This is a genomic window from Plantactinospora sp. WMMB782 (assembly GCF_049179135.1).
GTDB lineage: Bacteria > Actinomycetota > Actinomycetes > Mycobacteriales > Micromonosporaceae > Plantactinospora.
Genome location: NZ_JBMHMC010000007.1, coordinates 5265876 through 5323546, shown reverse-complemented (window position 1 = coordinate 5323546; position 57671 = coordinate 5265876). Strand labels below are relative to the sequence as shown.

Annotated in this window: 50 protein-coding genes and 1 pseudogene (1 of these 51 only partly in view); 26 read left to right on the top strand and 25 right to left on the bottom strand. The window is 73.1% G+C overall.

Annotated features, from left to right (window positions below):
• The 5 genes from ACN28A_RS26040 to ACN28A_RS26020 form a co-directional block, all read left to right on the top strand.
• On the top strand, positions 1–737 hold the 3' portion of the coding sequence (locus ACN28A_RS26040) for an AfsR/SARP family transcriptional regulator (protein ID WP_421399086.1). The gene continues 82 nt to the left of window position 1, outside the view; 737 of the gene's 819 nt are visible here — the last part of the coding sequence; its start codon lies beyond the left edge, outside the window; it ends in the stop codon at positions 735–737.
• A gap of 390 nt (positions 738–1127) precedes the next feature.
• The gene (locus tag ACN28A_RS26035; protein WP_421399084.1) at positions 1128–1997 is read left to right on the top strand and encodes a phosphatase PAP2 family protein; all 870 of its coding nucleotides are present in this window, start codon (positions 1128–1130) and stop codon (positions 1995–1997) included.
• 40 nt (positions 1998–2037) lie between these two features.
• Positions 2038–2730, top strand: coding sequence for a response regulator (locus ACN28A_RS26030; protein WP_421399082.1), 693 nt, complete (start codon positions 2038–2040; stop codon positions 2728–2730).
• A complete protein-coding gene (locus ACN28A_RS26025; protein ID WP_421399079.1) occupies positions 2727–4298 on the top strand; it encodes an ATP-binding protein in 1572 nt (523 codons plus the stop codon). The genes ACN28A_RS26030 and ACN28A_RS26025 overlap by 4 nt, the downstream gene beginning before the upstream one ends.
• Positions 4295–4993: a GerMN domain-containing protein gene (locus ACN28A_RS26020; protein ID WP_421399078.1), complete on the top strand. Its 699-nt coding sequence runs from the start codon at positions 4295–4297 to the stop codon at positions 4991–4993. The genes ACN28A_RS26025 and ACN28A_RS26020 overlap by 4 nt, the downstream gene beginning before the upstream one ends.
• Here the strand turns inward: ACN28A_RS26020 and ACN28A_RS26015 are convergent.
• The gene (locus ACN28A_RS26015) at positions 4893–6116 is read right to left on the bottom strand and encodes an acyltransferase family protein (RefSeq protein ID WP_421399076.1); all 1224 of its coding nucleotides are present in this window, start codon (positions 6114–6116) and stop codon (positions 4893–4895) included. The two genes, ACN28A_RS26020 and ACN28A_RS26015, sit on opposite strands and share 101 nt — an antisense overlap.
• Positions 6117–6215: 99 nt before the next feature.
• Positions 6216–7070, bottom strand: a complete 855-nt coding sequence (locus ACN28A_RS26010) for a helix-turn-helix domain-containing protein (RefSeq protein ID WP_421399075.1) — start codon at positions 7068–7070, stop codon at positions 6216–6218.
• A 434-nt stretch (positions 7071–7504) separates the two neighbouring features.
• On the opposite strand from ACN28A_RS26010, the gene ACN28A_RS26005 reads away from it, so the two are divergent.
• Positions 7505–7858: an MmcQ/YjbR family DNA-binding protein gene (locus ACN28A_RS26005; RefSeq protein ID WP_421399073.1), complete on the top strand. Its 354-nt coding sequence runs from the start codon at positions 7505–7507 to the stop codon at positions 7856–7858.
• Positions 7859–7920: 62 nt separating this feature from the next.
• Here ACN28A_RS26005 and ACN28A_RS26000 read toward each other — a convergent pair whose 3' ends face one another.
• The 5 genes from ACN28A_RS26000 to ACN28A_RS25980 all read right to left on the bottom strand — a co-directional run bounded on the left by ACN28A_RS26000 (position 7921) and on the right by ACN28A_RS25980 (position 14057).
• Complete coding sequence (locus tag ACN28A_RS26000) at positions 7921–9120, bottom strand: RNA ligase RtcB family protein (RefSeq protein ID WP_421399071.1); 1200 nt, start codon at positions 9118–9120, stop codon at positions 7921–7923.
• Between the two features lie 207 nt (positions 9121–9327).
• Positions 9328–10443, bottom strand: a complete 1116-nt coding sequence (locus ACN28A_RS25995) for a Gfo/Idh/MocA family protein (RefSeq protein WP_421399068.1) — start codon at positions 10441–10443, stop codon at positions 9328–9330.
• Positions 10416–11123 (bottom strand): ThuA domain-containing protein, encoded by a 708-nt coding sequence (locus ACN28A_RS25990; RefSeq protein ID WP_421399066.1) that lies wholly within the window; start codon positions 11121–11123, stop codon positions 10416–10418. Before ACN28A_RS25990 ends, ACN28A_RS25995 begins: the two co-directional genes overlap by 28 nt.
• A gap of 238 nt (positions 11124–11361) precedes the next feature.
• Positions 11362–12375, bottom strand: coding sequence for a cobalamin B12-binding domain-containing protein (locus ACN28A_RS25985; RefSeq protein WP_421399064.1), 1014 nt, complete (start codon positions 12373–12375; stop codon positions 11362–11364).
• Positions 12372–14057: a PP2C family protein-serine/threonine phosphatase gene (locus ACN28A_RS25980; RefSeq protein WP_421399061.1), complete on the bottom strand. Its 1686-nt coding sequence runs from the start codon at positions 14055–14057 to the stop codon at positions 12372–12374. Before ACN28A_RS25980 ends, ACN28A_RS25985 begins: the two co-directional genes overlap by 4 nt.
• A gap of 183 nt (positions 14058–14240) precedes the next feature.
• Between ACN28A_RS25980 and ACN28A_RS25975 the strand changes: the two genes are divergently transcribed.
• Positions 14241–14609 (top strand): STAS domain-containing protein, encoded by a 369-nt coding sequence (locus ACN28A_RS25975; RefSeq protein ID WP_421399058.1) that lies wholly within the window; start codon positions 14241–14243, stop codon positions 14607–14609.
• Between the two features lie 273 nt (positions 14610–14882).
• On the opposite strand, the gene ACN28A_RS25970 is transcribed toward ACN28A_RS25975, so the two are convergent.
• From ACN28A_RS25970 to ACN28A_RS25960, 3 genes are all read right to left on the bottom strand, one after another.
• Entirely contained in the window at positions 14883–15974 is a 1092-nt protein-coding gene (locus ACN28A_RS25970; RefSeq protein WP_421399055.1) for a saccharopine dehydrogenase family protein, read from the bottom strand.
• The gene (locus tag ACN28A_RS25965) at positions 15971–16423 is read right to left on the bottom strand and encodes a hypothetical protein (RefSeq protein ID WP_421399053.1); all 453 of its coding nucleotides are present in this window, start codon (positions 16421–16423) and stop codon (positions 15971–15973) included. Before ACN28A_RS25965 ends, ACN28A_RS25970 begins: the two co-directional genes overlap by 4 nt.
• A gap of 194 nt (positions 16424–16617) precedes the next feature.
• Entirely contained in the window at positions 16618–17856 is a 1239-nt protein-coding gene (locus ACN28A_RS25960; RefSeq protein WP_421399051.1) for a hypothetical protein, read from the bottom strand.
• A gap of 297 nt (positions 17857–18153) precedes the next feature.
• Here ACN28A_RS25960 and ACN28A_RS25955 point away from each other — a divergent pair, with 297 nt between their 5' ends.
• From ACN28A_RS25955 to ACN28A_RS25920, 8 genes are all read left to right on the top strand, one after another.
• Positions 18154–19431: a M20 metallopeptidase family protein gene (locus ACN28A_RS25955; protein WP_421399050.1), complete on the top strand. Its 1278-nt coding sequence runs from the start codon at positions 18154–18156 to the stop codon at positions 19429–19431.
• A 567-nt stretch (positions 19432–19998) separates the two neighbouring features.
• Complete coding sequence (locus tag ACN28A_RS25950; RefSeq protein ID WP_421399048.1) at positions 19999–23118, top strand: OmpL47-type beta-barrel domain-containing protein; 3120 nt, start codon at positions 19999–20001, stop codon at positions 23116–23118.
• A gap of 46 nt (positions 23119–23164) precedes the next feature.
• Positions 23165–24406 (top strand): multicopper oxidase domain-containing protein, encoded by a 1242-nt coding sequence (locus ACN28A_RS25945; RefSeq protein ID WP_421399045.1) that lies wholly within the window; start codon positions 23165–23167, stop codon positions 24404–24406.
• 83 nt (positions 24407–24489) lie between these two features.
• A complete protein-coding gene (locus ACN28A_RS25940; RefSeq protein ID WP_421399043.1) occupies positions 24490–28470 on the top strand; it encodes a ThuA domain-containing protein in 3981 nt (1326 codons plus the stop codon).
• A gap of 160 nt (positions 28471–28630) precedes the next feature.
• Positions 28631–29272, top strand: a complete 642-nt coding sequence (locus ACN28A_RS25935) for a sigma-70 family RNA polymerase sigma factor (protein ID WP_421399041.1) — start codon at positions 28631–28633, stop codon at positions 29270–29272.
• Positions 29256–30347 carry a hypothetical protein gene (locus ACN28A_RS25930; RefSeq protein WP_421399040.1) on the top strand — a complete coding sequence of 364 codons (1092 nt, stop codon included), beginning with the start codon at positions 29256–29258 and terminating at the stop codon, positions 30345–30347. Before ACN28A_RS25935 ends, ACN28A_RS25930 begins: the two co-directional genes overlap by 17 nt.
• On the top strand, positions 30344–31366 hold the full coding sequence (locus tag ACN28A_RS25925) for an ABC transporter ATP-binding protein (RefSeq protein WP_421399038.1): 1023 nt from the start codon (positions 30344–30346) through the stop codon (positions 31364–31366). The genes ACN28A_RS25930 and ACN28A_RS25925 overlap by 4 nt, the downstream gene beginning before the upstream one ends.
• Complete coding sequence (locus ACN28A_RS25920) at positions 31363–32211, top strand: ABC transporter permease (RefSeq protein ID WP_421399036.1); 849 nt, start codon at positions 31363–31365, stop codon at positions 32209–32211. Before ACN28A_RS25925 ends, ACN28A_RS25920 begins: the two co-directional genes overlap by 4 nt.
• An 18-nt stretch (positions 32212–32229) precedes the next feature.
• Here ACN28A_RS25920 and ACN28A_RS25915 read toward each other — a convergent pair whose 3' ends face one another.
• From ACN28A_RS25915 to ACN28A_RS25905, 3 genes are all read right to left on the bottom strand, one after another.
• Positions 32230–33297: a YihY/virulence factor BrkB family protein gene (locus ACN28A_RS25915; protein WP_421399034.1), complete on the bottom strand. Its 1068-nt coding sequence runs from the start codon at positions 33295–33297 to the stop codon at positions 32230–32232.
• Positions 33298–33391: 94 nt separating this feature from the next.
• Positions 33392–33922 (bottom strand): DUF3618 domain-containing protein, encoded by a 531-nt coding sequence (locus tag ACN28A_RS25910; RefSeq protein ID WP_421399033.1) that lies wholly within the window; start codon positions 33920–33922, stop codon positions 33392–33394.
• A complete protein-coding gene (locus ACN28A_RS25905) occupies positions 33919–34338 on the bottom strand; it encodes a phage holin family protein (RefSeq protein WP_421399030.1) in 420 nt (139 codons plus the stop codon). Before ACN28A_RS25905 ends, ACN28A_RS25910 begins: the two co-directional genes overlap by 4 nt.
• A gap of 231 nt (positions 34339–34569) precedes the next feature.
• Here ACN28A_RS25905 and ACN28A_RS25900 point away from each other — a divergent pair, with 231 nt between their 5' ends.
• From ACN28A_RS25900 to ACN28A_RS25885, 4 genes are all read left to right on the top strand, one after another.
• Positions 34570–34770, top strand: a complete 201-nt coding sequence (locus ACN28A_RS25900) for a hypothetical protein (RefSeq protein WP_421399028.1) — start codon at positions 34570–34572, stop codon at positions 34768–34770.
• On the top strand, positions 34767–38945 hold the full coding sequence (locus tag ACN28A_RS25895) for a SpoIIE family protein phosphatase (protein ID WP_421399026.1): 4179 nt from the start codon (positions 34767–34769) through the stop codon (positions 38943–38945). Before ACN28A_RS25900 ends, ACN28A_RS25895 begins: the two co-directional genes overlap by 4 nt.
• A complete protein-coding gene (locus tag ACN28A_RS25890; RefSeq protein WP_421399024.1) occupies positions 38942–39247 on the top strand; it encodes an STAS domain-containing protein in 306 nt (101 codons plus the stop codon). Before ACN28A_RS25895 ends, ACN28A_RS25890 begins: the two co-directional genes overlap by 4 nt.
• 217 nt (positions 39248–39464) lie before the next feature.
• Positions 39465–40208: a GAF and ANTAR domain-containing protein gene (locus tag ACN28A_RS25885; RefSeq protein ID WP_421399022.1), complete on the top strand. Its 744-nt coding sequence runs from the start codon at positions 39465–39467 to the stop codon at positions 40206–40208.
• A gap of 21 nt (positions 40209–40229) precedes the next feature.
• Here the strand turns inward: ACN28A_RS25885 and ACN28A_RS25880 are convergent, their stop codons facing one another.
• From ACN28A_RS25880 to ACN28A_RS25865, 4 genes are all read right to left on the bottom strand, one after another.
• Complete coding sequence (locus ACN28A_RS25880) at positions 40230–41405, bottom strand: zinc-dependent alcohol dehydrogenase (protein WP_421399020.1); 1176 nt, start codon at positions 41403–41405, stop codon at positions 40230–40232.
• Positions 41402–42028 carry a cyclase gene (locus tag ACN28A_RS25875; protein ID WP_421399018.1) on the bottom strand — a complete coding sequence of 209 codons (627 nt, stop codon included), beginning with the start codon at positions 42026–42028 and terminating at the stop codon, positions 41402–41404. Before ACN28A_RS25875 ends, ACN28A_RS25880 begins: the two co-directional genes overlap by 4 nt.
• A 194-nt stretch (positions 42029–42222) precedes the next feature.
• Positions 42223–43380 carry a sigma-70 family RNA polymerase sigma factor gene (locus ACN28A_RS25870; protein ID WP_421399016.1) on the bottom strand — a complete coding sequence of 386 codons (1158 nt, stop codon included), beginning with the start codon at positions 43378–43380 and terminating at the stop codon, positions 42223–42225.
• 151 nt (positions 43381–43531) lie between these two features.
• Positions 43532–44104: an STAS domain-containing protein gene (locus ACN28A_RS25865; protein ID WP_421399013.1), complete on the bottom strand. Its 573-nt coding sequence runs from the start codon at positions 44102–44104 to the stop codon at positions 43532–43534.
• A gap of 238 nt (positions 44105–44342) precedes the next feature.
• Here ACN28A_RS25865 and ACN28A_RS25860 point away from each other — a divergent pair, with 238 nt between their 5' ends.
• Positions 44343–45074 carry an STAS domain-containing protein gene (locus tag ACN28A_RS25860; RefSeq protein ID WP_421399011.1) on the top strand — a complete coding sequence of 244 codons (732 nt, stop codon included), beginning with the start codon at positions 44343–44345 and terminating at the stop codon, positions 45072–45074.
• Positions 45075–45186: 112 nt separating this feature from the next.
• Here ACN28A_RS25860 and ACN28A_RS25855 read toward each other — a convergent pair whose 3' ends face one another.
• The 4 genes from ACN28A_RS25855 to ACN28A_RS25840 all read right to left on the bottom strand — a co-directional run bounded on the left by ACN28A_RS25855 (position 45187) and on the right by ACN28A_RS25840 (position 48395).
• Positions 45187–45636 carry a DUF4383 domain-containing protein gene (locus ACN28A_RS25855; protein WP_421399008.1) on the bottom strand — a complete coding sequence of 150 codons (450 nt, stop codon included), beginning with the start codon at positions 45634–45636 and terminating at the stop codon, positions 45187–45189.
• Positions 45637–45683: 47 nt separating this feature from the next.
• Positions 45684–46259, bottom strand: a complete 576-nt coding sequence (locus ACN28A_RS25850) for a hemerythrin domain-containing protein (RefSeq protein WP_421399006.1) — start codon at positions 46257–46259, stop codon at positions 45684–45686.
• On the bottom strand, positions 46256–47470 hold the full coding sequence (locus ACN28A_RS25845) for a hypothetical protein (RefSeq protein WP_421399004.1): 1215 nt from the start codon (positions 47468–47470) through the stop codon (positions 46256–46258). Before ACN28A_RS25845 ends, ACN28A_RS25850 begins: the two co-directional genes overlap by 4 nt.
• Before the next feature lie 280 nt (positions 47471–47750).
• On the bottom strand, positions 47751–48395 hold the full coding sequence (locus ACN28A_RS25840; protein WP_421399001.1) for a response regulator: 645 nt from the start codon (positions 48393–48395) through the stop codon (positions 47751–47753).
• A 30-nt stretch (positions 48396–48425) separates the two neighbouring features.
• On the opposite strand from ACN28A_RS25840, the gene ACN28A_RS25835 reads away from it, so the two are divergent.
• The 4 genes from ACN28A_RS25835 to ACN28A_RS25820 all read left to right on the top strand — a co-directional run bounded on the left by ACN28A_RS25835 (position 48426) and on the right by ACN28A_RS25820 (position 52459).
• Positions 48426–49481, top strand: a complete 1056-nt coding sequence (locus ACN28A_RS25835; RefSeq protein WP_421398999.1) for a sensor histidine kinase — start codon at positions 48426–48428, stop codon at positions 49479–49481.
• A gap of 61 nt (positions 49482–49542) precedes the next feature.
• Positions 49543–50379 (top strand): manganese catalase family protein, encoded by an 837-nt coding sequence (locus tag ACN28A_RS25830; protein ID WP_421398997.1) that lies wholly within the window; start codon positions 49543–49545, stop codon positions 50377–50379.
• An 89-nt stretch (positions 50380–50468) separates the two neighbouring features.
• Entirely contained in the window at positions 50469–51773 is a 1305-nt protein-coding gene (locus tag ACN28A_RS25825; RefSeq protein WP_421398995.1) for a putative manganese transporter, read from the top strand.
• Positions 51774–51883: 110 nt separating this feature from the next.
• Positions 51884–52459 carry a hemerythrin domain-containing protein gene (locus ACN28A_RS25820; protein WP_421398993.1) on the top strand — a complete coding sequence of 192 codons (576 nt, stop codon included), beginning with the start codon at positions 51884–51886 and terminating at the stop codon, positions 52457–52459.
• A 119-nt stretch (positions 52460–52578) separates the two neighbouring features.
• Here ACN28A_RS25820 and ACN28A_RS25815 read toward each other — a convergent pair whose 3' ends face one another.
• From ACN28A_RS25815 to ACN28A_RS25805, 3 genes and pseudogenes are all read right to left on the bottom strand, one after another.
• Positions 52579–53124 carry an STAS domain-containing protein gene (locus ACN28A_RS25815; protein ID WP_421398990.1) on the bottom strand — a complete coding sequence of 182 codons (546 nt, stop codon included), beginning with the start codon at positions 53122–53124 and terminating at the stop codon, positions 52579–52581.
• Between the two features lie 115 nt (positions 53125–53239).
• A pseudogene (locus tag ACN28A_RS25810) lies at positions 53240–53711 on the bottom strand (thiamine pyrophosphate-binding protein); the annotation flags it as partial.
• A 71-nt stretch (positions 53712–53782) separates the two neighbouring features.
• A complete protein-coding gene (locus ACN28A_RS25805) occupies positions 53783–53962 on the bottom strand; it encodes a hypothetical protein (protein WP_421398988.1) in 180 nt (59 codons plus the stop codon).
• A 343-nt stretch (positions 53963–54305) separates the two neighbouring features.
• Between ACN28A_RS25805 and ACN28A_RS25800 the strand changes: the two genes are divergently transcribed.
• Positions 54306–55574 carry a sensor histidine kinase gene (locus ACN28A_RS25800; protein ID WP_421398986.1) on the top strand — a complete coding sequence of 423 codons (1269 nt, stop codon included), beginning with the start codon at positions 54306–54308 and terminating at the stop codon, positions 55572–55574.
• Positions 55562–56215: a response regulator gene (locus ACN28A_RS25795; RefSeq protein WP_421398984.1), complete on the top strand. Its 654-nt coding sequence runs from the start codon at positions 55562–55564 to the stop codon at positions 56213–56215. The genes ACN28A_RS25800 and ACN28A_RS25795 overlap by 13 nt, the downstream gene beginning before the upstream one ends.
• A gap of 70 nt (positions 56216–56285) precedes the next feature.
• Here the strand turns inward: ACN28A_RS25795 and ACN28A_RS25790 are convergent, their stop codons facing one another.
• A complete protein-coding gene (locus ACN28A_RS25790) occupies positions 56286–57374 on the bottom strand; it encodes a radical SAM protein (RefSeq protein WP_421398982.1) in 1089 nt (362 codons plus the stop codon).
• Between the last annotated feature and the right edge of the window lie 297 nt (positions 57375–57671).

Genomic DNA, 57671 nt, shown 5'->3' with positions numbered 1-57671 from the left:
CTCGCCGGCAGGTGACGCTCGGCGCGCTCGCGCTCACTCCGGGGCGGAGCGTCAGCATCAGCGTGCTGGCCCGGTACCTGTGGGGCGAGGACGTTCCGGAGCTGGCCCGGCGGGCACTCTCGACGATCGTCACCCGGCTCCGGCACGACCTCGGCACGGACGTGATCGCCAGCGGCACCGGCGGCTACACCCTGGACCTGCCCCGGGACACCGTCGACGTGTACCGCTTCCGCGCTCTCGCCGGCGCCGCACGGTCGGCCCGACCGGCGGACGAGTTGCGGCTGCTCGACGCGGCACTCGCCTGCTGGCGGGGCAGGCCGCTGCAGGACGTCGCCTCCGAGTGGCTGGTCGCGGAGCACGCACCCGGGCTGACCGAGGAGTGGTACGCGGTGACCGAGCGCCGGATCGACCTGCTGCTCGCCGCCGGAGGGCACGGCGACCTGCTGCCCCAACTGCGTGACCTGACCGCCCGGGAACCGTTGCGGGAGTCGATGTGGGGACGGCTGATGGTGGCGCTCTACCGCGCCGGCCGGCAGGCGGAGGCGCTGGAGACCTACCAGTCGGTGCGGGAGGTGCTGGTGGACCAGCTCGGCGTCGGGCCCAGCGAGGAGCTGCGCAGCCTGCACCGGGCGGTGCTCACCAACGACCCGGCGATCGCCGCCCCGGTGACGGTCACCCGCCCGCTGCGACCGGTCCGCCGGGTACGCGACCGGGCACGGCTGCGCCCCCGGCGGTGACCCGGCCCCCGCACGGGTCACCGAGGTCCTCCGGCGGCGACGCGGGTGACAGCCGGCGCTGTGACACAACGGTGACACGACCCGTACCGGGTCCGCACCCGGGGGACCCATCCTGGCCTGGTGCATCCGCTACCACCGTCCCCGTTCGGGGCACCACCGTCCCCGTTCGGGGCACCGCCGTCCCCGTTCGGGGCACCACCGCGCCCGTTCGGGGCACCACCGCGCCCACCTGGCCGTTCCGGCGGTCCGCCTTCGGAGCGACCCGACGGGCCGACATCGGAACGACCCGACGGGCCGACATCGGAACGACCTGACGGTCCGCGACGATCCGACGGTCCGCCGCCGGGCCGTCGGCTGCGCGCTGCCGCGCTCGGGTGCCTGCTCGCGTTCGTGCTCACCGCGGTCGGCTTCGTCGGCACTCCCGCCGGGCAGCGGCTCGACGGGTGGCTGTTGCCCCGGGCCGAGCGCGGCGGCGGTTACGAGCAGCCGACCGACCTGGTCGAGCCCGCGCGTACCGTGCTGGCCTGGTTCGGGGACCCGGCCGTACTGGGTCTGCTGCTCGGCGGAGTACTGCTGCTGGGTGTGCTGGGCCGGCGGGCCTGGGCCGGGGCGGCCGGGGTCTGTCTGGTCGGCGCCGCCGTGACCGGTGCGGGACTCGGCAAGCAGCTGCTCCTCCGGCCGGACTTCGCCGTGCCGAGCTCGACGGCGCACAACAGCTTCCCCAGCGGCCACGTGGCAGCGGCGATGGCGCTGCTGCTCGCCGTCCTGCTCGTGCTGCCCGCCCCGGCCCGCTGGTGGTGCGCGGTTCCGGGAACGGCCGGGGTCTGCGTCGTCGCCGCGGCCACGATGATCGCGGGTTGGCACCGGTTCAGCGACGTACTCGGCGGCGTGCTGCTGGCGACGATGCTGTGCTGCCTGGTCGCCGCCGTGCTGGCCCGTCCCCGCCCGGATGCCGGCGCGGCTCCGGCCGCCGTTCCGCTCGGGTTGTTCGGCCTGCCCGGGCTGTTCGGGCTGCTCGGGCTGCTCGGCGGTGTGCCGCTGCTGGGGTTGCTGGTCGGGGAAGCAGCACTTTCCCGGGAACCCGGATCGGGCGGCGTCGGCGGCGGGCTCCCCGTCGTGATCACGGCTACCTGCGCCCTCGTCGTCATGATCGTCGCCGCCGTCCTGCTGCTGGCGCGGTCGACGGAATTCGGCGGCCCGGAACGGGTGCGGAACCGGACAACACGGCAGGACAGGGCCGATCGGTACCACAACTCATGATCGACTGGGCGACTTGGGATGGAATGCAATAGTTGGTGGCATGTCTCGGGTGCTGTTGATCGAGGACCATCAGACCGTGCGCGACGGCCTCCAACTGGCGCTGACCCGCCAGGGCCACGCCGTACACGCCGTGGCCAGCGGCGAGCAGGGGCTGGCCCGGCTGCGCACCGACGACGCCGACGTCGTCGTACTCGACCTCATGCTGCCCGGGATGGACGGCTTCGAGGTCTGCCGCCGGATCCGGGCCGGCGGTGATCTGCCGATCATCATGCTGACCGCCCGGAACGACGACATCGACGTGGTGGCCGGCCTGGAGGCCGGCGCCGACGACTACGTGGTCAAACCGGTCCAGCCCCGGGTGTTGGAAGCGCGGATCCGCGCGGTGCTGCGGCGGACCGGCGGCGAGTCCCGGCGGTCGGCCACCGAACCCACGGTCCGGCGGTACGGCGCGCTGACCGTCGACCGGGCGGCGCTGGTGGTCAGCAAGGCCGGCGTGCCGATCCCGCTCGCCCCGACCGAACTCCGGCTACTCCTCGAACTCTCCGGCACGCCGGGCCGGGTGCTGAGCCGGCAGCAACTGCTGGAGGCGGTCTGGGAGCACGGCTACCTCGGCGACTCGCGGCTGGTCGACGCCTGTGTGCAGCGGTTGCGGGCGAAGATAGAGGATGACCCGGCCGCACCGGTCTACGTGCAGACCGTCCGTGGCTTCGGCTACCGGTTCGGCCCGCTGTGACCCGCACCCGACAGGTGGTACGGCCAGGCCGGTGCGCCGGCCGGCCGACCGGGCCGACGTCCCTCTCCCGGCCGGATCGGCCACGCTGGACGGCCGGCCTACGGGTCCGGTTGCTGCTCGCCTTCGCCTCGCTCGGCCTGACCAGCACGGCGGTGGTGGCCGGGGCCAGCTACGTGCAGGCCCGGGACGTCATCCTGCGACAGGCCCAGGACGCGGCGGTCGTCACGTTGACCGAACAGATCGCCCAGCTCCCCCCGATCCGGAACCTGCCGCCGGGCCAGGCGGAACTGGACGCGATCGGAGCCGAGCTGTCCGACCGCGACGACACGGCGATCGCGGCCTACCAGGGTCGGAGTTCCCGGCACGACGAGGTGTCGGCGATGGTCCCGGCAGAGCTGCGGACGGCGGTACGCGACGGGCGGGTCGTCTGGCAGCGGCAGACCGAGCAGGGCCACCCGTACCTGGTGATCGGCACCCAACTGACTGTCGACCAGTCCGGGGGTACGCCGCGACCGTCCGGACTGGAGATCTACCGCCTGCACAGCCTGGTGGCCGAGCAGCGCAGCATCGACCGGCTCGCCACCTCGGCATGGCTGACCGGCGGGCTGTCGCTGGCCCTCGCCGTGCTGCTCGCGCTCCTCGCCGCCCGGGGCGTGCTGCGGCCGGTCCGGGAACTCGGCGAGGCGGCCCGGCGGCTCGGTGACGGCGACCTGACCACCCGGCTGGCCGTGACCGGCTCCGACGAGCTCGCCGGGGTCGCACGTACCTTCAACCACACCGCCGAGCGGCTGGAACGGCAGGTCGGCGAGTTGCGCCGGATGGAGGCGGATGCCCGGCGCTTCGTGGCCGACGTCTCGCACGAGCTGCGTACGCCGCTGGCCGCGATGACGGCCGTCGCCGACGTGCTGGCGGAGGAGGCGCCCCGGCTGCCCGGCGACGCCGGACAGGCCGCCCGGCTCGTCAGCCAGGAGACCCAGAGCCTGACCCGGCTGGTCGACGACCTGATCGAGGTGTCCAGGTTCGACAACGGCACGGCGGCGCTCGCCCTGGACGAGGTCGACGTGGCGGCGGCGGTACAGGCGACGCTGCGCGCCCGGGGCTGGACCGGGCAGGTGGTGACCGACGTGTCACCGGGCACGCGGGCCCGACTCGACCCCCGTCGGCTGGACGTGATCCTGGCGAACCTGGTCGGCAACGCGCTGCGGCACGGCGCTCCGCCCGTGACGGTACGGCTGCGCGGCGAGCCGGACTGGATCGTGCTGTCCGTCACCGACCGTGGGCCGGGCCTGGACCCGCTGGTGTCGCCACGCGTCTTCGACCGGTTCTACAAGGCGGACAGTGCCCGGAGCCGCTCCGAGGGCAGCGGTCTCGGCCTCGCCATCGCCCGGGAGAACGCCCGACTGCACCGGGCCGGTGCGCACCGGGGCAGCCTGCTGGCCATAAACGACCCGGCCGGCGGGGCGGTGTTCACCCTCCGCCTGCCGCGCCGCTGCACCGACCGGCCGCAGCCGTCCGACGGCCGACCCGCGTCCGACACCCGACCCGCGCCCCACGGGGGACGTCCGTGACCGGCATCCGGCGCCAGTCGCCCGCCGCCGGCGCCCGGCAGCACTCGACCACCGCCGGCACCCGGCAGCACTCGACCACCGCCGGCACCCGGCAGCACTCGACCACCGCCGGCACCCGGCAGCACTCGACCACCGCCGGCGCCCGGTGGCACTCGACCACCGCCGGCACCCGGCGGCGGTCGGCCGTCGCCGGCATCGCGCTGCTGGCGATCCTCGCCGGGTGCGGCGTACGGCCGACCGGCGTCATCACCGGCGGGCCCGCGCCGTCCGTGCCGGACCATGGGATCGGGCTCTTCTTCGTGGTGGAGCACCGGATCACGCTGCTGCTGCGACCGGCGACGCCGCCGGGAACGGTCGACGACGTGCTGGCGCTGCTGCTCGCCGGCCCGGACCGGACGGAACAGGAGCAGGGCTACCGCACCGAGATCCCCGCCGACACCGGGCTGGCCGCGGCCACCACCTCCGACCCCTCGGGCACGACGGTGCGGCTCGACACCGACGTGACCGCGTTGTCGGCCCCGGCGGTCGACCAGATCGTCTGCACGGTCCTGTACGCCCTCCCGGGCGCCGGGCCGGCGGACCGCACCGACCTGGTCATCCTGAGCGGCCCGGACGGGCGCCGGGCACCGCAGGGGAACCCGCCGGAGTGCCCGGGCGGGCTGGAGACCGCGCGGCCGGCAGGGCCGGGGGCATAGCCGCGTCCTCCCCCGCCCGGTGGCGCCCGCGGCGGCGACCGACCGGACGCGCCGCCGGCAGCTCGAACAGCCAGCCGGCCCGCAGCGCCAGGAGTCCCCGGTGCAGGGCCAGGGTGACGGCGAGCAGGGCCGCGGTGAGCAACACCGGATAGCCCAGCGCCACCGCCAGTTGCCCGGACCGGCCCAGCCCGGAGAGCGGGCCGAGCAGTACCCGGTCGGCGAGCGCCAGCAGCGGCAGGTGCATGACGTACACCGGCAGGGTCCGCCGGCCGAGGGCGGCGAGCGGGCCGCCGACGCGCCGCCACCGGGCCACCCGGGCGGCGGCGGTGAGGCCGAAGGCCACCGCCGCGACCGAGACCAGCAGCCACACCCCTGGCCAGGTCGCCGCGCCGGCCCAGGTCATGCCGACCAGCGCGGCCAGGTACCCGGCGGCGCCGAGCAGCAGGCGACGCCGGGTCGCCGTCGCCACCCAGCGGGACAGGTACGGCCGCAGGTGCAGGCCGCCGAGGAAGAACACCAGGTTCTGGTAGACCCCGCCCCGGTTGCCCGGCGTGGCGATCAGTCCGGCCGCGGCGGCGGCGGAGAGACCGGCCGAGACGGCGAGCAGCACCGGCGCGGGAATCCGCCGGGCGGCCTTGGCCACCGCGAAGTAGAGCGCGAGGGCGTAGAGGTACCAGAGGTTGGACGGGGTGACGGTGAGTTCGGCCACCAGGTCGCCGACCGAGTTGGCCCGGTCGGTCGGGAAATCCGGTGCGGCGGCGAGCAGCGCGGTGTGGATCGCCAGCCAACCGGCGTACAGGTAGAGGAAGCGGACGATCCGTGACCGGCCGACCTGCCGCCAGGGCCGGTCGAGGGCGTTCGCGGCGAAGAGCCCGGAGATGGCGAAGAAGAGCGGCATCCGCAGCGGCAGCAACTGTTCGCCCAGCATGCCCCACGCGCCCGGCAGCGGTATCCCGAGATGCCACTCGATCCGCAGGTAGTGCTTGACGATGACGTGCCAGAGCACCACGAGGACGATGCAGGCGCCCTTTGCGACGTCGGCCCAGCGCTCCCGGGACGCCGGAGTCGCCGGAGTCGCCGGCAGGGTGCCTGGTCGGGTCGTCGGGTACGGCTCGGAAGTCACCCGAGCGAAGGTGCCAGCGCGATGTCCGGAGGCGGTCCGGCTACCGTCACCGCCGGGTAACAACGCCCCGGCCCGCGAGACCGGGCCGGGGCGCTCGGGTCAGCGGGGCGTCTCGCCGAGGTCGCGGATGATCCGGTCCAGGATCTGGAAGGTCTCCTTGATCGGTGCGGCCTCGACGAAGAGCCGGTTCACCGCCTCGAAGTAGCGGTCGACGTCCTCCCGCTTGTCGAGGTAGAGCGCGCTTGTCAACTGTTCGATGTAGACGAGGTCGGCCAGCTCCTGCTGCGGGAAACGCAGGATGGTGAAGGCGCCACCGGCCGCGGCGTGCCCACCGGCGGCGAGCGGGATCACCTGGAGCTTGACGTTCGGCATCTTGGTGACGATGGTGATCAACGCTTCGAGCTGGTCCCGCATCACCTGCGCCCCGCCGACCGGGCGGCGCAACGCGGCCTCGTCCACCACCGCCCAGAGCAGGGGCGGATCCGGGCGGCTGAGCACCTGCTGCCGCTGGATGCGCAGGCTCACCCGGCGGGCGACCTCGTCGTCCCGGGCCGAGCCGTGGCCGAGGCGTACCACCGCGCGGGCGTAGTCCTCGGTCTGGAGCAGCCCCGGAACGAACTGGACCTCGTAGGTCCGGATCAGCGCCGCGGTCGCCTCCAGCCCCAGATAACGTTGGAACCAGTTCGGCGTGACATCGCTGTACGGATGCCACCAGCTCGACGTGTTGGCCTCGCGTACCCGCTCCAGCAGCGTCGCCCGCTCCCGCTCGTCGTGTACGCCGTAGAGGGACAGCAGGTCGAGTACGTCACGCTCCTTGAAGCCGACCCTGCCCAGCTCCATCCGGCTGATCTTCGACTCCGAGGCGCGGATAGGCTCGGCCGCTTCCGCCCTGGTCAGTCCCCGTTCTTCGCGCAGTCGTCGTAGTTGGGCTCCCACCAGGATCCGTACGGCCATCGGACCGTCACCGGCTCCGTCCTGCTGTCCTGATCCGCTCACCCCACACCTCCGGGTTGCTTCCCGACGACAAGCATGCCATTCGCTCTTGATCGGAGCTACCGCCCGGACACCCTCGGCGATGACCGCAGCGACGATCCCGGACCCGGGTCACGGGCGCGTCCAGGCGATCTTCCGCAGGCCACAGCCGCTGCGGGCCTGGGCAATCGCCGGCCACCGCCGTCGGACGACGCGATCAAAATTTGTCCGAGCAGGTGGCCGGCACCCGGCGGGCCGGTCACACACGGTTACACAGTAGGCACGATCTTGCCACCGGCGTGCGCGGACTCGACGAGTGCGACCGGGTAGCCGCGGTCGGGTCTCTCGACGAGGCACAGCACCGTGTCCGGGACGGCCGTGTCCCGGGGCTCCGGCGGTAGGCCAGAATGTCCGGCGTGGGGGTACCGGGCGCGCAGTTCCTGCGGATGGTGGCGAGGCTGGCCGAGGTCGAGCACGCCCAGGCGCGGGACTACACCTCGTTCAGCGTCCGGGGCGTCCGCTTCGGCTACCACTGGCCGCGCACCAGCACGGTCGGGCTGAAGCAGACGCTGTCGGAACAGGCGGCGCTGGTCGCCGAGCGGCCGGACGTCTTCGAGGTGCAGTTCACCGCCGGCGGCTTCGGCTGGGTCGTCGTGCACCTGCCCCGGATCGACCTCGACGAACTCGCCGAACTGGTCTACGAGGCGTGGTCCCTCTCCGCGCCGGAGGAACTCGTCGACGCGCACCCGCACGTCCCGACCCCGAGGTGATGGGCCCGGCCCGGGACCCGGATCAGGGTTCTGGCTGAACCGCCGCTCGGTGTCGACCATGCTCACCATCGTCCCCGGCCCAGGCGGCGCTCCGGGCGCTCCCGCCGCCCGGCGGCCCGGGCCGGGCCGCCCCGGTCGGCGGTCTTGTAGGTCACCACCGGCACCGTCGTGGCGGCCGGGGTGGCCAGCCCGTGCGCGACCAGGTCCGCGATCACCTGCTCGATCCGCTTGTACGCCGTCGGCGCCTCCTCGAAGAGCAGCTGCCGGTCCCCGCAGACCACGAGCGAGCCCACCGGGGTACGCCGCAGCTCCTCGACGGTGTGCTTCACCCGCCCCCGGCGCAGCGCGTCGGCCCGGGACATCTTCCGGCCGGCACCGTGCGCGACCGAGAAGTTGGCCCGCGGGCCGGCGTGCGCGGCCACCAGATAGGAGCAGGTGCCCCGGGTGCCGGCGATCAGCACGTCCCGGCCGTCGCCCGGGGCGGCACCCTTGCGGTGCAGGTACGTCCCGTCGCGGCACTCGACGAGGTTGTGGCACTCGTCGACGATCGGCTCGGCCGGGCCGGCGCCCAGCGCGTGCAGCACCCGGGCGGCCAGCAGCCGGCGGTTGAGCGATCCCCAGCGGACGGCTTCGTCGTGCCGCCGCAGGTAGTCGGCCGGATCGGCGGCCGGTCCGGCACCGTACCGCTCGGTGTGTTCCCGCAGGATCCGCTCGCCCAGCCCCCGGGAGCCGCTGTGCACGATCAGCACCAGGTCGTCGGCGGCGAGCCCGAGCCGGTCGGTGTGGCCCGGGTCGAGGACGGTGGAGATCCGGGCCAGTTCGACGAAGTGGTTGCCCCGGCCCACCGTCCCGAGCCCGTCGAGATGGCCGGCCGGGATCCCGCCGTCCAGCACGCCCCAGGCCGGGTCGTCGGCGTCCCGCTCCGGGTCCAGGGCGACGTCGAGGTCCGGGAAGCGGCGGGCGAGCTGCTCGGGTACGACCCGCTTCAGGTCGACCGGGAAGACCGCGATGCCGCAGCCGATGTCGGAGCCGACCAGGAACGGGTACAGCACGGTCGAGGTCATGGCGGCGCCGATCGGGGCGCCCTTGCCGGGGTGCAGGTCCGGCATGCCGGCGACCGAGACCATGCCGTCCAGGGCGGCCACCTGGTGACACTGGTCGACGGCGTCGGACTCGATCCAACTGCGGGCGGAGGCGAAGACGGTGACGGCGGCGGGCCCGGTGTCCGGAACGGACTCGGGCCGGGACGTCTGCTGCGACAAGGAGACTCACTCCTGGAGAGGGGGTACGGACTTCACGGCACTACGGCCCTGCCACCGGCGCGCGACGGCGCTGCTGCGGTGCGGGCTCGACTGGGGCGGAGCCGGTCAGTACGTCATGTCCGTAACCCTGCGGCAGCCCGGCGCGTACGGCAACCGAATTCCACCCGGCGCACCGGATGCGCCCCGTGCTGCCGCCGTCGCCCCGGCTCAGCTCGCCGCCGCCCGCGCCCCCTTCCACTCCTCGACCCCGGTGTACGGGACCGGGGCGGGCCGCTGCACGGTGCTGGTCAGCTCGATCCGCCGTCCCTCCTCGGCCGAGTGGAGCAGCGCGGTCATCACCTCGAGCACGTGCAGCGCGAACTCGCCACCGGCCCGTGGTGGACGCTGCGGATCGGCCCTGATCTGGTCGACCAGGCCCACCCCCCGGGAGGCGTCGGCGTAGCCCGCCCGAGCCGGCACCGGATCCCACCGTCCGTCCAGCGGCAGGATCCGCACCTGGCCGTCGAACCGGTTCGGGTCCGGCACGGCGAGGCTGGCGTCCTCGCCGTGCACCTCGATCGGCGCGGCCGTCGTCGCGACGCCGTCGAAACTCGTCGTGATGGTGGAGAGGGCACCGCCGGTGTGTTCGAGTACCCCGGAGACGTGGCTGTCCACCCGCACCGGGATCGGCTGGCCGCTGCGCGGACCGGTCCGGATGACCCGTTCGGTGCGCAGCCGGGCGGCGGCGCCGACCACCGCGCGTACCGGCCCGAGCAGGTGGACGAGGGCGGAGATGTAGTACGGCCCCATGTCCAGCAGTGGACCGCCGCCGGGGGCGTAGTAGAAGTCCGGGTCCGGATGCCAGCGCTCGTGCCCCGGGGTGACCATCACGGCCAGGGCGGAGAGCGGGCGCCCGAGAAGGCCCTCGTCGATCACCGCGCGGGCGGTCTGGATGCCGGTGCCCAGCACGGTGTCCGGCGCGCAGCCGAGGCGGACGCCGGCCGAGGTGGCCCGGTCGACGATCGAGCGGCCCTCCGGGAAGGTGACGCCGAGCGGCTTCTCGACGTACACGTTCCGGCCGGCGTCGATCGCGGCGAGCGAGATCTCGGCGTGCGCCGCCGGGATCGTCAGGTTCAGCACCGTCCGCACGTCGGGATGGTCGAGCAGCCGCTCGACGCTCACCGCCTCGGTGCCGGGCAGTTCGGCGGCGACCGCCGCCGACCGGGCGGGGTCGAGGTCGGCGACCGCGGCGATCCGCAGCTCGGGATGGTCGGCGAGCGTCTCCAGGTACGCCCGGGAGATGACCCCGAGACCTACTATGCCGACGCCGTGCGGGTCGCCCACAACATTCCCCTCTCGATGACGGTACGCACGTTCGGGTGCTCCAGCACGTCGAGGCTGTGTCCCGGGGTCGTCACGACGATCCGTCCGGCGCCCCAGAGCCGGGTCCAGATCGCCGGGCAGGTGACCGGCCGGTGCCACGGGTGCCACGGCTGGGTCGGGTGGGTGGTGGTGGCCAGTACGTCGTTCAGGTCGTCGTGCAACACCCAGTACTGCTCGGTGACCAGCTCGAAGTCCTCGATCCCGGCGGTGATCGGATGTTCCCGGCCCTGCTGGGTGATGTGCACCGTGTGCGGCAGGAAGTTGTCCTCCTCGCCGCCGTGCCGCTCGCACGGCTCCTTGCCCGGGTGGGTCGCGAACTGGCCGCCCACCAGGTGCAGATAGTCCGAGGAGGCCCGGAACGAGTCCGCGATGCCGCCGTGCCAGCCGGTGAAGCCGGTGCCCGCGACGACGGCGGCGGTGAGCCCTGCCAGCTGCTCACGGGTGATCTCCCACATCGTCACGCACTGCACGACGAGGTCGGTCGCGGCCAGCTCGGCGGCGTCGGCGTAGACCTCCGTCGACTCCTCGACCCGGACCGCGTAGCCGTTGCGTTCGAGGAACGGAATGAACAACTCCGTCGCCGGGACGGGCTGGTGTCCCTCCCAGCCGCCGCGAACCACAAGTGCCCTGCGCTGCGCCACGCTCACTCCCTCTTCCGTTGTCCGACCCGTCGCCGCGGGGCAGACCGGTACCGCCTTCGCGGCGGCGTGCCGCCGACGCCCGACCCTGTCGATCATTGAAACCGTAACCCGCCCGACTGCCGGAGGTCACGGTGGTCCAGGCCCTTTGTCGCGCTTCGGCAGTCGCGGCCCGGCAGTCGTGCTCCGGCGGCCGACCGACGGGTCGGCGGCCGGTGTCCCGGTCCGGAGCCGTCCGTGCTCAGGAGGCGTCCGTGGTCAGTCGGGTGGAGCGCAGGATACGCAGTGCGCGCGGGAAGTCGCGCAGCCGCCCGGCCATCAGGTCGAAGGCGTTGTCGACGGTACGCAGCGGCACGTTCCGGCTGGCCAGCACCTCACCGAGCCAGACGGCGAACTCGGCGAAGAGCGTGGCGTCGTCGACGTACACGGCGGCGGCGAGAGTGTCCACGATGTAGCCGAGGTCGGCGACGGTCGCGTCGAGCTGGGTCGGGGTGTACCGGGCGGTGTCCGGGATGCCGGCGACACAGAGGTCGATCAGCTCTACCCGGGCGGCGACCAGTCCGGCGTACTCGGTGTCGTCGACCTCGACGGTCGGGGCCGCGCCCCAGGCCGGCAGGGTGACCTCGGCGAGCGCGGTCGACGCGCCCCGGGCGTCGCGGACCCACGGTACGCCGAGTCGGGCCGCCCACCGGCCGTCCGAGCCGAACCCCCGGCCGCCGACCAGCACCGGTACGTCCGCGCGCCGGCACGCCTGGACGAACCGGGCGGCGTGCGGCAGCCGCATCGGCAGCGAGCAACCGATCGCCACCGCCCTGGGATCGTGCCGGTGCAGGTAGGAGACGAGGTGCGCGGCCGGGACGCTGGCGCCGAGGAAGGTCACGTCCCAGCCGTCCAGGCGGAGCACCTCGGCGACCAGCCGGGCCGGGAGCGCGTGCCATTCGCCGTCCATGCAGGCGACCACCACCCGGTCCCGGTGCGGCTGCCGGCGTACCGTCGCGGAGACCGCCGCGATCACCCGTTCGCTGACGTGGGTGGCGGCGTGTTCCTGGGCCACGCTCCACTCGTTGCGCTGCCACCACTCGCCGACCTGCGCCTGTGCCGGTGCGACGAGCGAGAGCAGCACGTCCTGCGGGTCGACACCGTCGGTGAGCAGATCCAGCGCCAGGTCGATCGCACCGTGCTCGTCGGCCTCGTCGAGGCAGCGCAGGTACGCCGGGTAGGCGTTCTCCAGCGGCCGACCGAGTACGGCGGTCACGGGACCACCCGCAGGTGCCGGGACGGCGTGCCGGGCGGTACCGCCCGGACGGCGAAGACCGCGATGTCGTCGTGGTTGCGCCCGCCGAGCCAGTCGCTGACCACCTGTTCGACCCGCTCCGCCAGGGCGGGTGCCGGCATCCGGTGGCAGCCGCGCAGCGCCTCGACCAGCCGGCTCATGCCGAACTGCTCGCCCCGGATCCCGCCGCGCGCCTCGGTCACACCGTCGCTGACCAGCAGGCAGGTCTCGCCCTGGCCGAGCTGCACCGGGAGCGAGGCGATCCGCGGGTCGGGGACCACGCCGACTAGCATGCCGCGCAGTTCGACGGTTTCGACAGTGCCGTCGGCGCGCAGCACCAGCGGTGGCAGGTGGCCGCCGCTGGCCAGGGTCAGCGAGAGACCGCCGGAGGGCGCGGGGTGGGCGCGGCCGAGCACCATTGTGGCGAACCGGCCGTTGCCGTGCGCCCGGCTGGTCTCCAGTACCGAGGCGTTGAGCAGCGACATCAGCCGCGCGGGGTCGGACTCGATCCGGCGCAGCGCCTGGATGCCCTGGCGGATCTGCCCGGTGAAGACCGCCGCGTCGACGCCCTTGCCGGAGACGTCGCCGAGGAAGAAGAGGGCGCCGCCGTCGGGCTGGGCGTGCGCGCCGTAGAAGTCGCCGCCGATCCGCAGCGAACTCTGCGCGGGCCGGTAGGCCGCACCCCACTGCACGCCCGACACGGGTGGCGGGTCCACCGGGGCGAGGCTCGCCTGGAGCGTGTCGGCGACCTCGGCCTGGTCGTGGTAGAGCACCGCCGCGTCGAGTGCCGCGCCGGCCCGCCCCGCGAAGCCGCGCAGCAGTTCGAGATCGTGACCGTCGGGCTCGGCACGGTCGCGTACCACCAGCAGGGCCCCGGTCGGTGCGACCCGGCCCGGTAACGGCAGCACCCGGACCGACACCGCCGCTGGGTCGCGGCCGCCGAGCCAGCCCACGTCGGCGAGCTGGTCGGCCAGCCAGTCGGCCTCGGACGGCTCGCCGCCCTGCCACGCCTCCTCGACGGCGGGCGGCAGTTGACCGGCGGTGAGCAGGCCGCCGTCGACCGTGTGCCGCTCGCCGTCGTCGGCCAGCACCGCCCGCCACCACCGGGCCCGGCCGCGGCGCGGCGTCAGCACCACGACCGCGACGTCACCGAGCCGGGGTACGGCCAGCCGGGCGGCGGCCCGGGCCGCCCGGTCCTCGTGCAGCGGGTTGCCCAGCAGTTGACTGGCGGTCTCCAGGAACCTGGCCCGCCCCCGCTCGGCCAGCAGCGCGTCGGAGCGGGCGACGGCGTCGGTCACGTCCTCGACGTAGAAGACGGTGCTCGCCATCCCGCCGATGCTGACGTTCACCTGTCGGCACCGCACCCGCCGATCGGTGAGGGTCTGCTCGCCGACGACCAGCGGCGGTACGCCACAGCCGGCGAACGTGCGGCCCAGCACGAGTCCGGGCAGCAGCGCGGCGGCGGGCTCGCTGATCCCGAGGACGACTCCGGAGGCGTCGCACACCACCACGCCCTCCCGGAAGTTGTCGACGACTTCGTCACCGAAAGTCGAAGGAGTCGACACGGAGGGTGGGGGCATCGGTTTCGCGCCCAACCCGTCCGGCGTCGCCCGGGAAACCTGGCGACCGCCCGACTCCCAACCGGCGAGATTGGCGGTGTTCACGTGGGTGGAGTGCTCCTGACCGTCTGCCCTGCGTACCCCCACCCTACGCGGTTAGTTGTCATCCGGCATTTATCGGCCGACCCGGCCCGGACCTGTGCGGCGAGCCGGCGTCGTCCCGGCGGGCAGCGCGACGGACGGTGCCCTACAGTTGAAGCCGGGTTCGACGACGTGGGAGGTGACGAGTTGGATCAGACGAGACCCGCGCCGTTTCCGCTGATGATCGACCTCAACCAGGGCGAACACGCCGTCGTGGAGGTCGGCGGCGATCTGGATTTCCCCTGCGCCGAACTGCTGCGCGGCACGCTGGCCTCGGCGCTGGACGCCGGACCGGCGACCCTGACCATCGACGTCGAACGGCTGACCTTCATCGACAGCACCGGCCTGGCCGTGCTGGTGTACGCCTGGAGCCGTGGTCGCGAGTCGGGCATACCGGTCACGGTGCGCTCGATCCCGCCGTTCCTGTCGTCGACCCTGGACATCACCGGCCTCACCGAACTGATGGACCGCGCCGCCGAGCGCCCCGAGGTCACGGACGCGGCCGCGACCGCCTGACCGTCCCGCCGCCTGACCGTCTGACCGGCCGACCACCTCGCCCTGACCGGCTGGCTGGCCGCCTGACCGGCCGGCCGCCTCGCGCCGCCGGGCCACCCGGCAGCGCAGACTGTAGAGCTGGGCGCACAGGCGGGGTGCGACAATTCCGACATCAGGTCAGTACCGCTCCGGGAGCACCAGCGGGGCAGCTCGACAGTCTCGCGAACGAGTACCGTCGCTCGCCACCGGTCGCGTACCGGCCCGGACCCGCCCGGCGGCGGCGGTGCAGGGCTCCTACCGGCCGCCCCTCGGCCGCGCGGCCGGCGACCCGCCGTTCAGGTGCAGGGTGAGCTGTCCCGTCGGCAGCTCGGCGAGGAACGCCGAGGGGTCGACGAGCTGGTCCAGGTGGCGTACGCCCGGTGTGGTCTCCCCGAGGAAGATCCGGCGGGCGACGTAGGCCGCGACGATTCCGGTGGCCCGGCACTCCTGCCGTCCGGTCGCGGCGCAGCAGACCCGCCGGCCGTCGGCGTCGGTGGCCGTGACGTGCAGCGCGAACCGGTCGCTGCCGGTGTGCAGCCGGGACAGGGCGGTGCTGAGTAGCGGCTCCGCTCCGAGCCGCCCGAGCAGGGCGAAGAGGCCCGCTGACCGGAGCGCGAAGACCAGGCCGGTCAGTGCGGGCGAGTCGAAGCAGATCCTGGTGGCGACCGGCACACCGAGCGTCCCGGCCAGGGTGTACTGGTCGGAGAAGGGGAACCAGTAGGTGCTCCGGTCACCGAACCCGGGCAGCGGGGCCCGGGTACGCACCGGAAAGCCGTGCGGCGGCCGGACCGGCTGGCCGAGCTGGGCGACGGTCCACCTGACCGAGTCGGGACCGTGGTCCCCGGCGGCGCCCAGCAGAATGCCGATCTCCACCCGCCGCGCGTCCGGCAGCCGGTCGACGCAATACCGGGCCAGCACGTTCGTCAACCCCGGAGCGAGTCCGACACTCAGCGCGGCGGTCGCGCCGCTGGCCGTCGCGACTGGATCGAGCCGGCCGATCCCCGCCAGTACCGGCCGGGAGGCGCTGACGTCGAGGTAGTGGATCCCGCGCCGCAGGCACTCCTGGGCCAGGGTCTCGTTGCCGCGCTCGACGCACATCACCACCAGGCCGGTCCCCCGCAGCATCCGGTGCACCTGGTCCGGCACCCCGACGTCGACGGCTTCGGCGCGCAGCGCGGTCGGGACCCGTGCGACGAGTTCCCGGGCCCGCCGGAGGTCCCGGCCCGCCACCACCACCCGGTCCGGGAACCACTGCCCGAGCGCCTCCGCCGTGACCCGCCCGACGGCACCGTACCCGCCGACCACCACGATGCGCCCGGTGGTGTCGCGGCCCTGCCGCCGGTTCACGTCTTCCGCCGGGGGCGGCGGAGCAGGGCCAGCCCCAGGGCGATCGCGACCAGCAGGGTCAGGATCCCGGTGCCCTGGAAGAAGATGTCGTCGGAGATCACCGCGTCGCTGCCGGCCGGATAGAGCCGCTGCACCAGGTCGGCGCTGCCGGTCTGGCGCAGCAGCACGTAGAGCGTGTGGTTGTAGCCGCCCTCGTAGCAGCCGAGCCACAGCACCCAGAAGACGACCAGCACGCCCGGGTACGTCCGGGCCGCCCACCGGCGCCGCGCACCCAGCCGACCGAGCCAGACGGTGCCGGCGAAGACGGCGGTGAAGACGATCGCCAGGACCGTGCGCGCCGGTGTGCCGAAGGCGACGCCGCCGTAGACGTGGTGCGCGACGGTGACCGCCCACAGCGCGGTGAGCAGCGTCGCGGTCACTTCGGGACGCCGTACCGGTTGATTCGTCATTGATCCGCTCTCCTTCGTCCGTCCCCAGTCTGGGTACCGGTCGAGGACACGACCAATGCATATCTGGGAGAGCAGCCATGTCTAGGGAACATAGCTACGTGCACGGATCGACAGAGTGCGGTCTCCGACAGACCGCGCCGGGGTGTCGGGCCCCCTCACCCGACACCCCGGCCGCACCGCCCCCGGACCGGTTCCTAGCGCATCACCCGCACGCCGAGGGCCTCGTCGAACAGGTCGGCGACGCTGAACGCGGAGACCGTCGCCCCGTTCACCTGGGCGTTGCCCACGTGCGTGCCGTACGCCACCGTGCCGACGAACCAGGGGCCGCCGCTGTCGCCGACCTGGGTGATGTTGTCCCGCACCGCCACCTGCCGGTGCGAGGTGCCCCGCCGGTCGGTGATCGACACGTCCAGGTCGGCGATGAACGAGCAGCGCCGCAGGCCCGTGCTCTGGCCGAACACGCACGCCTGGTCACCGATCAACATGTCGGCCAGCCGCCGTACCCCGGTGACGTTCCGGGTCTCCGTCGACCCGGCGACGAAGTCGTCCGTCACCGGAACGTCGGAGGTCGACCACTCCACGTCGCCGAAGTCGCCGAGATGCTCGTCGAAGAGGTTCAGCGGATGCCGGGCGCCGTTGTGCACGGCCTGGCTGTTGTTGCAGTGCGCGGCGGTGGTGACCCCGACGAAGCCGCCCGGACTCACCGAGAAACCGGTGGTGCAGAGCAGTCCGGCGCCGGGACGGGTGGTGGGCATCCCGCCGAACAGGCTGGTGTGCCGCTGGTTGGCCGGTCCCTCGACCACGTCGAGATCGAGCCCGGCCCGCAACGACGCGGGCAGCGCCGCACTGATCGACGCGGACGTGCTCGCCACGCCCCGGAGCGCGGTGCCGGGTTTCGCCGTGACGGTCGCCCGGACCTGCCCGGAGGTGATGTCGGCGGCGGTGGTGACCGACGTGTAGCCCATCGCCTTCAGCTGCCCGTGCACCGCCCTGGACCGGTCGGCCAGCTCCCCGGCCGAGTACGGCTGCCGGTCGACGATCCGGATCGGCAGCCCGGAGGCGGCCACCAGGGTACGGACGAACTCCGGCGCCACGCCCTTGACGAGGAACGTCGGCGCCTCGCCCGGCCGCTCGGGCAGCACCCCGCCGACGTACGTCTCCGGCAGCCGTTCCGCGAGCGTACGGTGCAGTGGGCGTACCTTCTCGGCCAGCTCGTGCCGGGCACGCACCTGGGCCGACGTCCACCCGCGGTCCTCCGCCAGCGTCGCGAGGTCCGCCGCCAGCGCCTGCGTCTCGTCCTGCCGGGTCACCCCGACCGGATCCGGCTGCTGCGGCGCGGCCGGCCCGGCGAAGGCCGGCACCGGCTGCCCGGACGCAGAGACCAACCCCAGCACCACCGCGGCGGCCACTGCCATGCCGGCTCTCGATCTCATCGTCGGATCCTCCCTGGCTCGGGTACACACACGACATTCCCGTTGCCTGAAAGGTAGGCCGGGCGGCATCGGCCGAGCGGGCCGGCTGGACGCCGTTGGACACCGTTGGACACGGCCGGCGCCGAGGGCGTCCGGGTAGGGAGAGCCCCGCCTTCGAGAGGCGGGGCAGCCGTAGTGCTTTCCGACGGTCGCGGAACACACACTTACCTCGGGTTCCCGACGCCTCTTTCCCGACGTTTCTTTCCCGACGCCCCGACCGACGGTGTCCGGGCGGTCCTATCCAGCACCGGAGGAACGATGTCGCACTCGGAGAACGGCCGGGTCAGCCGGCGGGCGTTGCTCGGTGGCGCCGCGGTCGCCGTACTCGGAGCCGGGCTGGCCCCACCGGCAGCCGCCCGCGCCGGCGGTCCTGGCCGGCCGCCGCACCCCCGTTCGGTGCACGCCGTGGCGTCCCGGCTGGACCGTGCCCTGGTCGAGCTGCGTCGGGACATCCACCGGCACCCCGAGACGGCGGGTGCGGAGCGGCGCACCGCCGCGCTGGTGGCGGGACGGCTCCGCGCGGCCGGCCTCGACGTGCGGACCGGTGTCGGCGGGCACGGCGTGGTGGGCGTGCTCACCGGCGCGCACCCCGGCCGGACGGTCGCCTACCGGGCGGACATGGACGCGGTGGCGCCGGCCGACCAGTTCGGCGGCGGCACCACCGCCGCGCACCTCTGTGGACACGACCTGCACACCACCGTCGGGGTGGGTGTCGCGGAGGTCCTGGCGCTGCTGCGCGGCCGGCTCAGCGGCTCGGTGGTGTTCGTCTTCCAGCCCGCCGAGGAGACGCTGAGCGGCGCCGCCGCGATGCTCGACGCCGACCTGTTCGGCCGGACCCGTCCGGCCGAGATCCATGCGCTGCACTGCGGTCCGTTCCCGGTCGGCCGGTTCCTGGTCACCGGGGGCAGCGGGCTCCCCGGCCAGGATCGTGGCGTAGTGACGCTGTCGGGCCCGGACGCGACCCGGCGCGGGCAGCGGCTCGCCGCCGAGGTCAACGCCCTCGGTACGGTGTCGCCGCCCGCCACGCCGGCCGACCTCGAACAGCTGGTGGCGGACATCCAGCGTCCGGACGGGCCGCTGGCGGAGTTCGTCTTCATGCGTGCCGAACCGCCCGGTGCGGGTGACCCGGTCGAGATCCCGCTCGCCTACCGCTGCTGGCCGGAGCAGCGCTACACCGCGATCCGCGACGACATCCGCCGGCTGGCGTCGGCGTACGGCGGATCGGTGGACTTCCCCGCCGACCCGTTCCCGGCAATGGTCTGCCCACGGCGGGAGGCGCAGGCACTGCGCGGCTACCTGCACCGGACCGTCGGCCGGGCCCGGGTGGGGACGCTGCACGCCCCGGTGCCGTTCAACGGTGAGGACTTCGCGCTCTTCCTCGACCGGCTCCCCGGCACCTACACCTTCCTCGGCGTCCGTGCTCCCGGCGCCGGCATCGAAACCGCGTCCCCGCACTTCGGCACCTTCGACCCGGACGAGCGGGCCATCGGGTACGGGGTGCGCGCGATGGCCGGCTGGCTGGCCTCCCGCACCTAGGAACCAATCGGCACGGCGGTGACCTGGGTGGCCAGGTCGAGATCGGTGCTGCGCGGCGGCCGTGCCCATGTGGACGGTCGACCGGCGCACGCCGACGCGTCGATCTCTTTTGTCACCACGAACAAAAGTCCGCTGGATTCTGCCGAAAGATCTAGACATCGCGACGTCAAGCCCGTTAATGTCCAACAACATCAACATGTTTCATCGAGGTAACCGGCGACGCGGTTAGCTCGACGTCTGAGAGTCACGGCCTGGCCGGGGGAGCCACGCTCTCCGGTCGGCGTGCCCCGCAGACCGTGGCGCCGTCGTCCACGCCACCCCCGCATGACGTCGGCCGGCTCGGCCGGCGGCACACGTCATGGTCCGACCCACCCCCGACGTCCATCAGCGCATCCGATCTCAGACCCGTCTGTCCACACGCCAGCCTCGGCATGGCGGCAACCGCAGCACCGGGCCCGTCCGCGCGGACCAGGCAGGTGTGCGGTCCGCCGTCATGCCCTCCGTCGATCCACACGCGGTCCCGACGGGTCGTCGGCGTCCACAAGACTCGCGAAAGGTGTGTTCGACATGCCAGCTCTACCTGTGCGGTGCGGCCCGCCGCGACGCGCGCGGCTGCTCTCCAGGCTCGGACCGGGCCGCCCCGGCCGACCGGTCCGGATGCTCGCGGCGGTCGCCGTGCTGCTCGCCGGTTCCGGGCTCCTCACCGCCCCGGCCGTGGCCCGTCCGGCGGGCGACGGACCGGGCACGGGCAGCCGCCAGGCGCAGGCCCAGGTACTCACCTGGACGGCCGGCGACAGCACCCAGGCGTACGTCTCCGCGCCCACCACCGCCGTCGCCGGGCCGGCGACCCTGGTCTTCGAGAACAGTGTGGCGACCGGCAACACCACCGGCATGCAGCACACCCTCACCTTCGACACCGGCAACCCGGAGTACAACCAGGACGTCGACGTCAACATCCTGGCCGACCCGTTCGACAGCAACCAGGGCCGCTGGACCGTCGACGTCGTGCTCAGCCCCGGCACCTACCGGTACTTCTGCGCGATTCCCGGGCACGGCACGATGAACGGCCTGCTCGTGGTGACCGGCGGCGGCGAGGACACCACCCCGCCAACGGTGACCGCCGAGGTGAGCGGTGAACAGGACGAGGACGGGGCGTACGTCGGCGCCGCCACGGTCACCCTCGCCGCCACCGACACCGGATCGGGGGTCGGCCGGGTCGAGTACTCGCTGGACGGCGGCCCGTACGGCACCTACTCCGCCCCGGTCACGGTCAGCGCCGCCGGAGAGCACACGGTCACCTACCGGGCCACCGACGTCGCCGGCAACACCTCCACACCCGGTTCGGTCACGTTCACCGTCGCCGCCCCAGACGACCCGGACACCACCGCGCCGACCGTCACCGCCGCCGTCACCGGCGAACAGGACGACGACGGCGGCTACGTCGGCACGGCCACCGTCACCCTCACCGCCACCGACACCGAATCCGGCGTCGAGCGCGTCGAGTACTCGCTGGACGGTGCCGAGTACGCCACCTACACCGCACCGGTCACGGTGAGCACCGCCGGGCAGCACACGGTCACCTACCGGGCCACCGACGTCGCCGGCAACACCTCGCCGGTCCAGTCCAGCACCTTCCGGGTCGTCGCGCCGTCCGATCCCGACACCACCGCGCCGACGGTCACCGCCGCCGTCACCGGCGAACAGGACGACGACGGCGCCTACGTCGGGATGGCCACCGTCACCCTGACCGCCACCGACACCGGCTCCGGCGTCGACCGGACCGAGTACTCGCTGAACGGTGGCTCGTACGCCGCGTACACCGCGCCGGTGATGGTGCACCAGCCGGGCCGGCACACGGTCAGCTACCGGGCCACCGACAAGGCCGGCAACACCTCCACGCCGCAGTCCGTGACGTTCGAGGTGGCCGACACCTCCAGCCCGGACACCACGGCACCCACCGTGACCGGCGCCGTCACCGGTGACCGCGACGAGAACGGCGGCTACCTGGGTGCCGCCACGGTCACCGTGGACGCCACCGACAGCGAGTCCGGAGTGGACCGGATCGAGTACTCGCTCGACGGCCGGGCGTACGCGGCGTACACGGCGCCGGTGACCGTGAACACGGTCGGCGAGCACACGGTCGCCTACCGGGCCACCGACAAGGCGGGCAACACCTCGGCACCGCAGTCGGTCACCTTCCGGGTGGTCGAGCGGCCGGGTGACACCACCGCGCCGACCGTGGCCGCCACGGTTGCCGGCAACCGGGACGGCGACGGCGCCTACGTCGGCGCGGCGACCGTGACGGTGAACGCCACCGACGCCGGATCGGGAGTCGAACTCGTCGAGTTCTCCCTGGACGGGCAGCCGTACGCCGAGTACACCGCCCCGGTGACGGTCAACCAGCCGGGTGCGCACACCGTCACCTACCGGGCCACCGACGTCGCCGGCAACACCTCCACACCCGGGTCGGTCTCGTTCACCGTGACCGCCACCGGAAACCCGGACACCACCGCACCGACGGTGGCCGCCGCACTCACCGGACAGCAGGACGCGAACTGGGCGTACGTCGGCAGCGCCACCCTGATGCTCACCGCCACCGACACCGGCTCCGGGGTCCTCCGCGTCGAGTACGCCCTCGACGGCCGGGGCTACGTCGTCTACACCGGCCCGCTGACGGTGAACACCCCAGGCGCGCACACGGTCAGCTACCGGGCCACCGACCGGGCCGGGAACGTCTCCGGAACCGCCTCGACCACCTTCACGGTGGTGCCGAGCGGTCCGCCGGCCCCGTCCTGCCGGGTCACCGACACCCGGCCGACGGTCTGGCTCGGCACCCTGAACAGCGACGTGCCGAACCGGGTCGTCGAGGGCCGCTGCTCGATAAACGACCTGATCCTCGACGAGCGGACCTGGCCGGACCACGCCGCCTTCGTGGAGCACGTCCGGGGGGTCGCCGAGCACCTGCACCACCGGGGGAAGATCCTGCTCAAGGAGCAGAACGCCCTGGTCCGCACGGCCCGGGAGTCCGGCGTCGGCAGGACCGAGGCGAAGCAGGGCTACCAGCCACTGCTGGACCGCACCGCCGCCTCGTTCAAGCTCTGGGAGCAGGTCGGCCCGGGTGGCTTCCGGCGCAACGCCGACGGCTCGATCACCAGTAGGCCGGTCGACGGCCTCGGCATGCTCTGGTTCCCGGTGCGCAGCTACGGCGACTTCTCGCTCAAGCTCCAGTGGCGGGACGACGCCCCCGGCGACGGGCGGGCCAACAGCGGCGTCCTCGTCCGCTTCCCACAGGTGCACCAGCACCCGCAGGAGTCCCGGCCCGAGTGGGTGGCCATCAAGTACGGCCACGAGTTGCAGATCCTCGACCGGACCGACGGCGACGCGTACAAGAGCGGGTCGGTGTACGGCTTCGACCGGGTCGACCTGGCCGGTGCGGGGGTCACCCCGAAGGGCAGCTGGAACGACTACGAGATCCGGGTCGTCGGCCAGCACTACTCGGTGTTCCGCAACGGCGAGCTGATCAACGAGTACGTGAACGTCCCGGACGCCGTCTTCGACCCGCCCCGGGCGGACGACCCGGGCGGCGCCGGCCGGCAGAACGCGACCGGCTACGTCGGCCTGCAGAACCACGGCGCCGCCGACCTGGTCAGCTTCCGCAACGTCAGGATCGCCCCGCTGACCCCGTGACGCCGGAGGCCGTCTCCCCCGCCCAGCCGAGCGATTGGACAGAACCTTGGACAAGGAAACGAAGGACATCGGCGAGGTCGTGCTCGCCCCGCCCGACGGCGGGGCGGAGCACCGGCCCGCGCCGCCGGCCCGGCTGCTCGGCACCAGCACCGGTCGGGCCCTGCTGGTGGCGGCAGTCATGCTGGCCACGCTCGTCGGTGTGGGCGGGCTGGCGCTGGGCGGCGGCACCGGCCGGCCGGCCGCCGGCCCGGCGCAGCGCCCGGTCGAGGCGGCCGCCGCGGCCCGCTCGGCGGAGCGGCCGGAGGGCTGTGTCGCCCCGGACCGCCGGCTGAACCTGTACGCGGTCGAGCTGCCCCGGGACCCGGCGACCAACCAGGTCCGGCTCGGCTACGGCCTCACCCCGCAGACGGCCTCCTACCCGGGGCCGACGATGGAGATGATCGAGGGAGAGTGCCTGGCGATCACCCTGCACAACCAGGTGCCGGCCGCCACCCTGGAGGCACTGCGCACTGATCCCGAGCACCCGGTCGGGGTCTCGCTGCACGTGCACGGGGTCAAGTACACCCAGCAGTCCGACGGCACGGTGCACAGCAACTCCTTCGTGCCGCCGGGCGCCTCGCGGACGTACTTCTGGTTCGCCAAACCGCGCACCGGTGCCTCGCAGGGCACGGCCGGCTACTGGTGGTACCACGACCACGTGGTCGGCGGGCCGCACGGCACCCAGGGCCTGCGCTCCGGGCTCTTCGGTGGCCTGGTGGTACGCCGGCAGGGCGACCCGCGCCCGGACCGGACCTACGTGACCGTCTTCGGCGACCGGCAGACCATCAACCTGCGGCGCAGCGCCGACGCGGACACCTGCGACCCGGTCGACCCGGTGCCCGGACCGACCTGCCTGGTGGCGAAGCTCGGCGAGCGGGTCGAGTTCATCGTGATCGGGATCGGCGACGACATGCACACGTTCCACGTGCACGGGCACTCCTGGGCGGACACCCGGACCGGGCTGGCCGAGGGCAGCAAGGCACTTGTCGACTCGATCCCGATCATCGACAACAAGACGCTCGGCCCGGGTGACAGCTTCGGCGTGCAGATCGTCGCGGGCGACTCGGTCGGACCGGGCCACTGGATGCTGCACTGCCACATGCAGTTCCACTCCGACCTGGGCATGTCGACGACGCTGCACGTGCTCGACGAGAACGGGCAGATGCCGCCGCACGCCGGCGGTCACGCCCCGGCCGCACCCGCCGGGGGCGCTGCCGCGCCGGCCGGCGGACACGCCAACCACAGGTGAACCGCGCCCGGTCACACCGGCACCGGACATCCCAGCCATCAGCCATCGCTAGGACTCTTCGTACCCCCTCTGGAGGAGGAGAAATGGCTCACAGACGCCATTTGCGCCGCGCGGTCGCGCTGGCCTCGGGCGCCTTACTCGCGCTCGGCCTGCTGACCGTCCCGGCCGCGCCGGCCGCCGCGGCCCCCGATCCGGGCGTCGGCGGCGTCGCGCCGGCCTGGAGCGGCGGGTCGGTGAACGTGCTGGTCTTCCACGGCCCGGCCGACTCCCAGGACGACCCGGTCGGCAAGGCGGTCAGCGCGATCCGCAAGCTCGGCAACGAGCACGGCTTCACCGTGCACGCCTCGGCCGACCCGACCGTCTTCACTGCCGACAACCTGGACCGCTACCGCAGCGTGGTCTTCCTGTCCGCGAACGGGGTGACGCTGAACGACGCCCAGGAGGCGGCGTTCCAGGCGTACGTCAAGGGCGGCGGCGGATTCGTCGGCATCCACGACGCCGCCCGCGCCATGCCCGCCTCCGAGTGGTTCACCGGCCTGATCGGCACCCGCCCGGCGGCCAGCCTGCCGAACGCGGAGAAGATCGAGAGCGTCACCGCCAGCGGCAACAACCCGCCGAACGAGATCGTCGAGAACCTCATCGACGGCAAGACCGGCACGAAGTGGCTGACCCGCACCCCGACCGGGTGGGTGGTGGCCAGGCTCGCCGAGCCGAAGGCGATCGCGCAGTACGCACTGACCTCCGCGAACGACTTCACCGGCCGCGACCCGAGGGACTGGACCCTACAGGGCTCGGCCGACGGGGAGACCTGGACCGACCTGGACCGCCGGACCGGGGAGACCTTCTCCGGCCGGTTCCAGACCAAGCAGTACTCGTTCACCAACACCCAGGCGTACGAGTACTACCGGCTGAACATCACCGCGAACAGCGGTGAGCCGCTGATCCAGCTCGCCGAGCTGTGGCTGATCGGCCCGGACGCCGGACCGGCACCGGAGAGCCGGGTGCAGGAGGCGGTGGTCGACGTGGTCGACCGGCAGCACCCGGCGAACAAGGGCCTGCCACTGAACTGGACCCGCTCCGATCAGTGGATGAACTGGGACCCGAGCCCGGTCGGCCGGGTGCACACGGTCGCCCAGGTCAGGGAGACCAGCTACGACGCCGGGCTGGCCGGCAACGGCGCCTTCCACCCGATCTCCTGGTGCCGGGACTACGACGGCGGCCGGTCGTTCTACACCGGCATGGGCCGGACCGAGGCCAGCTACACCAGCGACACCCGGTTCCGGAGCCACCTGCTCGGCGCGCTCCAGTGGACCACCGGCCTGGTCCGCGGCGACTGCAAGGCGACGATCGGCGCGAACTACAGGATCGAGCGGTTGACCGCCGCCAACCAGTCCGGCCAGCTCGACCAGATCGGCGAGCCGCACGGCCTGACCATCGCCGGCGAGGGCCGGGTCTTCTACATCGGCAAGGCCGCCTGCCCGAGCGGGCCGGTCGCCGACTGGGCCGACCCGAACGTGGGGCTGGGCTGCGGCACCATCCACCAGTGGGACCCGAAGACCAAGCAGGTCAAGCTGCTCACCACGCTGAAGGTGATGGGCAACCGGGGCAGCGGCAGCGAGCTGGTGAAGAACGAGGAGGGCCTGGTCGGCATCACCCTCGACCCGAAGTTCGCCGAGAACGGCTGGATCTACGTCTACTGGATGCCGCACGAGTCGATCGACCGGGAACGCCGGGTCGGCCAGCGTACGGTCTCCCGGTTCAGCTACGACCACTCCGCCCAGTCGATCGACCAGGGCACCCGCAAGGACCTGCTGCACTGGGACACCCAGATCCACAGCTGCTGCCACGCCGGTGGCGGGATGACCTTCGACGAGTCCGGCAACCTCTACATCGGCACCGGGGACAGCAACTCCTCCGGCGGTTCGGACGGCTACTCCGGGAACAACTGGACCCAGGAGTACGCCGGGATCTCGTTCCAGGACGCCCGGCGTACCTCCGGGAACACGAACGACCTGAACGGCAAGATCCTGCGCATCCACCCGGAGCCGGACGGCAGCTACACCGTGCCGGACGGCAACCTCTTCACCGGCCAGGAGCAGGGCGGCGGCAAGACCCGGCCGGAGATCTACGTGATGGGGGTCCGGAACATCGCCCGGATCGCCTGGGATCCGGTCAACGACTGGCTCACCGCCGCCTGGGTCGGCCCGGACGCCGGTGCCCCGAGTCCGGAACTCGGCCCGGCGAAGTACGAGACGGCGACGATCATCACCTCCGCCGGCAACCACGGCTGGCCGTACTGCATGGGCAACCGGCAGCCGTACCGGGACCGCAGCAACACCGACGCCACCGTGCTGACCGGCTGGTACGACTGTGACAACCCGAAGAACGAGTCGCCGCGCAACACCGGGCTGGTGAACCTGCCGCCGGTGCGGGACAACATGATCTGGTACTCGCCGCAGGGTGGCGGGCCGGTCTTCCCGAAGCGGGACGACGGCAGCGGGCTGCCGACGTACGAGCCGGACGACGTGCGGCTGACCCAGCCGTACCTGACCGGCGGTGGGCAGGCCGTGATGGACGGCCCGACCTACCAGCGGGAGAAGGTCGACGTGCACAGCGGCGTCGCCTGGCCGGAGTACTGGGACGACAAGTGGTTCATCGGCGACCAGTCGAACGGCAACAACCGGATCGCCGTCACCGTCGACCCGGCCACGGTCCCGCACGCCGGGCCGCCGGCCTTCGCCGAGGACGTCCGGGCGATCATCCAACCGGGCACCGGCGCCAACCAGCTGGACTCCTGGATGGACGCCAAGTTCGGGCCGGACGGTGCGCTCTACCTGCTCGACTACGGCCGGGGCTTCTTCAGCCTGCACGCCAACCAGAAGCTGCTCCGGGTCACCTACCAGGGCGGTCAGGCCACCCCGAACCCGAGCCTGGCCACGGCCCGGTCGGTCACGCCGAGCCAGCCCCGGACGATCGGCTTCTCCGCCGCGAGTGTCGGCGGGGTGGCCTGGGAGTGGGACTTCGGCGACGGCAGCAAGGTCTCCCGGCAGGCCCACCCGACCCACACCTACAAGCGGTACGGCACCTTCACCGCGACGCTGAAGGTGACGTACGCCGACGGCGAGGTGGTGACCGGGAAGGTCGAGGTGAACGCCGGCTGTGCCGCCGCGGACGCCCGGCCGACGGTCTGGATGCTGGACACCGACACCGGGGTGCCGAACCGGCAGACCGGTGGCGGCTGCACGATAAACGACCTGGTCGACGACGAGACCAGCTGGCCGAACCGGGCCTCGTTCCTCACCCACCTCGACGAGGTACTCGCCGAACTGACCGCCGCGCACGTGATCGACAACCGCGAGCTGCGGGCGTTGCGCCAGGCCGGCCGGCAGTCTCCGATCGGCGCCACCGGCGGCTACCAGCCGATCTTCGACGGTTCGGCGAAGTCGCTCGCCGGCTGGCGCCAGGCGCCCAGCGGGTCGTTCGGGCTGCGACCCGACGGCTCCATCCGCAGCGCCGGCGGGCTGGGCATGCTCTGGTACGCCGACCAGCAGTTCGCCGACTACTCGATCCGGGTGCAGTTCCGGGACGTCTCGCCGGAGAACGTCCGGGCCAACAGCGGCATCTTCGTCCGGTTCCCGGACCCGAGGACGCCACTGGAGCAGCGCCCGCCGGGCAGTTGCGGCACGGTGGGCTCGGCCCGTACCTCGCCGGCCTGGGTCGCGATCTACTGCGGCCACGAGATCCAGATCTACGACGGCGAGACCGGCGAGCCGCAGAAGACCGGCTCGGTGTACAACTTCGCCCCGAACCCGCTGGACAAGGCCGGGGTGACCCCGAAGAACCAGTGGAACGACTACGAGGTACGGGTGGTCGGCCAGCACTACACGATCAGCCGCAACGGTGCGGTGATCGCCGAGTTCGACAACACCCCGGGCAAGCAGTCGTCCCGGCAGGGCGACCCGCCGACCGACCTGCGGCAGTTCCTCAGCGGTTTCGTCGGGTTGCAGAACCACGGCACCAACGACCTGATCGAGTTCCGCAACGTCCGGGTACGCCAACTCTGATCCCCTGAGCCCCTGATCTCATGATCTGCGGATCTCCCGATCTGTGGATCTCCTGGTCCCGGAGCGTTCGGCCCGCCTGGCGAGCCGAGCGCTCCGGGACTTTTTCGTGCCCTGTCCCGGGCGGGTGTCACATCCGGGATGGCGGTGGTGCTTCCTAGGTGTGGAGCATGATGTGCAGGTCGTCGGGGGTGCGGCGAGCGTGCCGCCCGGCGTCGTCGCCGCGCTGCCGTACGCCGGTGGTGGCCGGGCGGCCGGGCGAGCCGGACGGAAGGATGCCGTGGCCGTGTCGACTTCCCCGGGCCGGAGTTCCGTCCGTCCCGACCTCGAACAGGTCTTCCGGGCCGCCTACCCACGGGTGGTCGCGGTCGCCGCCCGGGTGCTCGGCTCCGGCGACCAGGCCGAGGACGTGGCCCAGGAGGTGTTCCTGAGCTTCGGGCGTTCCTCGGTGCCGGCGGCCGAGGCGGTCGGCTGGTTGTGCGTCGCCGCGGCGCACACCGCGCTGAACCATCTGCGCACCGGCCGGCGCCGCGCCTTCCGCGAGGAGGCCGCCGGTGCCGGCGCCGCCGTCAGCCCCGACGTCGCCGACGAGGTCGTGACCCTCGACGAGCGCCGCCGGGTGCGGGCGGCGCTGGCCCGGCTGCCCCGCAAGCAGGCGGTGGCCCTGGTGCTGCGGCACAGCGGCCTCAGCTACGCCGAGGTGGCGGCCGCGCTCGCACTCTCCCCCGGCAGCGTGGGCACCACCGTGCGCCGCGCCGAGTCCGCCCTACGCGAGGAGTTGAACCGTGATGCGTCACCCGAGTGACGGCACGCTGCGCCGGCTCGTGGACGAGCCCGCCGGTGTCAGCGACGCCGACCGCGCACACGTCGCGGGGTGCCCGCGCTGCCGGACCGGACTGGCGGCCGCCCGCGAGGACGCCAGGTTCGCCGGCACGGCGTTGCGCGTCGAGGTCACCGGCGACGTCGAGGCCGGCTGGCAGCGGCTGTCCGGCGCGGTCGCCGCCGACGGTCCCTACCGGGTGGCGACCGTGCCGGCCCGGGTTCCCCGGTGGCGCACGGCGCTGCGCAACCCGGTGATCGCCGGGATCGCCGCCGTAGCGGTGCTCACCGGTGCCACCACCGCCGCCGCCGCGAACTGGTTCCCGATCTTCCGGACCGAACGGGTCGCACCGGTCACGGTGACCCAGGCCGACCTGCTCAAGCTGCCCGACCTCTCCGCCTTCGGCGAGGTCGAGCGGACGTCGGTGCCGAACATCCGACCGGTCGCCGACGCCGCCGCCGCGCAGCGGGCGACCGGGCTCTCCGCCCCCCGGGTGGACCGGCTGCCCCGGGGCGTCCGCGGGGAACCGACCTTCCACGTCGGGGACCGGGTAAGCGCGACGTTCACCTTCTCGGCCGAGAAGGCGGCGCAGACCGCCAGGGCCGCCGGCGAACCGCTGCCGCCACCGCCGCCGGGGCTCGACGGCAGCCCCTTCCGGCTCACCGCCGGCCCTGGCGTGGCCGCGGTCTGGGGACAGGACCGGGGGGTACCCGCCATGATCGTCGGCCGTGCCGTCGCCCCGACCGGCTACTCCGCAGGCATACCGTTCGAGACCGCCCGGGACTACCTGCTCTCGATGCCCGGCCTGCCGAAGGACGTCGCGGCCCAACTACGCGGCTTCGTCGGGGACGGTACGACCCTGCCGCTGATCGTGCACGCCGACCGGGAGACGACCTTCGCCACCGAGGTCGGTGGTGCGCCGGCCACCGTGCTGGCCAGCCGGGACGGCACGCTCACGGCGGTGTTCTGGGTACGGGACGGCATCGTCAACGCGGTGGCCGGCTCGCTCAGCGCCGACGAGGTGCTGTCGGTGGCCCGGGGGCTGCGGTGGGACCGGTGACCGCCCGCCCCACCGCCCGACCGGACGGGACCCCCTTACCGGGCCCGGACGGGACCCCCTCCCCCGGGCCGGCGGAGCGGCTCGACACCGACCTGCCCCCGTCCCCGGCGGTGTGGTGCTCGGGCCTGCGCAAGCGGTACCGGCGCCGTACCGCGGTCGACGACGTCTCCTTCACCGTCGGCCGGGGCGAGGTGCTCGGCCTGCTCGGGCCGAACGGAGCCGGCAAGACCACCGTGATCAAGATGCTGCTCGGCCTGGTCCGGCCGGACGCCGGGGAGGTGCTGCTGCTCGGTCGGCCGGGCCGGGACCCCCGGTCCCGGTCCCGGGTCGGCTACCTGCCGGAACTCTTCCGGTACCAGCCGTGGCTCTCCGCCGCCGAGGTGCTGGCCCTGCACGTGCGGCTGGCCGGCGTCGGCGTGCCGGAGGAGGAGCGCCGGGAAGTCCTCGACCTGGTCGGCCTCGCCGACCGCGCCGGCGACCGGGTGGGTGGCTTCTCCAAGGGCATGCAGCAGCGGCTCGGGCTGGCCGTCGCGCTGGTGGCCCGCCCGGAACTCGTCGTGCTGGACGAGCCGACCAGCGCCCTCGACCCGGTGGGCCGGGTCGACGTGCGGGACCTGCTGCTCTCGCTCAGGGCCCGCGGGGTCGCCGTACTGCTCAACTCGCACCTCATCGGCGAGGTCGAGCGGGTCTGCGACCGGGTGGTGATCCTCGACCGGGGCCGGGTCGCCGCCTCCGGCACCCTCCCGGAACTGCTCGGCCAGCGGGAACTGCGGCTCCGGCTGGACGGGGTCGACGACGCGGCCCTGGCCCGGCTGGCCGCCGCCGGCCCGGTCAGCCGGGACGGGGACAGCTACGCGCTCGCCCTGCCCGCCGAACAGGACGCCGCAGTCGTACCCGAACTGGTGGCCGACCTGGTCCGGCTCGGCGTACGGGTACATGCCGTCGAGCCGGGGCGGATCAGCCTCGAACAGCGGCTGCTCGACATCCTCCGTACCGCACCCGCCGAGGAGCGCGAATGACCGCCCGTACCGTCCTCACCGTCGCCACCCTGACCGTCCGGGAGGCCGCCCGGCGGCGGGTACTGCTGGCGCTCGGCGTGCTGACCCTGGTGCTGCTCTCGGTGAGCGCCTACGGCTTCTCCCGGATCGACGCCACGTTCGGCGGGCTCACCAGCGGGGAGGCCCGGCTGGTGGCCTCGCTCGTGCTCAACCTGGTGATGTTCGGCCTGAGTCTGATCGCCGCGCTCGGTACGGCGTTCCTCGCCGGCCCCACCCTCTCCGGCGAGACCGAGAGCGGGATCGCGCTGGCGGTGCTGGCCCGGCCGGTCCGCCGCCCGGCGGTGCTGCTGGGCAAGTGGCTCGGCCTGGTGGTCTTCGGCAGCGGGTTCGTGGCCGTGGCCGGGCTCGCCCAGCTCCTCGTCGTCCGGGTGACCACCGGTTACTGGCCACCGGAGCCGCTGACCGGGCTGGCCCTGCTCGCCGCGCAGGCCGCGGTGCTGCTCACCCTCGCCCTGCTGCTCTCCACCGCCGTCTCGCCGATGGCGTCCGGCGTCGTCGCGGTCGGCCTCTTCGGCGCCACCTGGATCGGCGGGGTCGTCGGCGCGTTCGGGGAGGCGCTCGGCAACGAGAGCGTGACCCGGATCGGCACCGTCTCCCGGATGCTGCTGCCGACCGACGGACTGTGGCGCGGTGCCATGAACGCCTTCCAGGACCCGACCCTGCTGGTGCAGTTCCAGGAGGCGTTCAAGGGACATCCGTTCCTGAGCGCGGCGGGGCTCACCCCCGGCTATCTGGGCTGGGCCGGCCTCTGGGTGGCGATCGTCCTCGGCCTCGCCGCCGTCTCCTTCCAGCGCAAGAACCTGTGACCGCCCGCCGACGGTCGTTCAGCCCAGGTCCCGGTCCCTGCCGTCCTTGATCTTCCTGGTGTCGCGGAGTTCCACGAACGGCTCCTCGTCGGCGGGGTGCCCGCCGGCGATGGCCCGGCCCCGGTGCAGCTCGGCGTCGAACTCGGCGCCGAGCAGGACCGCCAGATTGGAGATCCAGAGCCAGACGAAGAAGATGATGACGCCGCCGAGCGTGCCGTAGGTCTTGTTGTAGTTGTTGAAGTTGGCCACGTAGAACGCGAACCCGGCCGAGGCCACGATCCAGAGCAGTACGGCCAGCAGCCCGCCGGGAGTGATCCACCGGAAGCCGCCCTGCCGGGCGTTGGGCGCGGCCCAGTAGAGGATGGCGAACATCAGGCTGACCAGCACCAGCAGGATCGGCCACTTGGCGATGTTCCAGACGGTGACCACCGTCGAACCCAGGCCGAGCGCGTCACCGGCCCACTCGGCGAGCCTGCCGGTGAAGACGACGGTCAGCGCGCTGACCGCCAGCAGGGTGCCGACGACCACCGTCACGGCGAGCCGGATCGGCAGGGTCTTCCAGAGCGGACGCCCCTCGGGTACGTCGTAGATGGCGTTGGATGCGCGCATGAACGCGGCGACGTACCCGGAGGCGGACCAGAGCGCGACGACCAGACCGACGACGGCGAACAATCCGGCGGCACCCTGCGCCTCGGCGAGGTTGCGCGCCCCGGATGTCAGGATCTCGCCCACCGGGCCGGGCGCTACCCGGCCGATGTCGTCGATAAGCGGTTGGATCACCGAGTCGCCGATCAGGCCGAGCACCGAGACCAGGACCAGCAGGCCGGGGAAGATCGACAGTACGGCGTAGTAGGTGAGCGCGGCGGCCCAGTCGGTCAGGCTGTCCTCGCCGAACTCGCGTACGGTGCGCCGGAGCACGCCCCGCCAGCCCCGGGCACCGAGCTTGCCGGGCGCGTCCGGGGCACCGCCGGCACCGTGCGAGCCCGCTTCCGCCGCCGACGGATCGTCCCCGCCACGGATCGGTCCGGCATCGGCATCGGTGGTCCGGTCGTCGTGGTGTCCACGCTCGGTGACGTTGTCCGCCATGGCGGAGCCTGCCTCTCAGGTCATGTCGGCCGGCTGCGGGTGCGCGGGACCTCGGTGATCCGTCGCCTCGTGCTGCCGGGGCGCCCGGGACGGTTCAGCGGCGGCGGGGCGTCGCCGCCGGGACCCACCGCCGCCAGCCACGGGACCGGGCTCGGGCCGCGCGGTGGCGGCGTACCAGCAGTGCGGCGGCGCCGGCCGCGGCGAGCCCGGCCAGCGCCCCGGCGTACGGCACCGGCCGCTGCCGCACCTCGCCGACGGCCCGCCGGGTGGCCTCGGTGGCCCGGTCCGCGCCGCGCCGGGTGGCCTCGGTGGCCCGCTCGGTGCCCAGCCGGCCGAGGTGCCTGGCGCGCACGGTGGCGACCTGGGCGGTCGTCGCCGTCCGATCCCGCCACCGGACGGCCCGGCCCCTTACCTCGGCGGCCTTCTCCCTGGCCCTGGTCTTCACGTCGGCCCGCCGCGCCAGCTGCTGCACCGTGCCGCCCAGTTCGGCCCGGGTACGGGCGATGTCGGCCCGGATCGCGTCCGGCCCGTCCGCCGACGGCACCGCCGGCACGCTGCCGGTGCTGCCCTGGCTCGGGCTGGTGCCGGGGGTACGCGCGGCGGCGTTCCCGGTGGTGATGCTCATCGGTGTGCCCTCTCCTTCAGCTCGTCGATGTCGGCCCGGACGCTGCGGACCGCCTCCTCCGGCACCGGAGGACCGGCCTGCCGCAGTCGCCCTCGGCCCAGCAGGGCCAGCCCGGCCGCGCAGGCGAAGAGCAGAACGGAGACGAGCAACGCGGCCAGCCAGCCGGGCATCACCTCGGCCAGCCCGAGGACGACGGCGGCCAGCAGGGCCGCCACCCCGTACATGGCGACCAGCCCGCCGCTGCCGAGCAACCCGGCGCCGACGCCGGCCCGCTTGCCCTTCTCGGTCATCTCCGCCCTGGCCAGGGCCAACTCGTCCCTGACCAGCCGGGAGACCTGCTCGGCGGCCCGGTGGACCAGCTCGGCGGTCGACGCCGGCGTGTGCCCGGTCGAGCCGTCCGGGGTGACATCGCTCATCTCGCCCGCTCCTTCCCTCCTGGAAACGGTTATGCCCCGCCGGGCTCCCGGCCGAAACGCCTGACCGGGGGTGGAAAGCCGTCCGAATTGGCGGCGGTCGGACCGCGACGATCCGGCACCGACCGGGTATGTACCTCCCGCACGGACCGAGGCAGCCGCAGAGAGATTGGCCAGTACTCACAAATGCCCATAAATTCGGCTCGGCACGGCCATCCGTTACGCTCGGCGCTCATGACCGGCATCTCCAGCGGCCCGCCAGGCTGCGCCGAAGGGCGGGGCCGCGTGTCGGCGGCCCGGCACCACCCGCTCGACCGTCACCTGCCGGCCAGCCGGACGTACCGGAACCTGGCGTACCCGAGCACCGGAGCCGGGCTGCCCCCGGCGTCCCGCCCGGCAGCCGCCGGCCGGACCCGTACCGGGCCGAACCGGTGAGCACCGCCGAGTCCCCGTCACCGGCGGCGGCCGGCGTCGACGTCTTCGGCGTCGACACCGAGATCGGCCGCGACCTCGCCGGGGTCGACTGGGCGGCGACGCCGCTCGGCCCGCCGGCGGACTGGCCGCAGAGCCTCCAGACGGCGGTGAGCATCGTCCTGTCGTCGCGGTTCTCGATGTGGATGGCCTGGGGTCCGGAGCTGACGTTCTTCTGCAACGCCGCCTACCGCCGGGACACGCTGGGTCGCAAGTACCCGTGGGCGCTGGGCCGGCCGGCCAGCGAGGTGTGGGCGGAGATCTGGGACGACATCGGCCCCCGGATCTCCACTGTGCTGAGCACCGGGCAGGCGACCTGGGACGAGGCGCTACTGCTGTTCCTGGAGCGGTCCGGATATCCGGAGGAGACCTACCACACGTTCTCCTACAGTCCGCTGCGCGACGACGCCGGCGGGCTCGTCGGGATGTTGTGCGTGGTCAGCGAGGACACCGAGCGGGTCGTCGGTGAGCGGCGGATGGCCACGCTGCGGGACCTCGGCTCCGATCCCAGCGTGGTCCGCACCGAGCAGGAGATGCTTACCTTCGCCAGCCAGCAGCTCGACCGCAACCTGCGGGACCTCCCGTTCACCCTGACCTACCTGTTCGAGGAGGGCGACCAGGCGCGGCTGGCCGGCGCCACCGGCCTGCCACCCGGCCACCCGGCCGCCCCGGCGACGGTCCGGATCGACGATCCGGACACCCTCTGGCCGGCATCCGCCCTGGCCGGCGGCGAGTCGGTACTCGTGACACTCGACGGCCCGCTCTCGTCCGGCCTGCCGACCGGGGACTGGTCGGAGCCACCCACCCGGGCCCTGCTGGTGCCGCTGCTGCGCCAGGGCGGTGGCCCGTACGGCTTCCTGGTCGCCGCGCTGAACCGCTACCGGCCCTTCGACGACGGCTACCGCGGCTTCGTCGAACTGACCGCCGGGCACGTCGCGGCGGGGATCGCCAGCGCCCGCAGCTACCAGGCCCAGCAGCGGCGGGCCGAGGAGCTGGCCGAGCTGGACCGGGCCAAGACGGCCTTCTTCTCCAACGTCAGCCACGAGTTCCGCACCCCGCTGACCCTGATCATGGGTCCGCTGGCGGAACTCCGCACCCGGCTCGCCGACACCGACGAGCGGGTACGCGAGGAACTGGACGTCATCCACCGCAACGGCCTGCGGCTGGGCAAGCTGGTCAACACGCTGCTGGACTTCTCCCGGATCGAGGCCGGCCGGATGCAGGCCCGGTACGAGCCGGTGGACCTGGCCGCCGCGACCGCCGAACTCGCCAGCGTCTTCCGCTCCGCCATCGAGCGGGCCGGCCTCGCGTTCGAAGTGGACTGCGCAGCACTTCCGGAGCCGGTGCACGTCGACCGGGGCATGTGGGAGAAGGTGATCCTCAACCTGCTCAGCAACGCGTTGAAGTTCACCTTCTCCGGCGCCATCCGGGTCACGCTCCGGGCGGTGGACGGCCAGGCGGTAATAAGCGTCGCCGACACCGGGGTCGGGGTACCGGCCGAGGAGATGCCGCGGCTGTTCGAACGGTTCCACCGGATAGAGAACTCCCGGGCACGTTCGAACGAGGGCAGCGGGATCGGCCTGGCGCTGGTCAAGGAACTCGTCGCCCTGCACGGCGGCACCATCACCGCCAGCAGCACCGTCGGCGAGGGCACCCGGTTCACCATCTGGCTGCCGTTCGGCACCGCCCACCTGCCCGCCGACGCCCTCGCCTCCGCCGCCGACACCGCGACCGTCTCGGCCACCGCGGAACCGTTCGTGCAGGAGGCCCTGCGCTGGCTGCCCACCGGCGGCCGGGACGGCGGAGCCACCCCGCCGGCCGGCGGTCCCGTCGACTCCGGCGGGGTGGGCGGCACGCAACTGCCGGTCGGCGGCGCTCCGGCCCGGGTGCTGGTGGCGGACGACAACGAGGATATGCGCGAGTACCTGGCCCGGCTGCTCCGCTCCGCCGGGCACCAGGTGCGCACCGTCGGCGACGGGCAGGAGGCGTTGGAGTCGGTCCGTGGGGAGGTACCGGACCTGGTGGTCAGTGACGTGATGATGCCCCGCACGGACGGGTTGCGGCTGGTGGCCGCGCTGCGCGCCGAACCGCGTACCGCAGGTGTCCCGGTGCTGCTGCTGTCGGCCCGGGCCGGGCAGGAGGCAGCCATCGAGGGGCTGGAGGCGGGCGCCGACGACTACCTGGTCAAGCCCTTCTCCGCCGCCGAACTGGTGGCCAGGGTACGGGCGAACGTCGAACTGGCCCGGCTGCGCAACCACCACGCCCGCTGGCGTACCGCCCTGGTCGACTCGCTCCAGGAGGCGTTCTTCGTCTGCGACGAGACCGGCGCGGTCATCGAGATCAACAGCGCCTTCACCGACATCCTCGGCTACGGCCCGGAGCAGCTGCCCTATCCGCCGAACCCGCCGTGGTGGCCCGACCGGGTGACCTCACCGGAGGCCCATCAGCAGGCCGCCGACGCGTTCGGCACCCTCGTCGGGCAGTCGCAGGGCACGTACACGATCCCGGTCACCCACCGGGACGGGCACCGGCTGTGGGTGGCAGCGGCCTTCAACCAGGTCCAGGATCCCGGCAGCGGACAGCGGGTGATCGTCGGCACCTTCCGCGACGTCACCGCCGAGCACTACGCCGTGCAGCGAGACACCGCGCTGGCCGCGCTGAGCCTGCGGCTGTCGCAGGCGGAGGACCTCGCCGACGCCCTGCACGGCGCCCTCGACGAGATGCGGGCACTGTGGCAGGCGCCGTACGCGCTGGCGGCCGTCTTCGGCGGCTCCACCGGCCCGGCGCTGACGGCCACCGACCCGCTGCTGCGCTGGGACGGCCTGCCCGGAGAGCGCCGTCAGGCGCTCGTCGCGCTGCGCGACCGGCCGCCGCTCACCCCCGAGGTCCGGCCGGGAGCCGGGGCCGGGATAGCCCTGGAGCATCCGGACGGCACGATGGTCGTCTGGATCGAGCTGGGTGACGAGCGCCCGTTCACCGACCACGACCAGACGCTGCTGGCACTGCTCGGCGGCCACCTCAACCAGGGGCTGCGCCGGGTGCACCAGATCGACCAGCAGCGCGAGACGGGCCTCGCCCTGCAACGCGCCATCCTCGGTCCCGCCCAGCTGCCCACCGGGTTCGCGGTGCGCTACGAGCCGGCGACCCGGCCGCTCAAGGTCGGCGGGGACTGGTACGACACCGTCGAACTTCCGGACGGGCGGATCGGCATCGTCGTCGGCGACTGCGTCGGGCACGGGCTGCGGGCCGCCACCGTGATGGGTCAGCTGCGCAGCGCCTGCCGGGCCCTGCTGCTCCAGGACGCGAGCCCGGCACAGACGCTCACCGCCCTGGACCGGTTCGCCGCGCTGCTTCCCGGCGCCGCCTGCGCCACCGTGCTGTGCGGGGTGCTCGACCCGGCGACCGGACACCTGCGGTACGCCAGCGCGGGTCACCCGCCGGCGATCGTCGTCCATCCCGACGGCGGCACCCGGCTGCTCGACCAGGGCCGGTCGATGCCGCTCGCGGTCCACCGCACCGGCGAGCGGATCGAGGCCGAGTACGTCGTGCCGGCCCGCGCCACAGTCATGCTCTACACCGACGGGTTGGTCGAACGCCGCCGGCAACTGCTGACCGCCGGCATCGACCTGGCCGTCACGGCACTCCAGGAGGGACGCCGCTCCCCCATCGAGGACCTCGCCAGCGACGTGATGGAGCGACTCGCCCCGAGCGGCGGCTACGACGACGACGTCGCCCTGCTCCTCTACCGCCATCCCAGTCCGCTGGAACTGGAGTTCCCGGCCGAGGCGACCCGGCTCGCCCCGGTCCGCGCGGCGCTGCGCAACTGGCTCGACCGCTGCGGCCTGGACGCCAACACGGCACACAACGTGCTGGTGGCGGTGGGTGAGGCGTGCGCCAACGCGGTCGAGCACGGGCACCGGCACTCCTCCGACGGCTGGATCCGGCTGCGGGCTGCGGCGACCGCCGGCGAACTGCACCTGACCGTCACCGACAACGGCCGTTGGAAGGAGCCGCGCCCGGCGGAGAACACCCACCGTGGCCGGGGCTTCATGCTGATGCGGGCCCTCATGCACAAGATCACCGTCAGCACCGGGACGACCGGCACCACGGTCGACATGCAGGCAAGGATCGCCCGATGACCGCCACCGCACTGACGATCACCACGGACCGCCGGGCGGACGGGACTCCGGTGTTGACGGCCGTCGGCGAGATCGACATGAGCAACGCCGACTCGTTCGCCGCCGCCCTCGCCGACGCCGTCACCGGTGCCGACGGTACGCCCCTGCTGGTGGACCTCACCGCCGTGGAGTACCTCGACAGCGCCGGCCTGGCCACCCTCTTCGGGCACGCCGAACAGATCCGGCTGGTGGTCAATCCGCTGCTGGGGCCGGTGCTGACCATCTCCGGCCTGACCGACCTGACCAGCGTGCGAGGTCTCTGACCCGGGTACGGCTGCCGGGAGCGGTCGACCGGGTACCAGGGTCTGCTCCGGTACGTCCGAGCTGCCCGTCGACCGGGCCGGCGGTACGGTGGCGGGTGGCCGACGAAGTCCACCTCCCGCGATCCGTCGGGCGGCCGTCCCGGCGCCGGACCGATGGAAACGCGGCCGACGGAAAGCTGGACCGATGGAAGCGGCGCCCGACGGAAAGCCGGCAGCGATGCCCGACGAATCCGATCTCGAACTGGCCGAGGCGACCACCCGGCTGCTGACCCTGCTGTCCGACGCACCGGACCTGAACGCGTTCCTGGACACGGTGGTGGTCCTCTGCGCCCGGGTGGTGACACCGGCCGTCGCCTGCGGGATAACCCTGCGCCGGGACGGCCAGCCGATCACGGTGGCCGCCAGCGACCCGCTCGCCGCCCAGATCGACGAGATCCAGTACGGCACCGACCAGGGTCCCTGCCTGGACAGCCTGCGCGGCGGGATCCTGCTACAGGTCGACGACCTGACCGAGGACGACCGGTGGGGCAGCTACCGGACCCACGCGATCGCGCACGGGGTGGTCAGTTCGCTCTCCATCCCGCTGATGGTCGACGACCGCTGCCTGGCGGCGCTCAACCTCTACTCCGGTCAGCCGTTCGGGTTCACCCCGACGGCCCGTAGGTACGCCGAGGCGTTCGGCGCGCAGTGCGCGGCGGCACTGGGCCTGATGCTCCGCCAGGTCCAGCAGGCCCAGGTCGAGCGGCAGCTCACCGAGGCCATCGCCTCGCGGAGCGTAATCGACCACGCCGTCGGCATCGTGATGGCGCAGCAGCGTTGCACCGCGAGTGCCGCCTTCAAGCTGCTCCGGCAGGCGTCACAGCACCGCAACCAGAAGTTGCGCGACGTCGCCGCCGGCATCATCGTCAGGGTCACCGGCGAACCCCCCGAACCACCCGTCGGCTTCCGGCCGCCGAGCTGAGTCCCATCCCCGGCCGGGCCGTCAGGCCGCCGGGTGCAGCACCGCGCGCAGGCAGCCGTCCTGCTTCTTCTCGAACATCTCGTAGCCGCGCACGCCCTCGGAGAGCGGCAGCGGATGCGTGCTGAGGTAGCCGGGATCGATCTCGCCGTCGGCCAGCCGCCGCAACAGCATCGGGATGTACCGCTGGGCGTGCATCTGACCCATCCGCAGCACGAGTGCCTTGTTCATCGCGGCACCGAGCGGGAACTTGTCCACGAAGCCGCCGAAGACGCCGACGATGCTCACCGTGCCGCCCTTGCGACAGGCCATGATCGCCTGCCGTACCGCCGTGGGCCGGTCGGTCTGTAGGCGTACGGCCTGCTTGACCCGGTCGTAGGCGTAGGTCGGGCCGACGTCGTGGGCCTCCATTCCGACCGCCTCGACGCAGGCGTCCGGTCCCCGGCCGCCAGTCATCTCCCGCAGCGCCGCGAGCACGTCGACCTGGCTGTAGTCGATGGTCTCCACGCCGAGCCGGTCGGCGGCGACCCGGAGCCGATCGGGCAACCGGTCGATCACGACCACCCGTTCGGCACCGAGCAGCTGGGCGGAGCGGGCCGCCATCTGGCCCACCCCACCGGCGCCCCAGACCGCGACCACCTCGCCGCCACGCAGGTCGCAGAAGTCGGCGGCCATCCAGCCGGTGGGCATGGCGTCGGAGGCGAAGACCACGGCGTCGTCCGGAACCCCCTCGGGAACCGGGAAGGCACCGACGTCGGCGAAGGGCACCCGGACGTACTCGGCGTGGCTGCCGGCGAACCCGCCCGCGGCGTGCGAGTAGCCGATGATTCCGGCCGGCGCGTGTCCCCACAGGGTCTCGGTGAAGTTCGGCTGCGGATTGGAGTTGTCGCAGAGCGAGTACTGGCCGGTGCGGCAGTACCAGCAGCCGCCGCAGGCCAGTACCGAACCGACGACCACCCGGTCACCGACCTTGTGCCTGTCGACCCCCGGCCCGACCTCGACGACCTCGCCCATGAACTCGTGGCCGAGGATGTCGCCCTCCCGCATCGCCGGCAGGTAGCCGTTGATCAGGTGCAGGTCGGAACCGCAGACGCTGCTCGCCCGCACCCGGACGATCACGTCCCCCGGACCCTGGACGGTCGGGTCCGGCACCTCCTGCACGCCCAGTTTCCCGACACCCTCCCAGCACAGCGCCTTCACGGCCGTCCTCCCGTCGACAGCTTCTCCCGGACGGCCCGGGTGGTCCGCTCCGCGACGCCCTCCCGGCCCGACGGTTCGGACATGGTGGAGACCACCTCGCCGGCCTCGATCACGGACTTGGCCCGGCGCAGCAGCGTACGGAGCACCTGGTCGGGGTCGCTGCCGCGGAGTACCGCCACGCGGTGTCCGAGCCGGCTGTCCGGATAACGCAGCTCCACCCGCAGCTCGGTGCCCCGACCGCCGGGCGCGGACGCCAGTTCGAGCCGCCCCTCGTGCGCCGTCGGCCCCTCCGTGATCCGCCAGGTGAACGGGCCGGTCCCGGACTCCGCCTCCACCTCGACGGTCCAGCCGGCCGCCCCGCCCGGATCACGGAGCGTCAAGTGCCGCCCGCCGTGACGTTCCTCGATCGCGACCGGACAATCGAGCATCGTCGGAAGGCGTTCCGGATCCCGGCACGCCTGGAGGATCGACTCCGGCGACCGGTCCACGGTGACCGCGCGCAGCGTCCGGTAACCGCCGTTCCGGCGCACCGGCGGCGACTCCCTGCGCCGCCGGGCGAGCAGGGTTGCGCCCGCGCCGACCGCCGCCGCCAACACCAGCCATCCGCCGACCTTGCGAGCCATGACACTCCTTCCACGGCACCGAGCCCGATCCTCGTCCGGCCCGCACCCGATCACCCACCTGAACGCCCGGCGGGTCCTGCCCGCCGCGATCCGCCCTACCCGCCGAGTTGATGGACAAACCGGCTCGGGCAGGTCCCCGCCCGCCGGCCGGGACAGCGGGTCCTCCGGCGGGGCCGGCCGCCCGGCCGGATGGGTCAACCGGCCAGCAGCGGCGACAGCCCGCAGGCCTGGAGGACCCGGACCACCAGCGCGGATGCCCCGGTTATCCGGTACGGCCGGCCGGCGGCCCGGCTGGCCTCGTAGCCGGCGAGCAGCGCGGCCACCCCGGCGGCGTCGACAAGCGGTACTCCGCCGAGGTCGACCTCGATGCCGCCCGTCCCGCTCCCCTCGACCGTCTCCAGCAGCGCGTACCGGAGCTGGCCGGCGGTGTCGACATCCACCTCGCCGTCGACCCGGATCCGGACGACGTCCTTCCGGACCTGCCTGCGCAGCCACAGCGACGGCGGCCAGCCGTCCGGCTGCTGACCGCGCCAGGCGGGCGTCTCGTCGGTGAGCATCGCCACCCGCAGCCAGGCCAGCGTCCGGGACAGCAGCCGGGAGACGTGCATCTGGGAGATACCGAAGCGTTGCGCGATCTCCGCCTGCGTCTTGTTCCCGTAGAAGCGCAGGTTGACGATCTGCCGTTCCCGCCTCGGCAGCCGGGCGAGCAGCCGGCGCACGGTGACCCGCTCGTCGACGGCGTCCAGGGCGCCGTCCGACTCGCCGAGCTGCTCGGCCAGCGTGCCACCGGTGTCGTCGCCGCTGCGCAGCGGCGCGTCCAGCGACGCGGGACGGTATCCGAGGTTCGAGCGGCGGACCAGCCGGATGTCCCCGACCGGGACCCCGACCTCCCGGGCCAGTTCCGCCTCGGTCGGTGCCCGAGCCAGCCGCTGGGTCAGCGCGGCCGTGCCCCTGCGGGCCTCCTGGGAGAGTTCCTGTAGCTGACGGGGCACGTGCACACCCCAGGTCCGGTCCCGGAAGTGCCGCTTCAACTCGCCCACCACGGTGGCGGCGACGTACGCGCTGAACGGCCCCCGCGCCGGGTCGAACCGTCCGATCGCCAGCATCAGCCCCAGACTCGCGGACTGTTGCAGGTCCTCAAGCGGCTCGCCCCGCTGCCGGTACATCCGGGCCAGACCGTGCACGAACGGCAACGCCTGGCGGACCAGTTCCTCGGACGCCGCCGAGCGCTGCGCCGGCGAGCCGTGCGCGACGATGTCGGCGTACCGCAGGGCGGCCGCGTCGAGCCGGCTCCGGTCCTCGGACTGGCGCGCCGAACCGGCACCCGACCTGGCGAAGGACTGCACTACCATTCTCGGCCTCCTGGCGGCCACGACTGTGGCCTGGTCACGGTCCCGTGACGGCCACGGGACGCCTCGCGCACCGCCCCAGGTGTGGCCAGCCCACCGCCGTGTGGGGGTCTTCGGCACGGCGCGGGTGGCCCCGGGCGGGCTTCCAGCGGATTCAGTGGGTGTCGGCGGCGAGCCCGAGCAGGGCCGTCACACCGGTGAGCTCCAACACCCGGCGGACGAACGGCCGGGGGTTCACCACCACCAGCCGGCGGCCGAGCCGCTCGGCGTCGGCGACTCCGAACAGCAGGGTTCGGATCCCGGACGAATCGCAGAAATCCAGCTGCGACAGGTCCACCACCAACGTGCCGAACGGGTGTCCGAGCGTCCGGTCGACCGTCCGACGCAGCAACTCGGCGGTGTCCATGTCGAGGTCACCGACCAGTCGCATGCGGAGGACCCCGTTCCGGTCGGGGGCCACGGCGATGCGCAGTGCCGGGACGCCGTCGGGTCCGGAGTCCGCGGCGGCACCGGCCGGTACGGTGTCCGTGCCGGCCGCCGCCGTCCCGTTCCCGGCTGGTCCGGACCAACCCGGCCTTCCGCCTGGCCCAGGCGAACTCGACTCGTCGCCGCGTCCGAGCGGACCCGGCTTTCCGTCTCGTTCGGACGAACTCGGCGCGCCGGTCGCACCTGGCGGAGCGTAACCAGGATCGGACGCAGAGCTGACTGGTCGCTGTTCGATCGACATGGCGCCTCCGGTTTTCCGGCAGGGACGCTCGCCTGCCGCCTGAGGCGGCACGACGAGATGAGTGGGCGCCTGTCTTGACCCGAGCCAAGAGTACCCGGCGGCGTGCCGGTCCGCTCGGGTGCCGCGTGTGAGCTCTGCACGGCCGGATGTGGGAGCCGGCAGCGGGCGCTGATGCCGCCCTTGCCCGGCGCCGGGACCCGGCCGGGTGCCGGGCCGTGATCAGCGGGATAATCGACCGATGGACGACCCGGTACGGTCGGAGACCGAGCAGGTCGACGACCAGTTGGTCGTCCGCCTCTTCGGGCACCTCGACTCGGCCTCGGTCGCCGCCGTCCGGCACGACCTGCTCGGCTGTCTGGCGGAGCAGCCGGCCGCCCTGGTGGTCGACCTGACCGCGCTGACCGTCGGGCAGCCGGCGTCCTTCGACGTCTTCGTCGCCGTGGCGCGGCAGGCGACCGTGTGGCCGGGAACCCCACTGAGATTCTGCGGCACGGACACCGCCACGTCGGCACTACTGGCCAGCGACCCGTCCGGCGGACCAGAGGTCTTCCACTCGATCGACCGGGCCCTGGCGGCGGGGGTGGCGGCACCGCGTCAGACGGTCAGCGAGCTGCTGCTGCCGGCCCGGGGTGCCGCCCGGCGAGCCCGGGACATGGTCACCGAGGCGTGCCTGCGGTGGGGCCCGGCGGAACTGGTGGGGCCGGCCAGCCTGGTCGCGTCGGAACTCGTCGGAAATGCGGTGGCGCACGCCGGCACGCTTGTCGAGCTGCGTGTCTCGATGCGCTCCGAGCTGATGATCGGGGTACGTGACGGCAGCGCGGTCGAGCCGAGGCTGGCAGCCGTTCCGGTCTCGGCCGCGCAGATCGGGCGGGGTCTGCTGCTCGTCGACACGATCGCCCGCCGGTGGGGCAGCATTCCCGTCGCGGGCGGCAAGGTGGTGTGGGCGGCACTCGGCGTCGACGGCGGCTAGTCGCAGACGCCGGTGCGGCCGGCCCGCACGGGGCCGGCCGCACCGGGGCGACGTCCGCTCGTCGCTGCCGGCCGGACCGGTCGAGGCCGCCCGGCACGGCGAGGCAAGGTGCTCAGCGCCGCCTTCCGGTGAGCAGGCCGAGCCCGATCATGCCGAGCCCGAGGCCGAGGTGCAGCCAGTCGTCGGCGGCGTTGAGCGGGACGAAGTTCGCCGGGCTGTCGTGGCTGATCACCAGCCCGTACAGCCAGAGCACCAGGTAGACGGCACCGCCGCCGACGAGGAAGTTGCGCGCCCCGGCCACGCTGCGGGCCAGGACCAGACCCAGCGCACCGAAGAGCAGGTGCACGATGTTGTGCAGCACCGACACCTGGAAGACGCCGAGCAGCTCGGCGTCGGAGGTGTGCCCGGCGAACCTCATTCCGTCGAGGCCGGTGGTCAGGCCGGGGATGAAACCTGCCACCCCGACCAGTAGGAACACCACACTGACCACGACCGCCGCCGTACGGCCCGGCGTGCTGCGGTCGGCCCTACCGGCGGTGTCCGTCGTGGACCTGCTTACCATGTCGCACCTCCCGATATTGACGTTCTTCCGCTCTGTTCCCACTCGACTCAGTCCCGCAGCGCTGCCTGGATCGCCGTGCGCACCCGGTCGACCACAGCGGTCGGCGGACCGAGGAGCAGGTTGGCCGTCGCCGACTCGATCCCCGGATGCGGCCTGGTGGGCGCCACCGCCTCGGCGGCCCGGACCGCCCCGGCGAGGACGGCCAGCCGCTGCGCGGAATGGGCCGCCCGCAGTTGCGGGAACTCGTACCGCTCCTCCCGGGTGGCGTGCTCGAGGACCACCTTCCGGAGCCGGTCCAGCCTGGGGGCGAAGTCCGGGGCGTCGGTACCCGCCTCGACGAGTTCCCTGAGCAGTTCCTTGGCCTCCCGCTCCTCGGCCAGCCGGGCGTCGACGACCGCCTGACCACTGTCGATGCTGGTCCGGGCCAGCGGGTGCACGATCTCCTCCTCGGCGGTCTCGTGCACGGCCAGCAGTTCGACCAGCTCCTGCCAGCTCTCCCGCCTCGGCGCGCCGTCCGCGGAGCGGACGGCCCGGAACAGCTCCTCGATCCGGGCATGCTGGGCGAGCAGCAGGTCGACCACGTCGGGTTCGGCGGCCGGGTCGGCACCGGCACCGGCGCTCACCGGTCGTCCCCGGCCGGCTGGCGCAGCGACTCGACCGGGTGCGGGCCCTCGGTCTCGATCCGGTACTCGCCACCGAACCGCTCCCGGTGCATCTCGACCACCCGCTCGCTGGCCGGTTCCGCACCACCGTGGATCTGCTCCTGGAGCTTCTCGAACCGCTCGTGCGCGTCCCGGACGTACCCCGCGCCAAGGGTGGTCAGGTCGATCTGGGTGCCGAGCAGGTGCCGCAGGTACTCCTTGTTCGGCTCGAACGTCACCGGCACCGGTAACTCGGCGGCGACCACCTCCTCGGGCTCCCGCCCGTCGAAGCGCCGCATCAGGTCGCAGGCGACCCGCAACTGCTCCAGCTCCATGTTCAGGTGCAGCTCCCAGATCGCCTTCACCCTCGGGTCCGGCTCCTGGGTCATGAAGGAGTGGTAGAGGTACACCTCGTTGTACTCGTGGTTGACCAGGCGTTCCCACCAGGTCTCGCCCGGGTCCACCAGGGACTCGTAGTGGGTGACGTGCTCCTGCTCGATCATGCCGATCTCGAGGTAGAGCTGGCGGGCGATCGGCTCCATGTACTGCGGGCCGACGTTCATGTAGAAGTTCATCGTCTGCTGCTCCGCCGACATGACCGTCAGGGCGTGCAGTTTCGACAGCGGGTGCACCTTCTCGCGGTCGTACGGGTCGCGGACGTTGTCGTACGGATGCCGGTGGTGGAACTTCGTCGGCCGGCCGGGCATCACCTCGGTCAGCCCGTCGACCACCTTCTCCGCCCTGCGCCGCTCCACCATCTCGAAGAGGTTGGCGTACCGGTACAGGTGGTCGAAGTCCTCCAGCACGCCGAACTCGTACGCCTGGGTCAGGTACGGGTCCGGTTCCATCCGGGCGATCCAGGCCGTCAGGTCGACCGCCACCTGCTCGTACGCGATGGTGGTCTCCAGGGTGCTGGCGATCGGCGGCAGCAGCCAGTTGACCACCTTCTGCTGCTGCGCCTCGATGTACCGGATGTAGGCGAGCTGCCGCTTCACCTCCGGGTCCGGACAGGTGCGCGCCAGGTGATGGTTGAAGAGCACCGCCTCCACCTCGATGCCGTTCATCACGATCACCCGGCACCGGGTGTACGGGTCGACGTCGTCCGGGTCGAGCGGCTCGACGTCGAGTTCCCGCCAGTTGCGTAGCTGGTCGTCGAGCGCGATGCCCCGCTGGGTGAGTGGGTTGAAGGTCATGGCCACCTCGTCCTGGGTCGGTGTGTCGCGCCGGCCCGTACCCCGGATCCGCCCCACAAACCTCCAGTTTCGATATTTCCTTCCCTTCCGGCCGGCAATGCCAGCCGTCGTCACAGTCCGGCAGGCGGCGACCGGCGAGGGTGCCGATGTCGGACCGCGCCGACCACTTCGCGACCGTCCCGGCCGGAGGCGTGCCGCCCGGTCCGTGGCGGCCGGCGCCCAAGCCCGGCGGCAGCACCTCGGTGAAGTCCTCCGGCCGGTGGACCGACCGGGCCGGAACTCACAACAGGCCGGCGTTGCCGGCCACGGCAGCGGCCTCCGTCCGGCTGGAGACGCGCAGCTTGCGCAGCAGCGCGGCGGTCAGCCGCTTCACCGTACGTTCGGAGAAGTTCAGCTCTTCGGCGATTTCCACCGTCCGGCAACCCTTGGCAATAAGCTGCAGAAGACGGCGTTCCTCGTCGTCGAGTACGGCCGTCGCCGGCAGGCCGGTGTGCACCGGGCGGAGCAGGGCGGCGAGCAGGCCGGTGGGCAGCACCGCCCAGCCGTCCAGGATCGCCAACAGCGGTGGCAGCAACTCCTCGGGCTCGCTGCTCTTGGGCAGGTAGCCCTCGGCACCGGCCCGCAGCGCCTGCACCATGAGGCCGGTCTCGTCGAGGCCGGAGATCGCGACGATCCGCACCCTCGGCGCGGTACGCCGGATGGCGGAGATGGCCCGGATCCCGCCCGGTGCCGGCATGTGCAGGTCGACCAGGGCCAGGTCGGGCACGCACTGCCGCACGGTGCTGGCGGCGGCGGAGGCGTCACCGGTCGAACCGACCACCCGGGCCCGCCCCTGGGTGCTGGCGGGCAGCAGGAGTTCGAGGCCGCGGACGAAGAGAGGATGGTCATCGACAAGTACCAGGCGCAGGGTGGCGGATCCGGACACGCGGCGGCGTTTCCCGATTCGGACCCGTTCATGCCCTGGAAGTCGGAGACCGCACGCCGGGCCGCTATCCGGACGATCCGCCGCCGGCGGCTGCCCGAGGTCCCGGCACCCGGTCCTTCGCTGCGCCGTCTCGGCAGGCTACTCACCGCCCGCCTGTCCCAGCTGGTCACCGGTAGGTTACTCGCCGCCCGCCTGTCCCAGCTGGTCACCGGCGGGGGCAGGTACCCGGGGCAGCCGGCCGCCGGAGGTCGGCTGGCGGAGCTGGTTGGTTCGGGCCGGACGGCCGCAGTTCCCGGTCCGGCCGCGCCCGCCGGTCCGCCGCTGCTGCTGCGGACGTTCTGCCACGAACTGCGCTCGCCGATCGAGTCGTTGCGCGCGCTCACCCGGGCCCTCGCCGAGGAGCCGGCGCGACTGAGCGCGGACGAGCGCCGGGAGGTGGCCGAACTCGCCCAGGAGCAGGTGGCGCACCTGGCCTGCCTGTGGCGGCGGACGACGTCGGTACTGCAGAGCCTGGCCGAGCCGGTCGACCGGCCGGTACCGCTGAGCCAGGTCCTGCCGGTGGCGCTCGCGGCCGGGACACCGCACCGGTTGACGGTCCGGCTGTCCCACGGTGCCGGCGACCGGCTGGTCCCGGCGCACCGGGTCCGCCAGATCCTGGTGAACCTGGTGGACAACGCCCTGCGGCACGGCCCCGCCGACGGGCGGGTGCGGGTCTCGGCCTCGGTGTGCGCCGGGCGGCTGGTCCTGGTCGTGGCCGACGAGGGCCGGTCCTGCCGCGCCGTGCTGGCCGCGCTCCACCGGTCGGCGCCGCCACCCGGACTCTCCGGGCTCGGCCTCTGGATCGTGCGGCAACTGGTCGCCGCCGAGGGCGGCACGATCACCGCGCTACGCACCACCCGTGGCCTCGCGGTACGGGTGGACCTGCCCGCGACCCGGCGCCGCCGCTCCGCCGCAGGCGCCGCTGCCGATACCGCCGCAGGCACCATCCCCGATACCGCCGCAGGCACCATCCCCGGCGCGGCCGCAGGCTCCGCCGCCGGCACGCCCTTCGGGGTCGCTGGTCGGCCCGCCGGGGCCGCCGGCTGACCCCGTCGGGCCAGCCCGGCGGGTAGCCACGCACGGTAGTCACTTCCAGCAGGAGGACACCGTGTTCAGTCATGTGAAGGACCTGCAGTTCGAGGCCAAGCCGGACGCTCCGGACGCCGCCTTCGCCCGGCGCCTACAGGAGGTGCTCGGCGGCAAGTGGGGCGAGATGACGGTCGCCACCCAGTACCTCTACCAGGGCTGGAGCTGCCGGCTGCCCGGCAAGTACAAGGATCTGCTGCTCGACGTCGGCACCGAGGAGATGGGGCACGTCGAGATGATCTGCACCATGATCGCCCGCCTGTTGGACAGCGCCCCGCTGTCCCTGCAGGAGGCGGCCGCCGAGGACAACCCGATGCTGACAGCCATCTACGCCGGGTCGAACCCGGCACACTTCATCCACTCCGGCGGCGGTCCGCTGCCGGTGGACAGCGCCGGGGTGCCCTGGAACGGCAGCTACATCACCGCCAGCGGCAACCTGCTGGCCGATTTTCACCTCAACGTCACCGCCGAGTCGCAGGGCCGACTCCAGGTCGCCCGGCTGTTCCACATGACCGACGACCCGGGAGTCAAGCAGATGCTGCGGTTCCTGCTGGCCCGGGACACCATGCACCAGAACATGTGGCTCGCCGCGATCGAGCAGCTCAAGGAGGACGGCCTGGAGGAGATGCCGGTCCCGGAGGCGTTCCCCGACGCCGAGCAGGAGAACCGGTTCGCCTACCAGTACATCGACTTCTCCGCCGGTGAGGAGGCGGCCGAGGGACGGTGGGCCGCCGGTCCGAGCCCGGACGGCAAGGGCGAGTTCAGCTACCAGGCGGCGCCGACGGCGCACGCGCCGGCTCCGGTACTGCCGCCGGGCGACCCGCGCCTGCACGGAACACCGCCGCCGGCCGGAACCTGACGGGCCGGAAGCGGATCCCGTCCCGTCCCGCCGCGCCGGTCCGTCAGCACGACGGCGGACCGGCGTGGCCCGCCCGGAAGGCCATTGTGATGACCGAACTACTGGTCCGCCCGTTGGCGGACGCGTTCATGCAGGTCGGCGTCTACGTCGCGGTAATGGTCGCGCTCTTCGGCTGGCTGCGCTGGCGGTACGGCGACCGGGTCACCGACCAGCTCACCCGCCGTCCCCGACTCGGCCCGCTGGTAGGCGCGCTGCTCGGGGTCAGTCCCGGCTGCGGCGGCGCCATCATCCTGATGCCGCTCTACGCGCGCGGCAAGGTCTCCTTCGGTACCGTCGTGGCCGCCCTCGCCTCGACAATGGGCGACTCGTCCTGGGTGGTCATCGCCGCGAACCCCGAGTTCGCCCTCAGGATCCACGCGCTGCTCTTCGCCGTGGGACTGGCCACCGGCTACGCCGTCGACCTGCTCGGCATCGATCCGGCCAGCGCCGTGCGGAGCCGGCTACCGAGGTTGCCCTGGCGCCGGAGCGGCCGTGTCCCCGCGGCGTTCGACCCGAGCCGGCCGGGGTACGACCCGAGCCAGCCGGCGGGCGCGACGGTGCCGGGTAGGGCCGCCCTCGCCGGTGCCGGCAACCGGGCCCCGGCGCAGTCCGGCGCGGGCGGCCGGGCCAGCACCGTGGCCAGCCATCCGGCGTCCGCGCCGGCATCCCCTGGCTCGCTCTCCCGGACGCCGTCATCCCCGGCCACGGCCCCGGCGACCCTGGGCGCGACGGTGCTGCCCGGGCGTCCGGCCCGGATGTCCCTGGTGTTCTGGGGGCTCACCACGCCGGCATTCCTGCTGTCGGTACCGGTCGTCTTCCACGCCGTCGACCCACGACGGCTGACCACCGCGCTCGGCGGAGTCGATCCCTATCTCGCTCTCGGCTGCGCCGGAACGCTTGTCGCGCTGCTCGTCTTCGCCGCCGGACGGGGCCGCTTCGCCGACGACACGGTCAGCACCGCCACCCCGGCGAGCCGGCGGGAGGCGATGCGGCACAGCGCACACGAGGCCTCGTTCATCACCGTCTGGGTCGCGTTCGCCTATCTCGGCTGGCAGGTTCTCAGCACCGTCACCGGATTCGACGGCTCCCAACTCGCCTTCGCCGGAGTGGCCGGAGTACTCGTCGGAGCGCTGATCGGTCTCGTCCCGGGCTGCGCCGTCCAGATCGTCTTCACCGGCATCTTCGTCAGCGGCGGCCTGCCCATGACGACACTCGTGGCCAACGCCATCAGTCAGGACGGGGATGCCCTGATCCCACTCGCGGCACTGCGCCGCCGCGCCGCCGCGACGGCAACCGTGATCACCACGATTCCGGCCATCCTGGTCGGCCTGGCACTGCTGGCGCTGCTCGGCTGAACGGGAGGGCGAGCCCGGCAACCGGGACGCCGGGCGGACCGGGTGAGCACATGGACCGCGCGGTGGCGGGAAACCAGCGCTGACGACACCGACCGGAGGAGGACGGAAACGTGACAGCAGGCGTGAAGCAGGATGTTCTGGACCTGCTGACCGAGCAGCACCGACAGATCAAGACGCTGTTCGGCCAGCTCGGCCGGGCCGAGGGTGCGCAGAAGCGGGAGCTGTTCGAGGAGCTGGTCCGGTTGCTCGCCGTACACGAGAGCGCGGAGGAGATCGTGGTACACCCGACCGCGCGGCGCCGGATCGATCGGGGCGACTCGGTGACCGGGCAGCTCCGCCACGAGGAGGACGGGGCCAAGCACGAACTGGCCGCCCTCTACGACCTCGGCGTCGACCACCCCGACTTCGACCGGCGGTTGGCGACGTTCGCCGAGGCGGTGTCCGCGCACGCCACCCGGGAGGAGACCGAGGAGTTCCCGTCGCTGCGCCGCAGCCTCTCCGCGGCCCAGCTCGGCCGGATGGCCGGTGCGCTGCGCGCGGCCGAGGCGATGGCACCGACCCGGCCGCACCCGCACACCGGCGAGTCAGCCCAGGCGAATCTGCTGGCCGGTCCGCCCCTGGCGATCTTCGACCGCATGCGCGACGCGGTACGCGACTGGCGCGAACGGCAACAGGGCGAGGACTGACCGGGCGGGCGCGCACGGCAACAGCGCGAGAGACCGACGGGTACGCGCGGACGGCAGCACGGCGAGGACCGACCGGGCAGGTGCCAGCGGCAACGGTCGGCCCCGGGAATTCGTGGGCCCTACCCCCGGACCCGGTCGTCGCTGCCGGCCCGCCGGTTGCCGGCGCTCCTGCGGTTGCCGGGACTCCTCCGGTTGCCGGTGCGCCAGCTGGTGACGGCGGTCGCCGGACGAGGGCGCAGGTCACGTCCGACCGCACACGGCGGCCGCCCCGGCTCCCACTCGGACAGCATTCCGGTGAGAGCCAGGACATGCGTCACGGACGGTGAGATGTCGCGGAGGAAGAGTTCGCCGTGCCCCTCGCGGACGATGTCCCGCACCCGCAGCAGTGCGGTGATCCCGTGGGCGGAGAAGAAGGTGACCCCGGACAGTTCGAGGACCACCCGGTCGGGCCGGCTGTCCGCCACCCGCCCGATCAGGTCCACGAGACTGCCGGCACTGCTCATGTCGACCTCGCCCGAGGCAGTGACCACAGTGGTCGTGCCCGCCCGGACCAGGTCGAGTGACATTATCGGCGCACCGGGCAGGTCGCCCGCGGCACCGGTCGCGCCGCTTCCGGGCGTGGTCGTACGGTTCTCGGGCGTGGTCGTACGGTTCTCGATCGACATGGCGCCTCCGGTCGTTTGGCGGAAACCGCCCATCCGTCCGGTGGTGCGAGGATGGCAAAGGCGATCCGGGCGCGCGTCCTGACCCATGGGACACGTCGATCACCGTCGGGCGGTCCGCCAGGTCGCGGTTGTTGAGCACCAGCACCACGAACCGGGGATCCGCCCGGTCCCGCCAGCGGGCGGCGACGGTGATCAGCTCGTTGAGCCCGTTCATCTGCGGGGTGTACGCCGCCTGCACGAACTTGGGCGCAGACGTCGCCGAAGAGCCGTACCAGGTCGATCTCCTGCCGGTAGGCGCTGCCCAGTACCGTCGACATCTGCTGGCCGACGATCGCCACCACCGGCTTGGAGTCCAGTTTCGCGTCGTAGAGGCCGTTGAGCAGGTGCACCGCCCCGGGGCCCTGCGTCGACAGGCACACCCCGATCCCGCCGGTGTACTTCGCGTGCCCGACGGCCATGAACGCCGCCGCCTCCTCGTGCCGGGCCTGCACGAACGGTGTACCGGCCCGGCGCAGCGCACCCAGCACCCCGTCGACGCCGTCACCGGAGTAGCCGAAGACCCGGCGGTTGCGCGCCGTCCGCGACACGGCCGCCGTACGCCGACACGGCCGCCGTCCGCCGACCCGCCGATGTCCGCCGAAGCGGCCGGGTGCCGGATTCAGCCGGTCGTGTCGGCCGGGCGGCGGTGCCGGTAGTGGTGCAGGATCAAGGCGGCGGCACAGCCGAGGGTGCCGAGACCGAATCCGACGCCGACCAGCGGCGACAGGTCGCTCATCGAGGTGATCCCGTTGGCGGAGGCGCTGAGGATCAGCAGCGCCCACAGCAGCGGACGCAGCACCCCCCGACCCGCCGCCCGATGGGCCGGCAAGCCGGCACGGGCCGCCGGAGACCCGGTTCCGACTGCCGAAGGGTCGGCTCCGGAGACCCGAAGATCATTTCCGGGTACCGGAAGACCGGTTGCCGGTGCCGGCGGGGCTGGGCGGGGCGCGGCCGGGACGTCGTAGGGGTCGGACATGACCACTCCTTGCGGTGTCGTCGAGTTCATGTGACAAACGCTAGGAACGCCCGCGCCGGGCGACGATCCCACCAGCACGCCGACCGGGGTACAGCAGGCTGTACTTCTCGGCCCGCGTCCTCGCCGACCCGCTGCCCGGTGGCCTAGGGTCTGGCCGGGAGGTGGAATGACGACCCACGGTTCGGCCGGCGGGCGCGCGGACTCCGGGCGGGGCTACCTGCGGGACCGGGCGCGTCTCGCCGTCGACGCCCTGGAGCACCTGGTGGGCGGGCTGGGCACCGCGCTGCTGGCGCTGGCCGGGCTGAGCTACCTGCTGGCGGTCGCGCTGGCCTGCCTCAGCGGTGTCGGGTTGCTGCTGGTGCCGTCGGCGCTGCGCGCGGTGCGGGCGGTCGCCGACCGGGAACGGGCCCGGCTGTCCCGGTGGGGCCCGGAGATCATCGGTCCGGCGCCGGTGCCGGCCGCGACACGCGCCGCCCTGCGCGACCCCGCCGTGCGGCGGGAGGCCGGCTGGCTGGCGATCCACGCCACAGGCGGTTTCGTCATCGGCCTGGTCGGTCTCGGCCTGCCCCTCTACGCGGTGCAGAGCCTGACCTTCCCGTTGTGGTTCTGGCTGCTGCCGCCCGAGGCCGGCGGTCCCGGCCCGGTGTACTGGCGGATCGACGGGCTGGCCGACGCGCTGGCCGTCGGGTTGACGGGGATCGGCTGGCTCACCGTCGTCGTCGGGCTCGGGCCGGGGATGGCGCGGCTACAGGCGTGGCCCGGACGGCGCCTGCTCGCGCCGTCCCCCGGCACGGACCTGTCGCTGCGGGTTGCGGAGCTGACCGCCACCCGGGCGGCGGCGCTGGACGCCCACGCGGTCGAGCTGCGCCGGATCGAACGTTCGCTGCACGACGGCACCCAGAACCGGCTGGTCGCGGTCACCGTCCTGCTCGGCGCCGCCCGGCGGGCACTGGCCCGGGACCCGGTGCTCGCCGACGACGTGCTGGCCCGGGCCCAGGACGCCGCCGAGCAGGCACTTGCCGAACTGCGCGGCGTCGTACGCGGCATCCTCCCGCCGGTACTCGCCGACCGGGGGCTCGCCGGTGCGCTCGGTGGACTCGCCGCCAACTGCGGCGTGCCCTGCCGGGTCGACGTCGACCTGCCCGGTCGGTGTGCCGCCTCGGTCGAGGCCACCGCCTACTTCGCGGTGGCCGAGGCGCTGACCAACGTGACCCGGCACAGCGGGGCGACCGCCGCCACCGTCGACGTGCGCCGGGCCGGCGACCGGCTGCTGCTGCGCGTCGCCGACGACGGCCACGGCGGCGCCGAGGAGCGCGACGGTTCCGGGCTCGCCGGCATCCGCCGGCGGGTCGAGGCGTACGACGGCCGGTTCCGGCTGACCAGCCCGTCCGGCGGGCCGACGACGATGGAGGTCGAACTGCCGTGCGGATCGTGATCGCCGAGGACGACGCGCTGCTGCGCGAGGGGCTGGCGCTGCTGTTGCGGGCCGAGTCGCTCGACGTCGTGGCCACCACCGACACACCGGGCGCGTTCCTCGCGGCCGTGGACGCGTACACCCCGGACGTGGCAATCGTCGACGTCCGGATGCCGCCGACGCACACCGACGAGGGGATCGTCGCCGCGGTCGAGGCCCGGCGCCGCCAGCCGGGCCTCGCCGTGCTGGTGCTGTCCGCGTACGTCGAGCAGACCTTCGCGACCGAACTGCTCGCCGGCGGCACCGAACGGCTCGGTTACCTGCTGAAGGAACGTGTCGGCCGGGTCGAGGAATTCCTCTCCGCGCTGCACCGGGTCGCCGGGGGCGGCACCGCCTTCGATCCCGAGGTGGTCGGCCAACTGCTGTCGCGCAGCCGGCCCGACAGCACGCTGAGCCGGCTGAGCCCCCGGGAACGCGACGTGCTCGCGCTGATGGCCGAAGGGTTGGGCAACGGCGCCATCGCCGAGCGGCTGTTCGTCACCGAGGGCGCCGTACACAAGCACATCCGCAGCATCTTCGCCAAGCTGGACCTGCCGCCCGACGACCGGGCGGACCGGCGGGTCACCGCAGTTCTACGCTTCCTGGACGACACCCAGTTGTAGCCCGCCGTCCCCGGGGTTCGGTTCGGCGCCGGGTGCGGGTCCCCGGCTCAGCGCCGTGCACCGTTCGAGCTCAGCGCCGTGCCCCGCCGCCGACCGAGCGCAGCGCGAGCTGGCGAGGCGCCTGGGTCGGATCGAAGACCGGGCGGCGGTCGATCCGGGCCCGGACCTCGTCCGAGCCGAACCGGTAGTCGATCCGGCGCACCGCCTCGGCCCAGTCCGTCCTGCTCCGGATGCCGCGCAGCGTCTCCACCACGAAGGGATCGTGCCAGCGACTCCGGGCGCGTTCCCAGAGCACGAACGGGTCCTCGGCCAACAGGCTGCCGACGGTCCCCTCGTAGATGGGCATCGCGCGTACCTCGCCGTCCGGCTCGACCTCGAGCGGGCGGAAGTCGGGATGGCTGGCGATGTAGTCGGGGTGCATCTGCACACCGAAGTTGTCCGTGGTGGTGACCTTGACCGAGGGCGGGGCCGCCTGCTGGAGCCGCTGCCTGGTCCCCTCGTCGACCAGGGCCGCGACCTGCTCGTCGCTGAGCATCTCGTGTTCGCCGTACGAGACCCGGCTGGCCAGCCCGGTCGGCACCACCGCACCGAACGCCAGGTCGGTCAGGTGTGGGAAGCGCGGCGCGACGGAGGAGCACAGCTCGTCGAGCTGGTGGTAGTTGCTGCGCACCACCACGTTGTCGATGCCGAACCGCAGCGGGGACTCCCCCGCCGCGATCCGCCGGGCGCTCTCCGCGTCCAGCAGCGCCAGCGCGGCCATCGCCCGGTCGAAGGAACCGGCCCGGCCACGGATCCGGTCGTGCACCTCGGCGGTCGCACCGTCCACGCTGACCACGATCCGGCTGACACTGCCGGCCAGCCGCCGGACGGTCTCCTCCGGCACCGACCAGCCGCTGGTGTAGAGGAAGACCCGTACGCCGGCCGCGGCGAACCGTTCCACCACCTCCACGATGCGCGGCACGGTAAGCGGCTCACCACCGCACAGTGTGATCATGATCGGCCGGAAGGTGATGAGGGCGTCCGCCACCCTGAGCATCTCCTCGTGGCTGAGGTTCTGCGGGCGTCGCCGGCCGGACTCGGTGTAGCAGTGCGAGCAGCGCAGTGGACAGGCGAAGGTGACGTCCCAGATGAGGACGTTCGGTGCTGCGTCGACATTCATGAGACGGGTCTCCCGGACGGGTCGGCAGTGCGGTCGCCGGAACCGTACGGGCGGCGGACCGTCCCCGGCATCGGCGACGGGTACGCAAGAGCCGCGGTCGGGTACGCAGCCGCGACGTGCCGGTCGCACCGGCGTACCGGTCGGGTCTCGGTGGTCGCGCCGGCGCGGTTGCGTACCGGCTACCGATTCCCCGCCGCGCCCGGACACCTAGCGTTCTGGCGTGGCGGCCGCCACGGTCCGCCGCCCGTCGCCAGCCAAGGAGGTGGATCATGCGCGCTTACCCGCCGGTCGACGCCC

What these genes read in the sequence shown, in the direction of transcription:
- ACN28A_RS25800 (WP_421398986.1), top strand. Translation starts at nt 54,306, where the DNA reads ATGACGACCCACGGTTCGGCCGGCGGGCGCGCGGACTCCGGGCGGGGC.
- ACN28A_RS25955 (WP_421399050.1), top strand. Translation starts at nt 18,154, where the DNA reads ATGTCGCACTCGGAGAACGGCCGGGTCAGCCGGCGGGCGTTGCTCGGT.
- ACN28A_RS25930 (WP_421399040.1), top strand. Translation starts at nt 29,256, where the DNA reads ATGCGTCACCCGAGTGACGGCACGCTGCGCCGGCTCGTGGACGAGCCC.
- ACN28A_RS25905 (WP_421399030.1), bottom strand. Translation starts at nt 34,338, where the DNA reads ATGAGCGATGTCACCCCGGACGGCTCGACCGGGCACACGCCGGCGTCG.
- ACN28A_RS25915 (WP_421399034.1), bottom strand. Translation starts at nt 33,297, where the DNA reads ATGGCGGACAACGTCACCGAGCGTGGACACCACGACGACCGGACCACC.
- ACN28A_RS25910 (WP_421399033.1), bottom strand. Translation starts at nt 33,922, where the DNA reads ATGAGCATCACCACCGGGAACGCCGCCGCGCGTACCCCCGGCACCAGC.
- ACN28A_RS25885 (WP_421399022.1), top strand. Translation starts at nt 39,465, where the DNA reads ATGCCCGACGAATCCGATCTCGAACTGGCCGAGGCGACCACCCGGCTG.
- ACN28A_RS26010 (WP_421399075.1), bottom strand. Translation starts at nt 7,070, where the DNA reads ATGGCCGTACGGATCCTGGTGGGAGCCCAACTACGACGACTGCGCGAA.
- ACN28A_RS25835 (WP_421398999.1), top strand. Translation starts at nt 48,426, where the DNA reads ATGCCCTGGAAGTCGGAGACCGCACGCCGGGCCGCTATCCGGACGATC.
- ACN28A_RS25965 (WP_421399053.1), bottom strand. Translation starts at nt 16,423, where the DNA reads ATGACGAATCAACCGGTACGGCGTCCCGAAGTGACCGCGACGCTGCTC.
- ACN28A_RS25865 (WP_421399013.1), bottom strand. Translation starts at nt 44,104, where the DNA reads ATGTCGATCGAACAGCGACCAGTCAGCTCTGCGTCCGATCCTGGTTAC.
- ACN28A_RS25900 (WP_421399028.1), top strand. Translation starts at nt 34,570, where the DNA reads ATGACCGGCATCTCCAGCGGCCCGCCAGGCTGCGCCGAAGGGCGGGGC.
- ACN28A_RS25815 (WP_421398990.1), bottom strand. Translation starts at nt 53,124, where the DNA reads ATGTCGATCGAGAACCGTACGACCACGCCCGAGAACCGTACGACCACG.
- ACN28A_RS25875 (WP_421399018.1), bottom strand. Translation starts at nt 42,028, where the DNA reads ATGGCTCGCAAGGTCGGCGGATGGCTGGTGTTGGCGGCGGCGGTCGGC.
- ACN28A_RS26030 (WP_421399082.1), top strand. Translation starts at nt 2,038, where the DNA reads ATGTCTCGGGTGCTGTTGATCGAGGACCATCAGACCGTGCGCGACGGC.
- ACN28A_RS25890 (WP_421399024.1), top strand. Translation starts at nt 38,942, where the DNA reads ATGACCGCCACCGCACTGACGATCACCACGGACCGCCGGGCGGACGGG.
- ACN28A_RS25790 (WP_421398982.1), bottom strand. Translation starts at nt 57,374, where the DNA reads ATGAATGTCGACGCAGCACCGAACGTCCTCATCTGGGACGTCACCTTC.
- ACN28A_RS25860 (WP_421399011.1), top strand. Translation starts at nt 44,343, where the DNA reads ATGGACGACCCGGTACGGTCGGAGACCGAGCAGGTCGACGACCAGTTG.
- ACN28A_RS25845 (WP_421399004.1), bottom strand. Translation starts at nt 47,470, where the DNA reads ATGACCTTCAACCCACTCACCCAGCGGGGCATCGCGCTCGACGACCAG.
- ACN28A_RS25855 (WP_421399008.1), bottom strand. Translation starts at nt 45,636, where the DNA reads ATGGTAAGCAGGTCCACGACGGACACCGCCGGTAGGGCCGACCGCAGC.
- ACN28A_RS25940 (WP_421399043.1), top strand. Translation starts at nt 24,490, where the DNA reads ATGGCTCACAGACGCCATTTGCGCCGCGCGGTCGCGCTGGCCTCGGGC.
- ACN28A_RS25920 (WP_421399036.1), top strand. Translation starts at nt 31,363, where the DNA reads ATGACCGCCCGTACCGTCCTCACCGTCGCCACCCTGACCGTCCGGGAG.
- ACN28A_RS25825 (WP_421398995.1), top strand. Translation starts at nt 50,469, where the DNA reads ATGACCGAACTACTGGTCCGCCCGTTGGCGGACGCGTTCATGCAGGTC.
- ACN28A_RS25960 (WP_421399051.1), bottom strand. Translation starts at nt 17,856, where the DNA reads ATGAGATCGAGAGCCGGCATGGCAGTGGCCGCCGCGGTGGTGCTGGGG.
- ACN28A_RS25870 (WP_421399016.1), bottom strand. Translation starts at nt 43,380, where the DNA reads ATGGTAGTGCAGTCCTTCGCCAGGTCGGGTGCCGGTTCGGCGCGCCAG.
- ACN28A_RS25950 (WP_421399048.1), top strand. Translation starts at nt 19,999, where the DNA reads ATGCCAGCTCTACCTGTGCGGTGCGGCCCGCCGCGACGCGCGCGGCTG.